The sequence below is a fragment of the Pseudomonas sp. CP-1 genome, assembly GCF_021213715.1.
Taxonomy (GTDB): Bacteria; Pseudomonadota; Gammaproteobacteria; order Pseudomonadales; family Pseudomonadaceae; genus Pseudomonas; species Pseudomonas aeruginosa.
Window position 1 is genome coordinate 283,973 of record NZ_JAJQKY010000006.1, and the last position, 57,671, is coordinate 341,643.

Here is a 57,671-nt window from a genome sequence, read left to right on the forward strand (position 1 = left end):
GCCAGCAGATGCAGACGATGAAGCGGGAAGTCGCGTTCGTCGAGGAGACCGACCAGAGCCTCGCCAACCGATCCGGTGGCGCCTACGACTGCGACATTGAGGGGCTGGGACATGGGAAAAGCCTCGGCGGTCTGCGAAATAGGCGTGGCACTTTACTTGCCCACCTTCGCCCAGGCAATCGAGGCGCCACCCATTGCGGGCGGCGCCGGATCGATCAGCGCTCCAGCAGGATGCGCAGCATGCGCCGCAGCGGCTCGGCAGCGCCCCACAGCAACTGGTCGCCGACGGTGAAGGCGCCGAGATACTGGGAGCCCATGTTCAGCTTGCGCAGGCGCCCGACCGGAACGCTCAGGGTGCCGGTGACGGCGGCCGGGGTCAGCTCGCGCACGCTTACCTCGCGGTGGTTCGGCACCAGCTTGACCCAGGGATTGTGCTGGCTGATCAGGCCCTCGATGTCGGTCAGCGGCACATCCTTGTTCAACTTGATGGTCAGCGCCTGGCTGTGGCAACGCATGGCGCCGACGCGCACGCAGATACCGTCGACCGGGATCGGGTTCTTGAAGCGGGCGAGGATCTTGTTGGTCTCCGCCTGGGCCTTCCACTCTTCGCGGCTCTGCCCGTTGGGCAGTTCCTTGTCGATCCAGGGGATCAGGCTGCCGCCCAGCGGCGCGCCGAAATGCTCGGTGGGGAAGGCTTCGCTGCGCAGGGTCTCCGCCACCTTGCGGTCGATGTCGAGGATCGCGCTGGCCGGGTTGGCCAGGTCATCCGCCACCGATGCATGGGCGGCGCCCATCTGCTTGAGCAGTTCACGCATGTTCTGCGCGCCGGCGCCGGAGGCGGCCTGGTAGGTCATGGCGCTCATCCACTCGACCAGCCCGGCGTCGAACAGCCCGCCCAAGGCCATCAGCATCAGGCTGACGGTGCAGTTGCCGCCGATGTAGTTGCGGGTGCCGGCGTCCAGGGCCTGGTCGATGACCTTGCGGTTGACCGGGTCGAGGACGATCACCGCGTCGTCTTCCATGCGCAGGCTGGAGGCGGCATCGATCCAGTAGCCCTGCCAGCCGGCCTCGCGCAGCTTGGGGAATACTTCGCTGGTGTAGTCGCCACCCTGGCAGGTCAGGATCACGTCGAGGGTCTTCAGCTCGTCGATGCTGTAGGCGTCCTTCAGCGGAGCGATGTCCTTGCCCACTTCCGGGCCCTGGCCACCGACGTTCGACGTGGTGAAGAACACCGGCTCGATCAGGTCGAAGTCCCGCTCTTCCAGCATCCGCTGCATGAGTACGGAACCCACCATCCCGCGCCAACCGATCAGACCTACACGCTTCATCGCAACTACACCTATATGAGAGAAGTGAGCTGGCCGGCAGCCATCATGGCGCCGGCCAAGCCCGTCAGATTACAGATTCTTGAGTGCCGCGACTACGGCATCGCCCATTTCCCGGGTGCCGACCTTGCGGCAGCCTTCGGACCAGATGTCGCCGGTGCGCAGCCCCTGGTCGAGGACCTTGCTCACCGCCTGCTCGATGGCGTCGGCGGCGGTCGCCTGGCTGAAGCTGTAGCGCAGCATCATCGAGACCGAGAGGATGGTAGCCAGCGGGTTGGCGATGCCCTGACCGGCGATGTCCGGGGCGGAACCGTGGCAGGGTTCGTACATGCCCTTGTTGTTCGCGTCGAGCGAGGCAGAAGGCAGCATGCCGATGGAACCGGTCAGCATGGAAGCCTCATCCGACAGGATGTCGCCGAACATGTTGTCGGTGACCATCACGTCGAACTGCTTGGGCGCGCGCACCAGCTGCATGGCGGCGTTGTCCACGTACATATGGGAAAGCTCGACGTCCGGGTAGTCCTTCGCCACCTCTTCCACCACTTCCCGCCACAGCTGGCTGGAGGCGAGGACGTTGGCCTTGTCCACCGAACAGAGCCTGTTGTTGCGTACGCGGGCCATGTCGAAACCGACGCGGGCGATACGACGGATTTCGCTCTCGCTGTACGGCAGGGTGTCGTAGGCCTGGCGCTCGCCGTTCTCCAGCACGCGCTGTTCGCGGGGCTGGCCGAAGTAGATGCCGCCGGTCAGTTCGCGGACGATGAGGATGTCCAGCCCGGCGACCACTTCCGGCTTCAGGCTGGAGGCCGCGGCCAGTTGCGGGTAGAGGATGGCCGGACGCAGGTTGGCGAACAGGCCCAGTTGCGAACGAATCTTCAGCAGACCGCGCTCGGGACGGATATCGCGTTCGATCCTGTCCCATTTCGGCCCTCCTACCGCGCCCAGCAGCACCGCATCGGCCTGGCGCGCGCGCTGCAGGGTCTGGTCGGCCAGCGGCACGCCGTGCTTGTCGATGGCCGCGCCACCGATGACGTCCTCGGCCAGTTCGAAGCCGAGCTGGAACCTGTCGTTGGCCAGCTCCAGCACCTTGACCGCTTCCGCCATGATTTCCGGACCGATACCGTCACCGGGGAGAACCAGGATCTGCTTGCTCATAACACCCTCTTGTCCTTCATTCATTGAACGGCGGGCATGCGCCGCCGTGATCGAACCGTCACTCCCGACGCAGCCACAGCACCAGCACGTCGGTGCTGAACGAGCCGTCGTCGGCAATCTCGAAATACTCTCTGACTTCCTCGCCCACCGCCAGCTGCAGGCTGCGGATCGCCTGGCGGAACACCTCCGGCGTACGCATCCGCTCGACCCACGACTGGAACTCCAAGCGCAGACGCTGGCGCCGGCTTCCGGTGACCAGCAACCCCGCCTCGCCGCTCAGGCGCGCCCACTCGGCCGGCGAGTAGTTGCGCACATGGCTGGTGTCGCGGAGCAGCTCGACGGTCTGCAGGAAGGTGTCCGGCAAGGCCTGCCCGGGCGCCGCCACGTCGACGAAGATCGCCACCCCGCCGGGCTTGAGCACCCGTCGCACCTCGCGCAGGGCCAGGCCGACGTCGCGCCAGTGATGGGTGGAATAGCGACTGAAGACGAAATCGAACTCGCCGTCGGCGAAGGGCAGGCTCTCCGCCTTGCCCTGCTCGGTGCGGATGTTCGCCATGCCCCGTTCCGCGGCGCTCTGCGCCACCACGGCGAGCATCTCGGCGGAAAGATCGTAGGCCACCACCTCCCCTGCCAGGGCGGCGACCTGGAAGCTCACGTGGCCGGCGCCGCAACCCAGGTCGAGGACCCGCGCTTCCGGGCGCCCGGCCAGGGCGTCGCGCAGCAAGGCGAATTCCTCGCCCTGGGCATGCACGGCGCTGCTCAGGTAGGCCGCAGCCTGGGCGCCGAACTGGCGCTGGACAACGTCATCGTGGTCGCTCATGAATCTACTCCAGGAGAAAAACCGGGCGCACCCTACCCAGGATGCGCCCGGCAAGGGGACTCGCGTGCCGCTCAGCGGAACAGCCAGGGCTGCTGCTGGCGGTAGCCGTCCTCGAAGGCGCGGATCGCATCGGCGTCCTGCAGCGTCAGGCCGATGTCGTCGAGGCCGTTGAGCAGGCAATGCTTGCGGAACGGGTCGACCTCGAAACCCAGCACCTTGCCATCAGGACGGGTAACGGTCTGCGCCGCCAGGTCGATGGACAACTGGTAGCCTTCGTTCGCCTCGACCTGGCGGAACAGTTCGTCCACCTCGGCCTCGGGCAGGATGATCGGCAGCAAGCCGTTCTTGAAACTGTTGTTGAAGAAGATGTCGGCATAGCTCGGTGCGATCACCGTGCGGAAACCGTACTCGTCCAGCGCCCAGGGCGCGTGCTCGCGGGACGAGCCGCAGCCGAAGTTCTCCCGCGCCAGCAGTACGCTGGCGCCCTGGTAGCGCGGCTGGTTGAGGACGAAGTCCGGGTTCAGCGGACGCTTCGAGTTGTCCTGTCCCGGCTGCCCGACATCCAGGTAGCGCCATTCGTCGAACAGATTGGGGCCGAAGCCGGTGCGCTTGATCGACTTGAGGAATTGCTTGGGAATGATCTGATCGGTATCGACGTTGGCGCGATCCAGCGGAGCGACGAGACCGGTCGTCTGGGTATAGGGTTTCATCTCGGTTCTCCTCAGGCGAGCAATTCGCGGACATCGATGAAGCGGCCGTTGACGGCCGCGGCGGCGGCCATCGCCGGGCTGACCAGGTGGGTACGGCCACCGGCGCCCTGACGGCCCTCGAAGTTGCGGTTGGAGGTCGAGGCGCAGTGTTCGCCGCTCTCCAGCCGGTCCGGGTTCATCGCCAGGCACATGGAACAGCCCGGCTCGCGCCATTCGAAGCCGGCCTCGATGAAGATCCGGTCCAGGCCTTCCTTCTCGGCCTGCTCCTTGACCAACCCGGAACCCGGCACCACCAGCGCCTGCTTGATGGTCGCGGCGACCTTGCGGCCCCTGGCCACTTCGGCGGCGGCACGCAGGTCCTCGATCCGCGAGTTGGTGCAGGAACCGATGAATACCCGGTCCAGCTGGATGTCGGTGATCGCCTGGTTCGGCCGCAGGCCCATGTATTTCAAGGCGCGCTCGATCGAACCGCGCTTGATCGGGTCGCTCTCGCGGGCCGGGTCCGGCACGTTCTGGTCCACGGCCAGGACCATTTCCGGCGACGTGCCCCAGCTGACCTGCGGCTTGATCTGCGCGGCGTCCAGCTCGACCACGGTATCGAAGCGGGCATCGGCGTCCGACACCAGCCCCTGCCAGCAGGCGACGGCCTGGTCCCATTGCTCGGCGCTCGGCGCGAAGGGCCGGCCCTTCACGTAGTCGATGGTCTTCTGGTCGACGGCGACCAGGCCGACGCGGGCGCCCGCCTCGATCGACATGTTGCAGATGGTCATCCGCCCTTCGATGGACAGGTCGCGGATGGCGCTGCCGGCGAACTCGATGGCGTGGCCGTTGCCGCCGGCGGTGCCGATCCTGCCGATCACCGCGAGGACGATATCCTTCGCCGTGACGCCGGCCGGCAGCCTGCCTTCGACCTTGACCAGCATGTTCTTCATCTTCTTCGCCACCAGGCACTGGGTCGCCAGCACATGCTCGACCTCGGAAGTGCCGATGCCGTGGGCCAGCGCGCCGAAGGCGCCGTGGGTGGAAGTGTGCGAGTCGCCGCAAACCACGGTCATCCCCGGGAGGGTCGCGCCCTGCTCCGGACCGACCACATGGACGATGCCCTGGCGCACGTCGTTCATCTTGAATTCGGTGATGCCGAAGTCGTCGCAGTTCTCGTCGAGGGTCTGCACCTGCAGGCGCGAGACCTCGTCGGCGATGGCGGCGATGCCGCCCTTGCGCTCGGTGCGGGTGGTCGGCACGTTGTGGTCCGGGGTAGCGATGTTGGCGTCGATCCGCCACGGCTTGCGCCCGGCCAGGCGAAGACCCTCGAAGGCCTGCGGCGAGGTCACTTCGTGCAGGATATGGCGGTCGATGTAGATCAGCGCCGAACCGTCGTCGCGCTGCTTGACCAAGTGCATGTCCCAGAGTTTGTCGTAGAGGGTCTTGCCGGCCATCGGGATTTCCTCATCAGCTTATTTCTATGCCCACAGGGCTTGTGAGGATGATCCTATGGCTTGTCTACGAATAACTCAAATTCATATTTTTCATCCAAAGCATTCCCAACAGGAATCCATTGGCGCTAAGCTCCGGGCAGCCGAAACCAGCGGAGGCCCGCAATGGACCTGAACAGCCTCAACACCTTCATCGCCATTGCCGAGACCGGCAGCTTCTCCGAAGCCGGCGAGCGCCTGCACCTGACCCAACCGGCGGTGAGCAAGCGCATCGCCGCCCTCGAACAGCAGCTCAATGCCCGGCTGTTCGACCGGGTCGGCCGCGAGGTCAACCTCACCGAGGCCGGGCGCGCCCTGCTGCCGCGCGCCTACCAGTTGCTCAACGTGCTCGACGACACCCGCCGGGCGCTGAACAACCTCACCGGCGAGGTCAGCGGCCGGCTGGTCCTGGCCACCAGCCACCACATCGGCCTGCATCGCCTGCCGCCGCTGCTGCGCGCCTTCACCCGGGCGCATCCGCAGGTGGCGCTGGATATCCAGTTCCTGGATTCGGAAGTGGCCTACGAGGAGATCCTTCATGGCCGTGCGGAGCTGGCGGTGATCACCCTGGCCCCGGAAACCGCCGAACCGGTGCGCGCAGTCCCGGTGTGGGACGACCCACTGGACTTCGTCGCCGCCCCGGAGCACCCGCTGGCCCGACAGGGCACGGTGTTCCTCGCCGACGTCGCCAAGCACCCCGCGGTATTCCCCGGCGGCAACACCTTCACCCACCACATCGTGCGGCGCATGTTCGAAGCCGAAGGGCTGACGCCGAACATCGCCATGAGCACCAACTACCTGGAGACCATCAAGATGATGGTCTCCATCGGCCTGGCCTGGAGCGTGCTGCCGCGGACCATGCTCGACGACCAGGTGGTGCGCCTGCCGCTACAGGACATCCAGCTCAGCCGCCAGCTCGGCTACATCCTGCACACCGAGCGGACCCTGTCGAACGCCGCGCGCGCCTTCATGCGCCTGCTCGACGAACAGGCATTCGGCAACGGCACTCCAGCGGCCTGAAGCGATTCAGGTCGGACGCCACGGGTAGGCCCTTCCCTCTTCGCCGTCCGCGGCCAGCGCTCACCCGACCTGCATGCCAATGCCCTCGCGACTCAGCCCTCGCCGACCCACGCCTGCACCTCGACCTCCACGTCGACCCCCAGCGCCAGCCCGGCGGTCACCGTCGAGCGTACCGGCAAGGCCCCCTGCACATGACGCTGGTAGACCTCGTTGAAACCGGCGAAGTGGGCCATGTCCGACAGCCAGACGGTGACCTTCACCAGTTGGTCGAAACGCGCGCCACAGCTCTCCAGGGTCTCGCCGATGCGTGCCATCACCGCTTCGGTCTGGGTCTGGATATCGCCACGTACCACCTCGCCGGTCGGACTCATCGGCACCTGTCCGGAAAGAAACAGGAAGCCGCCGGCCCGCACCGCGCGGGAAAAGGGAAACGGCAGGCTGCTGGGGTAACGCTGGATGTCATCGCTCATCTGGATTGCCTCCTGTTACTGAAGCGCTAGGAAGAAAAGCTTTCGGCCGCGGAATCGGCGTATTCATGTAGCACTGCGATCAACCCTGGCTCATATCGACGCGCTCCGCCAGAAAGTCCAGGAACGCCCGCACGCGCAGCGGCAGATAGCCGCCCTGGCCGACGTAGACGGCGTGGACTTCCTCCAGGTCGCCCGGGTTGTATGCCTCGAGCACGGGAATCAGGCGACCGGCGGCTATGTCCTCGCGCACCTGGAACGCGGCCAGCCGCGCCAGGCCCAGGCCGGCCACGGCCAGACAGCGCAGCGCCTCGCCATCGCTGGCCTGGGCGTTGCCCGACAACGGCACCACGAGTTCCTCGCCGGCGTCCCGCAGCGGCCAGCCGGAGCGCGTTCGCACATAGTTGGCGCCGAGGCGGTTGTGCCCCAGCAGCGCCTGCGGCGTGGCCGGCATGCCATGCCGGGCCAGGTAGGCCGGCGCACCGACGATCAGCATGCGCGTGCTCCCCAGCTTGCGCGCCACCAGGCTCGAGCTTTTCAGCGGCCCCGCGCGCACGGCCACGTCGGTGCGCTGCTCGAGGATGTCGACGACCTCATCGGTCAGCACGATATCCAGCGTCACCTCGGGATGCTGCGCGAGGAACTCGGGCACCAGCGGCAGGAGGAAATGATGTCCGAAAGGCACGTTGGCGTTGACTCGCAAGCGCCCGCGCGGCGCCGCGTTTTCGCTCGCACACCGCTCGGCTTCCTCCAGGTCGGCCAGGATACGCACCCCGCGCTCGTAGAACGTGCATCCCTCGGGCGTCAGTTGCAATTGACGGGTGGAGCGGTTCAGCAAGCGGGTTCCCAGGCGCTGTTCGAGCCGGGTGATCAGCTTGCTGACTGCCGAGGGCGTCATGCCGCAACGTCGAGCGGCGGCGGAAAAGCCCCCCGACTCGACGACCCGGGCAAACACCTCCAGTTCGCCGGAACGGTTGACTTCAAGCCGGGCCATGGCGCCCTGCCTGATGATTTCGCTTCATAAATGATGTTCCCCGCTACGGTCTATTTCCCTTAAATCTTTGAATTCATCATCAGCTACAGGATAACCACTGAATTCAACGACATGAAACGACCCATCGAAAGACTTCCCGCCGCGACCTCCAGCGCAACCCGGGCCTTCGCGCTCGCGACGAGCCTGTTGTACGCCTGCGCCGCGCCGGCCGCTTCCTGGACCGCCAGCTGGCAGGCCAGCCCGCAGCCGGTCTGGGCTGAGGACTTCCTGTTTCCCAGCAACGTGCCGGCCGAACTGCACGACCAGACGGTGCGGCAACTGGCGCGAATCAGCCTGGGAGGAACGCGCGTGCGCATCGTCCTGGCAAATACCTATGGAAAGCGCCCGATCCGGATCGGCCGGGCCACCCTGGCCAAACCGGGTTCCGAGCGCGCCGCGGTCGCCATCGGCAGCCTGCATGACGTGACCTTCGGCGGACGCCGGACGGCGACCATCGCGCCCGGGGCCACGCTACTCAGCGATCCGGTGGCGATGCCGGTGGCCGCGCTCTCGCAGGTGCTGGTGAGTCTCTACCTGCCGGCCGCCACGCCCATGGAAACCTTCCACTGGGACGGCCGCCAGACGGGCTGGATCGTCGCCGGCGAGCAGACCCAAAGCCACGCATTGCAGCTGGACGCGGCGGACAGCCAGAGCACCACCGCGCGCCTGCTGTTGACAGGTATCCTGGTCGAAACCGAAACGGCAACGCGGACGCTGGTGACGCTCGGCGACTCGATCACCGACGGAGCCAGCGCCAGCCTCGACCGGAACAGCCGTTGGCCGGACTTCCTCGCCGAACGCCTGGCCCCGCATGGCGTCGCCGTGGTCAATGCGGGGATTTCCGGCGCCCGTCTGCTGAGCGACGGCATGGGCGCGAGCGCGCTGGCACGTCTGGACCGCGACGTACTGGCCCAGCCAGGCGCAAGCAGCATGGTGGTGATGCTCGGCATCAACGACATTGCCTGGCCCGGTACCGCTTTTGCCCGGAATGCCGCACCGCCCACCCTGGAAGCGCTGATCGCCGGCTACCGGCAATTGATCGAACAGGCGCACAACCGGGGTATCCGGGTCGTCGGCGCGACCCTCACGCCGTTCGAGGGCGCACTGCCCGGCACGCCGTTGAGCGATTATTACCATCCCGCCAAGGAAGCCCTGCGCAGGCAGGTTAACGAGTGGATCCGTCATGCCGGCGCCTTCGATGCGGTGATCGACTTCGACGCGGCATTGCGCGATCCGGAGCAGCCGTCGCGGCTCGCCGCGCGCTACGACTCCGGCGACCATCTGCACCCCAGCGACGAAGGCAACCGGGCGATGGCGGCCGCCGTCGACCTCGACGTCCTGCTGGACGAGGTGCCTGACGGCACACCGGCAGAGCCCTGGGCCGATAGCGCAACGAAATGAAAAAAGGCGCCCGAAGGCGCCTTTTTTCGATCACCGCTGACGGTTACTGGTTGTCCAGTGCCGGGCGCTGGCCATTGATGGCGATACGCTTCGGCTTGGCTTCTTCCGGAACCAGCCGGACCAGGTCGATGTTCAGCAGGCCGTTGGCCAGCGAAGCCGCCTTGACCTCGATATGGTCGGCGAGGCGGAACGACAGCTTGAAGGCGCGCTGGGCGATGCCCTGGTGCAGGTAGGTCACGTTGTCCGTGGACTTCTCGCGCTTGCCGCCACTGACGGTCAGCACGCCGCGCTCGACCTGCAGGTCCAGGTCTTCTTCCTGGAAGCCGGCGGCGGCGATAACGATGCGATACTCGTCGTCACCGTGCTTTTCGACGTTGTAGGGCGGGTAGGTACTCCCGGCCTCATTGCGCAGGGCCGACTCGAACAGATCGTTGAAGCGATCGAAGCCTACGGAATGACGGAACAGCGGGGCGAGGGAAAAAGCGTTGCTCATTGCGAATCTCCTGAATTATCAGCAAGTACTCTGGTGCGGAACCCGTCTTCGGCATCCCGCACGAACTAGATAGGGATCGTCGGAAGTATTTCAAGAGCCTTGAGAACGACCGTTCGTCGTGCTCAGATCGAAACTCATCCTTTCGAGAACCGTCGCCATGGAACGCGCAATCCCGACCTTCCCCTGCCGCGATCTGGACAGCGCCAGCGCCTTCTACCAGTCCCTCGGCTTCCACCTTGGCGCTCGCTATCCGACCTACGCCATCCTCCAGCGCGGCGCCCTGGAGCTGCACCTGTCGCTGTTCGAAGCGCTCGAACCGAAGACCAACTGCAGCGCTGCCTACCTGCGCCTGGAGGACGTCCAGGCACTGCATCGCCAGGCCGCGGCCCTCGGCCTGGGCAGCCAGGGGATTCCACGCATCACGGCCCTGGAAGACCAACCCTGGGGCATGCGCGAATTCGCCCTGGTCGATCCCGACGGCAACCTGCTGCGGGTCGGCCAGGAGCTCGATGCGACGCCAGAGCAACACCGGGTTCGCCTGGCCAGCGCCGACGACGTCCCCGCGGTGGCCGCCCTCTGGCAAGCCAATGTCCGCGAAGCCGGAGAAACCCTGGATGCCGGCGACCAGCAGGCGATCCAGGCACTGCTCCTGGCCGCCTCGCGCAACCGCTTGCTCTGGCTGGCGGAGGCCCAGCAGCATCCCCGCGGTTTCGTCCTCGCCCACCTGTGGCAGATCGAGGACGGTCAGGCACGGGTGGGAGAGATCGCAGAGCTCTACGTACTGCCGCAGGCCCGCCGCCAGGGCCTGGCCCGGGAACTGGTGGGCAGTGCCGAGGAGGCCCTGCGCTCGCGCGGCGCCGGCCTGATCCGCGCGCAATCGGCCCTTGACGCGCCGCTGTCCAACCTGTTCTGGCAGGGCCTGGGCTGGGACGCCGACTACCTGACCTTCACTCGCTACTGACCTGGGGAGCATCATCATGCGCAACGTCATGCTGATCACCGGAGCCAGCCGCGGCATCGGCGCCGCCACCGCTCTGCTCGCCGCCGAGCGCGGCTATGCGGTCGTCCTCAACTATCTGCGCAACCGCGAGGCCGCCGAAGCGCTGCGCCAGCGCATCGAGCGCCAGGGCGGCGAAGCCCTGGCGGTGGCGGCCGACGTAGCCGAGGAAGGCGATGTCGAGCGGCTGTTCGCCGCCATCGACGAACGTTTCGGCCGCCTCGACGTGCTGGTCAACAACGCCGGCGTGCTGGAAGCGCAGACGCGCCTGGAAAACATCGACGCGGCGCGCCTGCACAGGGTATTCGCGACCAACGTGACCGGCAGCTTCCTCTGCGCCCGCGAGGCGGTGAAGCGCCTGTCGACCCGCCACGGCGGGCGCGGCGGCAGCATCGTCAACGTATCCTCGATGGCCTCGCGGCTGGGATCGCCCAACGAATACATCGACTATGCCGCCGCCAAGGGCGCCATCGACAGCATGACCATCGGGCTGGCCAGGGAAGTGGCGGCGGAGGGTATCCGGGTCAACGCGGTGCGGCCCGGACTGATCGATACCGAGATCCACGCCAGCGGCGGCGAGCCCGGCCGTATCGAACGCCTGAAGGGCGGCATACCGCTAGGACGCGGCGGTACGGCGGAGGAAGTCGCGCGGGCGATTCTCTGGCTGGCGTCGGACGAAGCCAGCTACAGCACCGGCACCTTCATCGATGTCAGCGGCGGCCGCTAGGCCTGCTACGCAAGCTAGGCCGCCTGGCTGAACGACACCTGCAACAGCCGGTCGATGGTTTCGCAATCGCTTTCCCGGCGAATCCGCGCGAACAGCTCGACGGCTTCGGGATAGGTGCGCGTGAGCATGCCCAGCCACTGCTTGAGACGCCCCGGGGCATAGCGCGGGGCGAGCTTGCGCCGGGCCTGTAGCCAGAAGTCGCGCAGCAGCGGCAACAGCTCGCTCCAGGGCATCTCGTGGATTTCGCCGCCATCGCGCCAGGCGGCGATCTGCCGAGCCAGGCCAGGACGCGAGACCAGGCCGCGACCGAGCATGATGTCCTCCACCCCGCTGACCTCGCGACAACGCAGGTAGTCGTCGAGCGTCCACACTTCGCCATTGGCGAACACCGGCACGCGCACCGCCTCGGCCACCCGCGCCACCCACTCCCAGTGCGCCGGCGGCCTGTAGCCATCGACCTTGGTCCGGGCATGCACCACTACATGGGCCGAGCCGCCGTCGGCCAGGGCCCGCGCGCAATCCAGGGCGCCGTCGGGACTGTCGTAGCCCAGGCGCATCTTCGAGGTCACCGCAATCTCGCTCGGCACCGCGCGACGCACGGCGGCGACGATGTCGTGCATCAGCTCCGGCTCCTTGAGTAATACCGCGCCGCCGCGCGAGCGGTTCACGGTCTTGGCCGGACAACCGAAGTTCAGGTCGATCACCGGGGCACCCAGCTCACAGGCGAACGCGGCGTTATCCGCCAGGCACGCAGGATCGGAGCCGAGCAACTGCACACGCATCGGCGTCCCGGCGCGGGTCCGGCTGCCGTCGCGCAGCTCCGGCGCCAGCTTGTGGAAAGCCGTGGCCGGCAGTAGGCGATCGGTGATGCGGATGAATTCGGTGACACACCAATCGATGCCGCCGACGCGGGTCAGCACGTCGCGGAGGATTTCATCCACCAGACCTTCCATCGGCGCCAGGGCGATTTGCACGAACCACTACCTCGAAAATGACAGGCGGCGGATTCTAGAGAATCCGCCGCCCGGAACAAAGTGCGAATGCCTGCCGGCCGACGCGCGACGGGTCAGGCCCCGGCGAGCAGAGCCTGGCCGTAGCCGTCGATGAACTCCGCCGGCATCCGCTTCGGCTTGCCGCTGGACAGTTCGATGCAGACGAAGGTGGTCTGCGCCCGCAGCAGTGTGGCGCCATCCGCCGGGCGTACCAACTGGAAGCGCCGGTTCATCCGCAGGCGCTGGTCGGACTCGACGATCCAGGTCGCCAGTTGCAGTTCGTCGCCCTCGTAGGCCGCGGCCAGGTAGTCGATCTCGTGGCGCAGCACCGCCATCGCCCGGTCCAGCCGGCGGTACTCGGCCAGGTCCAGGCCCAGCCGCTGCGAGTGGCGCCAGGCGCAGCGCTCCAACCAACTGACGTAGACGGCGTTGTTCGCGTGGCCGAGCCCGTCGATGTCCTCGGCGAGGACCCTGAGGTCGATCACGAACGGATCGGCGTAGTCCCAATTCATCAATGCTGCTCCAGGCTGCCGGCCAGTTCGCGCGCTTCCCTGGCCAGTTGTGTGATCTGATCCCAGGCCCGCGCCCGGATCAAGCTCGGCGGCGCCAGCCAGGTGCCGCCGACACAGGCGACATTGGGCAGGCGGAGGAAATTCAGCAGGTTGTCCAGGTTGACCCCGCCGGTCGGGCAGAAGCGGATGCCGGTGAACGGCCCCTTCAGGCTTTTCAGCATTTTCACGCTGGCAGTGCCATCGGCCGGGAACAGCTTCAGCGAGCGATAACCGTACTCCAGCGCCAGCAACACTTCCGAAGGCGTCATCACCCCGGGCAGGTATGGCAGGCCGGCATCCTCCGCGGCGGCGGCAAGGCGCGGCGTGCATCCGGGGCTGACGGCGAACTGCGCGCCCGCGTCGCGTGCCTCGAGAAACTGCTCGGTGTGAATCAGGGTACCCGCCCCCAGCAGGACCTCGGGCACCTCGCGATGGATGGCGGCGATCGCGTCCAGCGCCTGCGGCGTGCGCAGCGTCACTTCCAGCACCGTGACGCCGCCCGCATACAACGCGCGCGCCAGGTCGGGCGCCAGCGCCACGTCCTCGATCACCAGCACCGGCAATACCGGGCTGGCCTGCAGCAGGACCCGATCCAGCGGCAATGTCATGGGCATTCCTCGATTCGAAACGGCTCGCCCCGCCGGATCGCTCCGCGCGGGCCACAGCGCTTTTTACCGAAGAACCGAGGTCAGGACAACGACAACCCCTCTGCTACGCGCCTCAGGAAGCGCTCGCCGTCTTTTCCACGCGCCGGCAAGCGCGCATCGCCGGACGCTCCTCGAGCAGCGCCAGCAGCGACTCGCTCAGCCTGCGCTCGCCGAGCAGTCGGTGGTGGCCGCCGCCCGGCAGGCGCAGCAAGCGACTGGCCGGCCAGGCGGCATGGATGCGCTCGGCATTTTCCACCGCTACGCGCGGGTCGTCGTCGGCATGCACCACCAGTCCGGGCATTTCCAGACGGTAGCGCGCCACATCCAGGCACGCCGCGGATATGCCCGCCTGACGCTCGACCAGGCGGATGAAATGCGAGCGAGCCAGGGCCGGCAAACCGACGAAACGAGCGAACAGGCGCAACTGTTCGAGAATCCGCGACGGCGCCGAGACCGTCACCAGCGCTTCGCTGCGCAGCCCCATCTGGGCCGCCAGCAACGCCGCCGCGCCACCCAGGGAATGACCGACCACCGCACGCAGCGGCGGCAACTCGCCAGCGGCCTCCAGCAAGGCGTGGGCGAACAGCACCACGTTCGCCTCCCTGCCCGGCGAGCGGCCATGGGCCGGCGCATCGAGGGCATACACCGAATAACCCGCGCCGACCAGTTGCTCGATCAGATGGGCGAACTGTGTCGGCCTGCCGGCCCAGCCATGCAGCAGCAGGACTGCCGGCCCCTCGCCCCAGCGCAACACCGACAGCCCGAAGCGCAGAGTGACGCGCTCCGAGCTGGCCAGCAGCGGCAGCTCCCAATCCTTCGGCGGCCACTCGCCAGGCATCATGAACGCCCGACGCATACGCTCGGCCGTCCAACGCGGCGCGATGCGGCCGATCGTCCCGTTGAAACCGCGAATCCAGGTCAGGCTGCTCATCTCGCACCTCCTCAGTTCACCGCCTGTTTGGCGGCACGCAGAACCCGGTCGGACAGCTCGCCCGGCCCCAATGCCCGGGCCAGCGCCAAACCGCCAATCATCAACACCAGGTCGGCCAGGGCGACGTCGGTTTCCTCGGGATTTTCCGCCAGGCTGGCGACCATGATCTCGACATGCCTGCTCAAGACCTCGCGAAACCCCTCCGGCAGGCGCGCCACCTCGGCGAGGGTCGCCGGCAGCGGACAACCGGCGTCGACCTGTGCGTCCCGATGCTTGCGCGACAGGTAGAAGGCGGCCGCCAAGGCCCGACGCTCCTTTCCCGATAATCCGGGGTCGAGTTCGCCGAGCAGTTCGCGGCGCTTGCCGAGCAATTGCTCGAATGCCTCGAGCATCAGCGCATCCTTGCTCTGGAAGTGGGCATAGAAGCCGCCGACGGTGAGCCCCGCCGCGCCCATCACTTCCCCGACGCTAGGCTCGACGGCGCCCCGCTCGAGCAGGGCCTGGGTGGCGGCACCGAGGATGCGGGCACGGGTCTGGGTTTTCTTGTCGCTCATGACGGGCTCCGAAAATATTATGGATGAAATATTATATGCATAATAAAAATCGGCAAGCGTACGGCCGGACCGTCTGTCAGGAAATTCGAAAAGGGAAAAAACAAAAGGGCCATTCCAATTCGGAATGGCCCTATAGAGCCCCGCAGAGCGGGAAAAAGTGGCGTCCCCTAGGGGACTCGAACCCCTGTTACCGCCGTGAAAGGGCGGTGTCCTAGGCCACTAGACGAAGGGGACAATGAAACCTTCGAAAAGTAAGGCCAGCGATGCTGGCCTTGGAATGTGGTGGAGCTAGACGGGATCGAACCGTCGACCTCTTGCATGCCATGCAAGCGCTCTCCCAGCTGAGCTATAGCCCCGAATTCGCCATCAGGCGGGCGATCTTCCGATCGCTTCGACAACCTTCCGGTCATCGACACGCTCATCCATTGCTGGGACGGATGAACATGAAATGGCGTCCCCTAGGGGACTCGAACCCCTGTTACCGCCGTGAAAGGGCGGTGTCCTAGGCCACTAGACGAAGGGGACAATGAAACCTTCGAAAAGTAAGGCCAGCGATGCTGGCCTTGGAATGTGGTGGAGCTAGACGGGATCGAACCGTCGACCTCTTGCATGCCATGCAAGCGCTCTCCCAGCTGAGCTATAGCCCCGAATTCGCCATCAGGCGGGCGATCTTCCGATCGCTTCGACAACCTTCCGGTCATCGACACGCTCATCCATTGCTGGGACGGATGAACATGAAATGGCGTCCCCTAGGGGACTCGAACCCCTGTTACCGCCGTGAAAGGGCGGTGTCCTAGGCCACTAGACGAAGGGGACAATGAAACCTTCGAAAAGTAAGGCCAGCGATGCTGGCCTTGGAATGTGGTGGAGCTAGACGGGATCGAACCGTCGACCTCTTGCATGCCATGCAAGCGCTCTCCCAGCTGAGCTATAGCCCCGAATTCGCCATCAGGCGGGCGATCTTCCGATCGCTTCGACAACCTTCCGGTCATCGACACGCTCATCCATTGCTGGGACGGATGAACATGAAATGGCGTCCCCTAGGGGACTCGAACCCCTGTTACCGCCGTGAAAGGGCGGTGTCCTAGGCCACTAGACGAAGGGGACGAAACCTTCGTAGGAATCCGCAAAACCAACCGCGTATTCCCGGCAATTTGGTGGAGCTAGACGGGATCGAACCGTCGACCTCTTGCATGCCATGCAAGCGCTCTCCCAGCTGAGCTATAGCCCCAAAGTACCGCTGGATCGCTTCACTTCGTTGAGTTCGTCGTGAAGACGGGGCGCATACTAAGGGCGAGGCTTGAGGCTGTCAACATTATTTTTCATCGAAACCTAAAAAATTTTACCGGAAGAACAATCACTTACCTCCCCTCCCCAAAANAAAGTACCGCTGGATCGCTTCACTTCGTTGAGTTCGTCGTGAAGACGGGGCGCATACTAAGGGCGAGGCTTGAGGCTGTCAACATTATTTTTCATCGAAACCTAAAAAATTTTACCGGAAGAACAATCACTTACCTCCCCTCCCCAAAAAACGAGGCCCGCAACTGGGCGGGCCTCGTCATCGACTGTGGAAGAAAGCCGGTCAGCCGGGAATGGCGTCGCGGATCTTCTCCCATTCCTTGGTTTCCTTTTTCGACGCCCCGCCCAGCAGCTCCAGGGCCTGGCGCAAGCGATAGCGCGACAGGTCGGCACCAAGGATCTCCATGGCGTCCAGCACCGAAACCGAGCTGGCATGTCCGGTGATGGCCGGGAACATCAGCGGCATCACGTCGCGCAGCTTGAGCTGGAGGTGTTCGGCGACAGCCTGGATGCAGCCGGTGATGCGTTCCTTCTCCCACTGGCGCAGGGATTCGAGTTTCCACAGCACCAGTTGCAGGACCTGGCGGACCTGGGTCGGATCGAGCTTCTTGTGTTCGAACAGCGAAGCGTCCAGCGGCACCCCGCCGCTGAAGAAGAATCCGGCCAGCGGTGCGATCTGGCTGAAGTTCTCCACCCGTCCCTGCACGTGCGGAGCGATCTTCATCAGGTATTCGGGATTCAACGCCCACTTCTGCACCTCACGGGCGAACTCCTCCACGGACTGCTCGCGGATCCACTGCCCGTTCAGCCAGGAGAGTTTCTCCAGGTCGAAGATCGGTCCGCCCAGGGAGACGCGCGACAGGTCGAAATGCTCGATCATCTCGGCGAGGGTGAATTTCTCGCGCTCGTCCGGCATCGACCAGCCCATCCGCCCGAGGTAGTTGAGCAGCGCCTGCGGCAGGTAGCCCATGCGTTCGTAGAAGGTGATAGAGGTCGGGTTCTTGCGCTTGGACAGCTTGCTCTTGTCAGGGTTGCGCAGCAGCGGCATGTAGCACAGCTGCGGCTGCTCCCAGCCGAAATACTCGTAGAGCTTGATCAGCTTGGGCGCCGATGGCAGCCACTCTTCGCCGCGCAGGACGTGGGTGATGCCCATCAGGTGGTCGTCGACCACGTTGGCGAGGAAGTAGGTGGGCAGGCCGTCGGCCTTCATCAGCACCTGCATGTCCATGCGATCCCACGGAATCTCGACATCGCCGCGGAGCATGTCCGGCACCACGCAGACACCCTCGGTCGGCACCTTCATGCGGGTGACGTGGGACTCGCCGGCGGCGAGGCGGCGCTGCACCTCATCCTTCGGCAGGTGCATGCAGTGGCCGTCGTAGCGCGGGGTTTCCTTGCGCGCCATCTGCTCGGCGCGAACCGCATCGAGGCGCTCGGGCGTGCAGAAGCAGGTGAAGGCATGGCCCTTCTCGACCAGTTCGTCCGAATACTTCTTGTAGATGTGCCCGCGCTCGCTCTGCCGGTACGGGCCATGCGGGCCGCCGACGTCCGGGCCCTCGTCCCACTCGATGCCGAGCCAGCGCAGGGCGTCGTAGATCTGCTGCTCGGACTCCCGCGTCGAACGCAGTTGGTCGGTGTCCTCGATGCGCAGGATGAACTGACCGCCGTGCTGACGCGCGAAGCACAGGTTGAACAGCGCGATGTATGCGGTACCGACGTGCGGGTCGCCCGTCGGCGACGGGGCGATGCGAGTACGAACAGTGGTCATGGAGACTCTCTTGCCAAGCGGAAGTTAAAACGGAAATTCAGGGGCGCGATGTTATCAGGCGGGCCGCCTCCGGCTCCAGTAAACGACCGGTGTCGGCCGGCAGGCGGCTGATCAGGAAATCGAGGAAGGCCTTGACCTTCATCGCCTGGAAACGCCGCGAAGGATAGACCGCATACAGTTCGCCGACCGGCAACGGCACGTCCGCCAGCAAACGCACCAGACGCCCGCTGTGCACGCTCTCCGCACAGATCAGCGCCGGTAGCGCGGCAATGCCGGCACCGGCGACCACCGCCTCGCGGGCGAAGGTGATGTTGTTGCAGGACAGCACCCGCTGGCAGGGCAGGCTGTCTCCGGAAAGCGGCCAGTAGCGCTGGGAGTCGGTGGACAGAAGGACCGCGCGATGCCCGGCAAGCTCGGCCACCGATGTCGGCGTGCCGTGCGCCGCCAGGTAGTCGGGGCTGGCGCAGAGCCAGCGGCTGGTAGAGAGCAGGCGACGGGCCACCAGGGTGGAATCCTCCGGCTGGCCGACCATGATCACGATGTCGACGCCCTCCTGCAGCGGATCGACGCTGCGCGAGGCCAGCTCGACCTCGGCGGTGATCTGCGGGTACTGGCGCATGAAGTCGCCCAGCAGGCTGGCGAGGAACATCTGGCCGAACTCTATCGGCGAGGTGATCCGCAGCAATCCCGACGGCGCCTGTTGCAACTGCATGACCGCCTGCTCGGCCTCGGCGAAATCGTGCATGATCTGCCGGCAGCGCTCGTAGTAGGCCTGCCCTACTTCGGTCAGGCGCAACTTGCGGGTGGTGCGATTGAGCAGGCGCACGCCCAGGCGCTCCTCCAGCAGGGCAATGCGCCGGCTCACCGTGGACTTCTGCATGCCCAGGCTCTGCGCGGCCTGGGTGAAGCTGTGGTACTCCACCACGCGGGTGAAGATCAGCGCATCATCAAGCCCCATTATTGTTCCCTATAAGCAACAAAGAGTCCGAAGTGTAGCGCCTATAACGTCCGGCGGAACACTGCTAGATTGGCCGAATTTTGCCGACGGAACACTCCACCCATGCCCGCCCAACTCAAACGTCGCCTGACCGTCTTCCTGGTGGCCGTCGGCCTGATCGCCCTGGCCTTCTTCCTGCACTGGTGGTTCATCGGCCGCCACGTGGAAAGCACCGACAACGCCTACGTCCAGGGCGAGATCACGCGGGTGGCCAGCCAGTTGGGCGCGCGGGTCGAGGAAGTCCTGGTGCGCGACAACCAGCACGTGGACAAGGGGCAGCTACTGGTACGCCTGGAAGACGCCGACTTCAAGCTCGCCGTCGAGCGCGCCCAGGCCGCGCTGGCCACCCGCGAGGCGGAACTGGCCCAGGCGCGCAGCAAGCTGGTGCAGCAGGGCAGCCTGATCGCCGCCAGCGCCGCCGACGTCAACGCCAGCCAGGCAACCCTTGGCCGCGCACAGATCGACCTGAACCGCGCCGAAGCCCTGCGCAAGCCCGGCTACGTTTCCGAGGAACGGGTCACCACCCTCACCGCCGACAACCATGTGGCCCGCTCGCAACTGGCCAAGGCCCGCGCCGACCTCGAGGCACAACGCGTCCAGCGCGACACCCTGGGCGCCGAGATCAAGCGCCTGGAAGCGCAGATCGCCAGCGCCCGCACCGAACTGGCGCAAGCCGAAATCAACCTGTCACGCACCCTGATCCATTCGCCGATCAACGGCCTGGTCGGCCAGCGCAGCGCACGCAACGGCCAGTACGTGCAGGTTGGTACCCATTTGCTGTCGCTGGTGCCGGACGAAGACATCTGGGTCCAGGCCAACTTCAAGGAGACCCAGGTCGGCCGCATGCGCGACGGGCAGAAGGCGCGCCTGACCTTCGACGCCTTCCCCGACACGCCTATCGACGGCCGCATCGATAGCCTGTTCGCCGCTTCCGGCGCGCAGTTCAGCCTGCTGCCACCGGACAACGCCACCGGAAACTTCACCAAGGTGGTGCAACGCATCCCGGTGAAGATCGTGTTCGAGGCCGACAACCCGCTGCATGGCCGCATCCGCCCCGGCATGTCCGTCGAAGCCGAGGTCGAGCTCCGTGACCGCTGAGGCGCTGGCCCGGCCGCTTGGCGAACCGACCCGGCGCGACTGGATCGCGGTGCTCAGCGCCATGCTCGGCGCATTCATGGCGGTGCTCGACATCCAGATCACCAACTCCTCGCTGAAGGACATCCAGGGCGCGCTGGCGGCGACCCTCGAGGAAGGCTCGTGGATCTCCACCTCCTACCTGGTGGCGGAGATCATCATGATCCCGATGACCGCCTGGCTGGTGCAGCTGCTCTCAGCAAGGCGCCTGGCGGTGATGATCTCGGTGGGTTTCCTGGTGTCCTCGCTGCTCTGCTCGTTCGCCTGGAACCTGGAAAGCATGATCGTGTTCCGCGCCATGCAGGGTTTCACCGGCGGCGCGCTGATTCCGCTGGCGTTCACCCTGGCCCTGGTCAAGTTGCCGGAACACCACCGTCCGAAGGGCATGGCGCTGTTCGCCATCACCGCCACCTTCGCGCCCTCCATCGGACCGACCCTGGGAGGCTGGCTGACGGAAAACTTCGGCTGGGAATACATCTTCTATATCAACGTGCCGCCGGGCCTGTTGATGATCGCCGGGCTGCTCTACGGCCTGGAGAAAAAGGCGCCGCACTGGGAACTGCTGAAGAGTACCGACTACGCCGGCATCGTCACCCTCGGCATCGGCCTGGGCTGCCTGCAGGTCTTCCTCGAGGAAGGTCACCGCAAGGACTGGCTGGAGTCGCAACTGATCGTCAGCCTCGGCAGCGTCGCCCTGTTCAGCCTGGTCCTGTTCGTCATCCTGCAACTGTCGCGGCCGAACCCGCTGATCGACCTGGGCATCCTGCGCAACCGCAACTTCGGCCTCGCGAGCATTTCCAGCATCGGTCTGGGCATGGGCCTGTACGGCTCGATCTACGTACTGCCGCTATACCTGGCGCAAATCCAGGGCTACAACGCCATGCAGATCGGCGAGGTGATCATGTGGATGGGCATTCCCCAGCTGTTCCTGATCCCGCTGGTCCCGAAGTTGATGAAGCTGGTCTCGCCGCGCCTGCTCTGCGCCGCCGGCTTCGGCCTGTTCGGCCTTGCCAGCTTCTTCTCCGGAGTGCTCAACCCGGACTTCGCCGGACCGCAGTTCAACCAGATCCAGCTACTGCGCGCCCTCGGCCAGCCGATGATCATGGTGACCATTTCGCTGATCGCCACCGCCTACCTGCAGCCACAGGATGCCGGCTCGGCCTCGAGCCTGTTCAACATCCTGCGCAACCTCGGCGGCGCCATCGGCATCGCCCTGCTCGCGACCCTGCTCGACAGTCGCGCCAAGGTGTACTTCGACTATCTGCGCGAAGCCCTGGTGCCGACCAACCCGCAGGTCGAGGAACGCCTCGCGCAACTCGCCGCGCAACTGGGCAGCCAGCAGGCGGCGCTGGGCAAACTCAGCGAGATCACCCACCAGCAGGCGATGATCATGGCCTACAACGATGCTTTCCATGTCATCGGCATGGTGCTCGCAGTGAGCATGCTCGCGGTGCTGCTGACCCGCTCGCTGCCGGCCGGCATCGGCGCCCGCGCCGACGCCGGGGCTCACTGAGGTTCAGACGTTGACCAGGCGCTCGCGCAGCGTCTGGATCTCGTCGCGCAGTTGCGCCGCCGCCTCGAACTCCAGGTCGCGGGCCAACTGGTACATCTTTTCCTCCAGTTGGCGGATGCGCTTGCTGATCTCGCTCGGCGAGCGCAGTTCGTTCTCGTAGCGCCCGCTCTCCTCCGCCACCTTGGCCACGCCCTTGCGCTTGCCGCGCGCGCCGGGCACCACGGCGCCTTCGAGAATGTCCTTGATGTCCTTGCGCACCCCCTTGGGCACGATGCCATGGGCTTCGTTGAAAGCGATCTGCTTGGCCCGACGCCGCTCGGTCTCGTCGATCGCACGCTGCATCGAGCCGGTGACATTGTCGGCGTAGAGGATCGCCTTGCCGTGCAGGTTGCGCGCGGCACGACCGATGGTCTGGATCAGCGAGCGCTCCGAGCGCAGGAAGCCTTCCTTGTCCGCGTCGAGGATCGCCACCAGCGACACCTCGGGCATGTCCAGGCCTTCGCGCAGCAGGTTGATCCCCACCAGCACGTCGAACGCACCGGCGCGCAGGTCGCGGATGATCTCCACTCGCTCGACGGTATCGATGTCCGAGTGCAGGTAGCGCACCCGCACGTCGTGATCGCCGAGATAATCGGTGAGGTCTTCGGCCATGCGCTTGGTCAGGGTAGTCACCAGCACCCGCTCGTCCTTGGCCACCCGCTGGCGGATCTGCGAGAGCAGGTCATCCACCTGGGTCATCGCCGGGCGTACCTCGATCTCCGGATCGACCAGCCCGGTGGGACGCACCACCTGCTCGATGATCCGCCCGGCATGTTCCGCCTCGTAGGGGCCCGGGGTGGCTGAGACGAAGATGGTCTGCGGACTCACCGCCTCCCACTCTTCGAAGCGCAGCGGCCGGTTGTCCAGCGCCGAAGGCAGGCGGAAACCGTATTCCACCAGGGTCTCCTTGCGCGAGCGGTCGCCCTTGAACATCGCGCCGACCTGCGGAACGCTGACGTGCGATTCGTCGATAACCAGCAGCGAGTTGGCCGGCAGGTAGTCATAGAGCGTCGGCGGCGGCTCGCCGGGGGCCCGCCCGGAAAGATAGCGCGAGTAGTTCTCGATGCCGTTGCAATAGCCCAGTTCGAGGATCATCTCCAGGTCGAAACGGGTGCGCTGCTCCAGGCGCTGCGCTTCCACCAGCTTGTTGTTGTTGCGCAGGTAGTCCAGGCGTTCCTTGAGTTCGGCCTTGATCTGGTCGACCGCCTCCAGCAGGGTCTCGCGCGGGGTCACGTAGTGGCTCTTGGGGTAGAAGGTGAAGCGCGGCAGCTTGCGGATCACCTCGCCGGTGAGCGGGTCGAAGGCCGAGAGGCTTTCCACCTCGTCGTCGAACAACTCGACACGAATCGCCTCGAGATCGGATTCGGCCGGGAAGATGTCGATCACATCGCCACGCACACGGAAAGTCGCACGGGCGAAATCCATGTCGTTGCGGGTGTACTGCAGGCTGGTCAGTCGCCGCAGCAGTTCGCGCTGGTCGATGCGGTCGCCGCGGTCCAGGTGCAGGACCATCTTCAGGTAGGACGCGGGATCACCGAGGCCGTAGATGGACGATACGGTGGCGACGATGATCGCATCCGGACGCTCGAGCAGCGCCTTGGTCGCCGATAGGCGCATCTGCTCGATATGGTCGTTGATCGAGGAGTCCTTCTCGATATAGGTATCGGAAGACGGTACGTAGGCCTCCGGCTGGTAGTAGTCGTAGTAGGAAACGAAGTACTCCACGGAATTGTGCGGGAAGAACGTCTTGAACTCCCCGTAGAGCTGGGCCGCCAGGGTCTTGTTCGGCGCCAGGACCAGGGTCGGGCGCTGCACCTGGGCAATCACGTTGGCGATGCTGAAAGTCTTGCCAGAGCCCGTCACCCCCAGCAGGGTCTGGTGCGAAAGCCCCGCCTCCAGCCCCTCGACCATCTGCCGGATGGCTTCCGGCTGGTCGCCGGCGGGCTTGAAGCGCGAGTCGAGTTGGAACGTATCCATGAAAAACCTCGCAGGGAGCTGTGACGCCAAGGAAAATCCGGCGTCAGAAATAGCTGAAAGCATGCACCTAAATGTCGCCGCATGCATCAAGGGGTGTCTATAATAACCCCCCGTTTGCGCAACCCTTTGCGCCCCCGCATAACGGGTTGCGTTGCCCTCCTCTCTTCACACTCCGAGCAGCCGCAAAATGAGTCTGTTTTCTGCCGTCGAAATGGCACCGCGTGATCCCATCCTTGGCCTGAACGAAGCCTTCAACGCCGATACCCGTCCGGGCAAGATCAACCTGGGCGTGGGCGTGTACTACAACGAGGAGGGGCGCATTCCGCTGTTGCGTGCCGTGCAGGCTGCCGAGAAGGCCCGCATCGAGGCCCACGCGCCGCGCGGCTACCTGCCGATCGAAGGGATCGCCGCCTACGACCAGGGCGTACAGAAACTGCTGTTCGGTAACGAATCCGAGCTGCTGGCCGCCGGCCGCGTGGTCACGACCCAGGCCGTCGGCGGCACCGGCGCCCTCAAGCTCGGCGCCGACTTCCTCAAGCGCCTGCTGCCCGACGCCACCGTGGCCATCAGCGACCCGAGCTGGGAAAACCACCGCGCACTGTTCGAAGCCGCCGGCTTCCCGGTGCAGAACTACCGCTATTACGACGCCGCCAGCAATGGCGTGAACCGCGCCGGCCTGCTGGAAGACCTGAATGCCCTGCCGGCCCGCTCGATCGTGGTCCTGCACGCCTGCTGCCATAATCCGACCGGAGTCGATCTCGAGCTGGACGACTGGAAACAGGTGCTGGACGTGCTCAAGGCCAAGGGCCACGTGCCGTTCCTCGACATCGCCTACCAGGGCTTCGGCAACGGCATCGTGGAAGACGCCGCCGCGGTGCGCCTGTTCGCCCAGTCGGGCCTGAGCTTCTTCGTTTCCAGCTCGTTCTCCAAATCCTTCTCGCTCTATGGCGAACGCGTCGGCGCCCTCTCGATCGTGACCGAAAGCCGCGATGAATCGGCCCGCGTGCTGTCCCAGGTGAAGCGGGTGATCCGCACCAACTATTCGAACCCACCGACCCACGGCGCCAGCGTCGTCTCCTCCGTGCTCAACAGCTCGGAACTGCGGGCCCTCTGGGAGCAGGAACTGGGCGAGATGCGCGACCGCATCCGCGACATGCGCCTGGCGATGGTCGAGCAACTGGCAGCCCACGGCGCCAAGCGCGACTTCAGCTTCGTCGGTCGCCAGCGTGGCATGTTCTCCTATTCCGGCCTGACCGCCGACCAGGTCGAGCGCCTGAAGACCGAGTTCGGTATCTATGCCGTCAGCACCGGCCGTATCTGCGTCGCCGCGCTGAACAAATCGAACCTAGAGACCATCACCAAGGCCATCGTCCAGGTCCTGTAGGGAAAAAGGGGAAGTCATCGGGAGAGGCTTGACTTCCCCTTTTTAATCAGTAACATACGCCTCGCTGTTCCGCGATAGCTCAGTCGGTAGAGCAAATGACTGTTAATCATTGGGTCCCTGGTTCGAGTCCAGGTCGCGGAGCCAAATTCAAAGCCCTCGGCACATGCCGGGGGCTTTTTCGTTATCGGGACGAAAGTTCGCCCCTTCAGTCGCACCTCACTCGATGACGATCCGCGACCGGTTCTTCTCCAGCAACGCCGGGCCTACCCCTTTCACTTCCAGCAGTTGATCCACCGAGACGAACGGACCATGGGCCGCACGATACTCGAGGATCGCCCTGGCCTTGGCCTCGCCGACACCGTTGAGCCCCCGTATCAGGGCGGCCTCATCGACCGTATTGATATTGACCTGCTCCCCCGGCGACACGGTCGTCGCAGGTGTCGTTGCGGCCAGCGGATTCTTGGCGACGGCGACCGGTGCGGCGGAAGCCGAAAACGGAAGACAGGCGAACAGGATGAGAAGCAGAGCGGATTTGATTAGGTGCATGGGTGCACTCCTTCAGAGATGAATGACCACGTAGAGGGCTTCATGCCCATCCACGAAACCACCTTATCGCCGTGGAACGCACCTGGATCGACAGCCCCAGCAAAGCAGTCGCTTCCTGGTCCGGCACCGGAAACATCGTACGGAGAAAACAAAAAAGGCCGCTAGGCGGCCTTTTCCGGAGAACGATGACTCAGGGTTCTCGCCGCCTCTGGCGATAGATCCAGTCGACGATTTCACCGTCAGGCGCATAGCCGCTGACGGTTTCCCGCAGCAACTGGCGAACCCGCGAGTAGTCGTCCTTCTCCACGGCGGCCAGCAACTGCTCCAGCACGACCTTGAAGGCCTCCCAGCTCAGGTGTTCCTCGTTGGCCCGCATGATCATCGGATGGTCGGTGGGATTCACGTTGTCACCGATCAGCAGCTCTTCGTAGAGCTTCTCGCCAGGACGCAGGCCACTGAACTCGATGGCGATGTCACCATGGGGCGAACGCTCGGAACGCACGCTCAAGCCGGACAGGTGGATCATCTTCTCGGCGAGCTCCAGGATCTTCACCGGCGGCCCCATGTCCAGCACGAATACATCTCCGCCCTGCCCCATCGAACCGGCCTGGATGACCAACTGCGCCGCCTCGGGAATGGTCATGAAGTAACGGGTGATGCTCGGGTGGGTGACCGTCACCGGGCCGCCGCGCTTGATCTGCTCGCGGAACAGCGGAATGACCGAGCCGGACGAACCGAGGACGTTGCCGAAGCGGACCATGGTGAAACGAGTCTTGTTGACGTGATGCACGTCCTTCCGGTCACCGAACAGCACCGGCGCCGATTCGTTGCTGAGCGCCTGAAGGACCATCTCCGCCAGGCGCTTGGTGCTGCCCATCACATTGGTCGGCCGCACCGCCTTGTCGGTGGAAATCAGCACGAAGTTCTGCACGCCGACCTGCACCGCGGCCTGCACCGCATGCAAGGTGCCTATCACGTTGTTGAGAACGCCTTCGGCGATGTTGTGCTCGACGATCGGCACATGCTTGTAGGCCGCCGCATGGTAGACGGTATTGACCTTCCAGGTACGCATCACGTCCACCAGGCGCTCGGGATTGCGCACCGAACCGAGGATCGGCAACAGGTTCACCGAAAGCGACTCGCGCTTGATCCGACGCTCCAGTTCCTGATGGATGCTATAGAGGTTGTATTCGCTGTGCTCGAACAGGATCAGCACGCTAGGCGAACAACTCATGATCTGCCGACAGAGTTCCGAACCGATAGAGCCGCCCGCCCCGGTCACCATCACCACCTGACCGCGGATGCATCGTTCCAGCAGCTCCTTGCGCGGTGCGACGCTGTCGCGTCCCAGCAGGTCAGCGATGTCCACCTCCTGCAGGTCGTCCACCTTGACCCGGCCGCTGGCCAGGTCCATGAAGCCGGGCATGCTGCGCACGTGCAGCGGGAACGGCTCCAGGGACTCGAGAATCTCTCGGCGCCGGGCCCGAGTGGCGGAAGGAATCGCCAGGAGAACCTCCTGCGCGCCCGTCTCGTCGATCATCTGGCGGATATGCTTGGCGGTATAGACCCGCAGACCGGCAATGACCCGGTTGGCGATCTGCTTGTCGTCATCGATGAACGCCACCGGACGCATCGCCCGACCGAGACGCAACGCCGCAACCAACTGGTTGCCGGCCGCCCCCGCGCCATAGATGGCCACCCTGGGCAGGCCATCCTGGCGATTGAGAAATGGTACCGACTGCACAGCAGAGTACCAGTCGCCCATGAAATACTGGCGCATGGCCAGACGCAAGCCGCCGATCAGCAGCATGCTCAACCACCAGTAGTTGAACACCAGGGAACGCGGCACCACCGCCGGCGGGGAGCGGTACCAATAGACCAGTAACGACAGGACCAGCGCGGAAATGGTGACGGCCTTGGCGATCGCGATAAGGGCGTCGTTGCCCAGGTAGCGCATCACCGCCCGGTACATGCCGAAGCGGATGAACAGGGGAATGGCCACCAACGGGGCGGCGATGAACAGCCAGGCATGGCCCTCGAAGGGGCTGATCATGTCTTCCGTGCCCAACCGCACCAAGAATGCCAACCAAAGGGAGAGCCAGACCAGCGCTACGTCGGCAAGGACCTGCAAGATCCTTTTATAACGACGCGGCAGCCCCAGCAGTCGAACACGCAAACCATCTATCATCCAGCTCTCCCCACTCCTTTCTAAACAGCTCACAAGCGTAACCAGATTAGCAAATCCAGATAGAGACAAGCACTGAAACGTCACACCAGGCCTGGGTTAGGCTCAAGAGGGGTGCGAAAGGTTCCAGAAGTCAAACCGTCTCCAGCGATCCGGCACGAAACCTCACGGCAATCAAGATCAGAGGCAAGTATGCAACAAACACACCTAGTAGCGCATCGACCATTCCCAACCCAACTGCCAGAGCAAATGGAAAGAGCCAGAGAACATTTATGAAGAAAACTCCCAAGGTGACAGGCAAATGCTTTCCGAAGTATCGAGATGCGTACTGATACGCATGACTCCGATGGGCTTCATAAATGCGATCCCCACGAAGAAGTCTTCGTAATAAAGTAAATGTTGCATCGACGACAAAAATACCCAGAAGAATCAGCCAACTCCAAAAAAGCTCCGGGGCCACCCATGCTGCCTTGACGGAAAGCGCCCCCAGAACGACACCCAGGAATCCGCTTCCCGCATCTCCCATGAATATCTTTGCCGGAGGGAAGTTCCAAATCAAAAAGCCCAGAACGGCACTTGCAAGCACGGCAAGAACCCAAATCCCTTCATTATCCAGCCCCTTTCCCAGGCAGAAAAGAAGCAGTACACCGCCAAGGCAAACGGTTATGGCTTCTATACCGGCAATTCCATCGATTCCATCCATGAAGTTATAGAGGTTAAGCATCCAAACCAAGTATATGGCGGCCAATATATGACCAAACCACCCCATATCAAGGGTGGTACCTAGAAGAAGCAGCGGAGGAAAACCGCCCAGCCAATAAAGTATCCAGGATGCAGCTGCAAAATGCCCGAGAAGCCTCCAGCGGGCAGCGATATGTCCATGGTCGTCAAGGAAGCCAATAGTAGCGATACCAAGGCCCGCCCCGAATAATGCAATCACAAAAGTCCAATCGGCAACCCCTAAGAAACCCAGAAGCAGTATTGCCAGCAAAAAACTTATCACTATAGAGACGCCTCCTCCCCGTGGAGTAGGCATGGAATGGGAGCTACGGTCGTTGGGTACATCAATCACGCTATTGGCCAGCGCATATCTCCGCAAAATTGCCGTCAGCAGGAAAGCCAAGGCAGCTATTATAGGAAGAATAATTATTAAATTCATTCTTTAGAATCCAGAAAGTGGCGCGCCGTCTCCTTCAAAGCCTCATCGACGTTCAAAGGTGGATGCCAAGCCAAAAGTTCTTTTGTCTTGCTTATATCAACCTGCAAAGACCCAAGCAATCGCTGGGAGAAAGCACCCTTACCAAGCATTCTTGCTATAAACTTCATAAGAAAAACAGGCACAGGAAGCAGCCGGGCAGGCGCACCCAATGCAATCCCCATGCGTTTTAAAAGTTCACTCGTGGAAAGATCTTCATCGTCGCTTACCAAAAATACTTGATTGGCGGCCGAAGGGTGCTCAAGGCAGGAGGTGATCAAATCGACAAGGTTGGTCAACGCCACCAAGCTTCTTCGATTGTCAACCAGAAGGAAGGGAAGCGGAATTCTCTTATTAATAACCTTCATCATGTTGAGAAAATTGGCTTTGACGCCTGGACCATAAACCAAGACCGGGCGAATTATAACCACCTCGATTCCAGTTCTTGCTGCCAGATCCAGAAGACCTCTCTCCGCCTCTAGCTTAGACAGGCCATAGGGGTCAATCGGCCGGGGTTCGTCATCGGCTCTGTATGGACGCCCATCCTCTGTAGCTTCTCCATTGACCTTTATTGAACTGATAAATATGAAGCGCCGTACCCCCTTGCTCGCAGCCTGTCGCGCCAAGTTCAAGGTTGCCTCCACATTCACCTTGCGGAACTCCTGAAGTGGATCGGCAAGCGTTTCATTCATCACATGGACGCGTGCCGCGGCATGAATAACGATATCTACCGCCTGCAAGGCCTCGGACCAGTCAGTATCGGGACACAGGTCACCAGTCAATACAGACCGTACAGAAGAAGGAATGCGAGAGGATGTGCTTCGTGCAGCGGCAATGACTCCATGCCCCAGACGCTGCAACTGCTCCGACAAAGCCCTTCCAACAAAACCTGAGGCCCCTGTCACCAGGATTCTGCTCATGAGTCTCCCCTGTCTTTCTCCAGCAACCGTGTATATTCTCCAATCAAAAGATTGCTAATACGTTGACTGGAAAATTCTTTCTCCACTCGAATCCGAGCCTTTTCTCCCAGTTCCTTGCAGAGTCGCTCATCACCTAATAGCTGATCGATTGCCGCAGCCAACGCTTGAGAGTTTTTCACTGGCACAAGCAGGCCTGTCTCACCATTGACAATGGCATCGCTCAGACCATAGATATCCGAACCGATAGTCGGCACCCCCATGGCCGCGGCCTCGATCACCACAGTACCGAAACCCTCCCTGTAGCTAGGCAGGAGCAGCACATCCGCTATAGCCATGAACTTTTCCGGCTCATCGGAAAACCCCAAAAGAATAAGTCGCTCCTTGAGATCACTAGAGAAACCGGCCAAAAGCTCTTCTTCGCTCATCTCATGCGGCCCAAGGAGCATAAGAAAAACATCATGATTTCCGACTAAGCTCTCAAAAGCCGTCAATAACTCCAAAACACCCTTGTCTTGAGTAAGACGCCCAACAAAAAGCAGAGTCTTCGAGGCTCTTCCGATACCCAGGGAAGCTTTCAGAGAATCTCTTTCATTCAAGCTATAACGCGAAGCCGCGAAACGTTTCAGATCAATTCCGGCAAGCGATCCTTCACCAATAACCGAGATATCGTCATCATTTGCAACACCGCTATCGATGATGAATTTGCGCTGCGAAATACTATCCGCATAGCAATGAGTATTGAGAAGCGCTATAAGCTTGTCACTGCCCTTGGAAAGAAGATATTTCAAACCTTTTAAACCCACCCAAGGCTGCCCCGTAAAAGTATGCAAACGGATGGGTACGAAGGCAAGCTTTCCTGCTAGCGCACATAACAAACCTGCCTTTGGAGTGGTAGAGTGAACGATGTCAAACCGCTCTTTTCGAAAAAATCGCCAGAGTTTATACAAAGCCAGGAGATCGCTAAGCGGAGAAATTTTTCTTGGAATTACAATAGAAGCATAACGACAATTATCAATATCTTTAGAAAGCTCTTTTTCACTAGCAACAATCGTGATCTCGGCACCCGCATGGGCAAGTGCGGAAATTTGAGCTCTCAATTGGGTCTCAACAAAAAAAGTCACAGTAGAGACCCTGGCGATGCGCACGCCCTCAACCCCCTTTGAATTGAAATAGCTCAACGCCGGCCTTCCTTATCGAGAATAACTTCAGATATTTCTTTTGTTATATCACGACTAGGCACATAACCTAATATATGGTTCAACTTATTGCACGAGTAATGAGTGCGCGCCACCAAGGAATCTATACGAGATGATGTCAGAGGAAACATCTTTATCCCCGAAAAAACGAAGGCGATCATTCTCGCCAACGCTTCTGGGAAGCGCAAAAAAGGTGGAGAGACTCCCTGCAATCCTGCCATCGCCTCCACTAGGCTCTCTTGTGTGCAATCATTGGAAATATTGAATATCTGATTCTTCGCTCTTTCCTCAAATGCGCAGAGCAGAAGTGCCTCGACAACATCGTCAACATGTACATAGGTAGAAACTGATCCTGGGGGCCCCACATAGAAAAAACAGTGCGCCTTGATCAATCGCGCCCATTGACGCAACGACCCGTTTGGCATTCCTGAACCATATACATTGGACGGCCGCAAAATAGAATAGCTGAAAACACCATTTTCGACGGAAGACATCACCAGTTCATCGGCAAGCGTCTTGGTGCATTCATAAACTCCTACCGGAGCAGAAGCGGTTTCCTCCGTGACAATACGCTCGGAGTTGGCCTTTTCCAGAACAGGACCGTATGCACCCACACTGCTTAGTTGGACCCAATGCACTGGCATACCAGATTGGCGAGCACTTCTTTTCGCAGCAATGATCAGCCGTTCTGTTGCCTCGACGTGAAGAGCATGCATCTTGCTCTCATCCTGAAGCTCTCCGAGGCAGTTGAGAATAACCGTACAGTCGGACACCAGGAAGTCGAGATCGACCTCACTGTTGAGGAGGTCGACTTTCACACAATCAACCCCAACGATGGATTGCATCTTCCTTGAGGAGATTCGGACATTCATACCCCGCTTCAGCAGCTCCGAAACCACCTTGCTTCCAATGAAGCCGGCACCACCAGTAACCAAAATGTTCATGTTATATCCCAATGACTATCTCAACTCGCCTCGGCCCCAACTATCCCAATAACCCTTGGGCAGCCAAGTCTCGAATGGATCAGATACTAGTTCAATGTCTCTCTTTATATGCTTCAAAGGAAAGCAAGAAATCCCTCTTTCTCTCACACTTTTAAAGAAGACCCCATCCCTGCCTACAAGAATTGTAACGTCATGGCCAGCCTGCCGAGCCCCATGAGCGAGGTCAAGCAAGTGTACATTGGCATCTCCCATGAAGTCCGAACGATTCAAGATATATGTGATCTTCAAAATCACTCCATCCTTGTTATATCGCAAGCTCCTACAAAAGCCTCAGAGGTATGATTTTAACTTAATCAAATCAAGTTCTTGAGGTCCATCTTAACAGCCTAATATGAATCCAATGGAGCAACGGCGAAGCATAAACAATAGCTCGAAGCTTATCGACAAGAGGAATATTCTTGAAGAAGAGAATGCTGAGAATGGATCGATTTGCACGAAGAGTTTCTAAAGCAGCGAGTTTAGCCAACGAAGCGGAGACCGCTACCGAGAGCTCTCCTCTGTATCTCTCTAGATAAACACTATAAACAATGGATCTCTTCGAAATCATTTCGTTTTTTTTAGAAAACCCAACATCTCTCTTTAAAGAATTATTATCATGCAAACGATATAACAGAGAAACAACTGGAACATGGATAACATTCACGTCTTCAGCATAGGTGGCGTGACACTTAATCCACATATCCTCATTTCCAAGAACAGGCGGAATAGGAAAGACTCTCTCAGCAAATCTTCTATTGAAAGCTATTGCCCCCCCCGAAAGAGAACCTAACTCTCTATCTTTAGGAAAAACCATTCCATCTAGGTACTTAGTTTTTGAAAAAGTTCTATATTTACAGAGAGTAATAAAGTTCTCATCTTGATCCAGTACTGGATCTACTCGCGCTCTCAAGGTGTTAGGTACAAGTTTATCGTCACCAGCCAACAACACCACAACACCTCCACTAGACCTCTCATAGGCAAAATTGAAGGCATTGTTCTTACCTTTTTTTTCATTCTTATAGCACTTGAGAAAATTATATTTATTCCGCAGCTGCTCCATCAACTGCCACGTCCCATCCGTAGAAAAATCATCAACACAGACGACCTCAATAGAAAGCTTTTCACCCTGCTCAGAAATACTTTGGAGAGCCTCTTCAAGATGCAAAACTTCATTATAGACCGGCATCAAAATTGAAACATCTACACCCATGTCCTTTATCCTCTATCGCTAACCGGGCTACTCATAATATGTTTTGACTTTTTTGCGAAAGCCGAAAAAACGGGAAAAAATACACAAAAATATATCGCCAGAGGAATAACATTAGAGAACTGGCTTCTAGGAAGAATGATAATCACCGAAACCAGGCAAGCCGCCAGGCCCAGAAAAAATGAACTGGAAAGGGTCTTGTTATCTAGGGTTTTCAACAAGAAACCAAAGCATGCTGAAAAGGCAGAAAATAGAAAAACCTGCTCGAACGACCATATATAAAACGTACTAGGTAGGCTCCATCCCAAACCTAGCCCTCCGAGATATGTAACAGGATCGAGGTGATATGCAAGATAGTCTGCATAACTCACGTCTTGCATGCGCAAGTCATAGAAGATTGATGCAAGCCTAGACGCACCAGGGACAAAATTCTGAATCGTAGCCACCAGAGGATAGTCAGAAACCTTAGTAGAAACATCAAAGACCATCAAGGATATCCCCTGATCATATAGAAACTTGGAGACAAACCCTAACCAACCACTATCTAAATTAACGGCCAAACTCCTTGCACTTAAAGAGCCAAACAAAACCAGGCTGAGAAAAAACAAAGAAAAGGCAGCCAGTACGCCAAACCAGCTGACCTTATGGTTTATTCCATATGCCCAGAGCAGCATGAATAGAGAAATAACAAACCCTCCTCGCTGTCCTGCGAGCAAAGACAAAAGCCCCATGACAAACAACGAGAGTATTATTATTTTCTTCTCACGCTCTAGACAAAATGAGTAGCTCAAACCAAGTGCAATATAGAAGAGGCTTTTAAAAAACTTACCACCGGCATAAGCCTCGCCCTGAAAAGAATATAGGGACAGATAACCATCAGATGACGAAATCACATAATTCCTGTATTCTACATACAGATTTATCGAGCAGATAATGACAACCAAGAAAAAGATAACCATGCGAAGCATGGGAGAGAAATGCCCCCCTCCTTCCTCTACACCGCCAGAACTACCTAGCTTAAACTTGATATCCCGCCCCAGCACAGCTCCCATATACATTGAAAACAGGAATATCATCGATAAAAAGCCAAGCCTCACCCCATCATAAGGAGCTAGTTTATATGTAGCAAAAAAGTCTATTGCAAAAATATCAACATCGGGATTCAATATTTTTGAAAAAAAACGCCCAAAAATGAACACAGCCGTCGATACAAAAAAAAGAACTGTCAAAGAGGTGGGCTTAAACCCTAAAGAAAGGAATGAGAGAAAAATATAAACAAAAAGCGCAAGCACTATAAAAGCTATCGAAAGCTCATCAACATAGGAGCTTACATCAAAACTAAAAAAGTAACAGACAAAAAGGAAAACAAGAATCAAGAAGCCAAAGAGCAAAGTTTTAGAGCTCTTGATCACAACGCCCCCTTGATTAACCATAAAGTGAACCCTCTTTAAACATCATAGAGCAGAATAAAATCACCAGCCCTCTGCTCAACATGTTTTTCTTTTCCTATAGTGAGAAATAAGCACCGAAAGAAGAAGCCCAATAGATTTTCGGAAAAGGAAAGCTCCTTTCAATCCAAGTAATGCCCAGAAAACCAAGATAAGAGCCTGATTTTTTTCTTCGGAGAGCAAAATCAATGAGCTTGTCAAAGTGCAGAAAGAGGTAACCATATAAAGCTTAAGCCTAGGTATCTTACGCCACACCGAACACGAAAACTCAGTTCGGCAGAATAGAAAAACCCAAAACGCAACAGCAGTAGCTACCGCTGCACCAGCTGCTCCATAGAGAGGAACCAACAGATAATTACCACCGAAGCTAGTTAACGCAGCTAAAATAGAAGACAGCATAGAAAGACCGGTTCGGCGAGAAATGCTGATGCCGATCGCCGTTGCCTCTGAGAGAGCATAAAGTAAGGGAGAGGCCACACATACTGTTATCATGTACTGTATGGGCGCATATGCTTCAGGTAAAAAAAGTGGAACCATCCAAGAGAACAGCCCACTTATTATAAATATATAGAAAACGCACGCCAGTACATGCTCCGATATTTCATCAATTTTCTTTTCATCAACCCCCTCGGCAGCCCATTTGAAGACCGTTGGAGACCATATGGTCGTAAAAATGTTTCCAAGAATACCAGCACCTGCTGCGATACTCACCGCTACTGAATATATCCCCAACTCTGAAAAGGTAGAGAAGGCACGCAAAAAGAGTCTATCCATGACATACAGTCCCCATGCCGCCACTCCGCCCACAACTAATGGTAGACCGAAACGCAACAACTCATGAAACTGTGTCTTGTACAACGTATAGGCATTCCATGGTCTCCATTCACCACGGGTATTCCAAGCAAAAATAGACATGATCGTAAACATAGATATTGCTTGCGCCACTAATAAACTTACAAAAGAGGCCGGTATGGAAAAAACAAAAAATGACGCAATGACGATCAAAAAAAGAATTTTAGGCGATATCTGAGTCAAAGAGAACGCAAGAGCTCTTTCCTGCATTCTCAGAATCAGGGAGAGGAAGCGAGAAACCAATGCAAAAACAAAACAAAGCATTGTCAGATAGGCAAGTAGACCATCGCTTTTCTCGTACATAAAATCAGAAAGTATCGATGCATCATAAAAAAACAAAAAAGAACAAGACAAAAGCAAAAAAAACAACCCGGGGAAAAGACAAGATTTCAATAATGCCGAGCGATTTTTTTCTTCGTGATATTCACGCACATAGGCTTGATCCAACCCTAGACAAAAAAGGAGAACACAGAAGTTTGAGGCAACTTGAAGCATTGCAATTCGGCCAACATCTTCAGCGGAATAAAACCAAGTAATTATAGGGAGCGTTATCAGACCAAGAACAGCCGACCCGATAGAGCCTATAGCAAAAACCGCTATCTTCCGAGAAACCATTATTTTTCTTCTACTAAATATTCTACTTCTTTTATAAAAGACCTATAGTTCTGCTCAGAACTAAAATCTTTCTCTATTTTTTTACGTGCCGTTTCCCGCATTGTTTTCCTGTCTCCTCCCAGATAGAGTTTGGAAATTGAGCTACAGTACTCTTCGGGAGTAGGGTTTTCAGAAAGCAACCGCCCACAACCATTATCTATCAGAGATCTGATTCCACCTACACAAGGAGCAATTGCAGGAACGCCAGCGCTCATCGCTTCCATAATGGAAACCGGCACACCTTCCGACTCGCTTGCATTAATAAAGAAATCAACAGCATTATTTAGGAAAAAAGCTTTCGCTTCTTTATTTTCGACTTCTCCCATAAAGTGAAAACTTACATTCTCAAGCTCTCCTAGTTCCGTCCTGGCTAGAGACTCGAGATCAAGCTTCAAAGCTCCTCCTCCCAAGTGGGTCCACTTTATTTTAATGGAGCGGTGTTCAAGGGCAAGAAGCCTCACAGTGGAAATGATTTTGTCAATTCTTTTTATAGGAATACATGAAGAAAGAGAGACCAGATGGAGTCCCTCCTCACTTACTTTTGAACCACCTTTGGGAATGGGTACACCTAACTTAGAAATCTTGAGTTTTTCATCGGCTGCAGAATAGCGCTCTTGATAATAATTTCTGCCTTGTTCGGAAAGAAGAAATACGGCATCAAAACAATCAACAAACTGTCGCTTCAGAGGCATATAACCATGCGCGCGTCGCTCTTCGTAAAGATCGAACCCATGAGCTCTAGAGATTACTTTACCGATTAACCCTTCCTGCTTCAGCAAACAAGAAGCGTAAGCTTGTACATCATTCCAATAACAATAAACGACATCGATTTTTCCATTATTGGATACGAATTGGCGCAACGCCAACTCAGATGACTTGGTCAATGCCGACGCTTTTAATGCATAATATAATTTTAAAAAGCTGAACTCCCTTGCTTTTATCAAACATCGAATCTCTTTTATGAAGACAGCGGAAATAAGCGCTCTAAAAATCAAATTCAATCTCGATTTTTCTTGAATCGGGGTTGAGAGCGTTATATTCTCAGGCAGCCATCTTCTATCTTTTCCGGAAGTGGCGGGCAAAATATACACCTCGGAAAATGAACTCTCAGCCCAAAATGCTATCTCATCTTCAATAAATTGCTCCCCAGGATAATAAGGGAAAGCATTTGTAAGTATGAGAATACTGCTCATTTGACGAGAGCCTTAACAATAGTCTCAATTGCTTCGTCAGTGAGATAAGGGTGCATTGGAAGACTCAATACCTCTTCTGCAACCATATCCCCAACTGGCAGATATGCTTTGTCGTTAGAAACCGCCGGCTGTTTATTCAGGGGGATAGGATAATGAACAGCAGTTGGGATACCTGCATCTTTAAGATAGCTCTGAACATTATACCGCTCATTCACACGAATAGTATATTGAGCCCAAGCACTAACATTATACGGTTCAATGTAAGGCATAGAGTCAAGCCCTGCAGCCTGCAATAAAGAACTGTAACGTTGTGCTACTCTTTGGCGTAACTGCATTTCCTCATCAAAAACTTCCATCTTTGAAAGAAGGATAGCTGCCTGCAAGGTATCAAGGCGGCTATTTACTCCCACCCGGATATGATGATAGCGACGGTCTTGGCCATGTCGAGCTATTTGGCGCATAACCTCGGCCAAGCCGTCATCTTCCGTGAAAATTGCTCCACCATCACCGTAACAACCCAATGGTTTACTAGGGAAAAAGCTGGTGCATGCAATTTTAGTCAAACTACAGGAGCGCCTTCCTTTATAGATTGCACCAAAACTCTGAGCAGCATCCTCAATAACAGGGATACCATACTCCGCTGCAATCTCATTAATCTCGTCAAAATCGGCACACTGCCCATACAACGATACAGGAATAATCGCTTTAGTTCTTGCTGTGATAGCTGCTTTCAGCAGCTTTGGATCTAGATTATATGAGCGAGGGTCAACATCGACATAAACCGGTGTTGCCCCTAGTAATGCAGCTGTTTCCGCAGTGGCTATATAATTGAATCCCGGGGTAATAACTTCATCGCCAGCCCCTACATTCAATGCCATCAGCGCAATCTGCAGGGCATCTGTCCCGTTAGCTACACTGATACAGTGCCGAACCCCGACATAATCGGCCAGCTTTTGCTCTAACTCAGCCACCTCGGGACCAAGTATATATTGTCCATGCTCAAGTACCCGGGCAATTGCGAGGTCGAGCTTATCTTTAATACGTGCCTGCTGCGCCCGCAGGTCAATAAAGTCAATCACGCCACCAACTCCTTCACCAGTCCATCTGCAGACAGTCGATACGTATCCCCAGTATGTGGACAAGTAGCCTTACCTTTTCCATTCACCGGCAAATCAAGTCTTTCACCGTACTCGCTCATCCAACCAACTTGTCGTGCGGGAACACCTACCATCAACGCATATGATGGCACATCTGACGTGACTACAGCTCCAGCCCCAATAAAAGCAAAGGAACCGATAGTTACCCCACAGACAATGGTGCAGTTGGCTCCCAAGGTAGCGCCACGTTTCACCAGTGTATTCAGGTACTCACTTTTTCGCTCAATTAGCGAACGTGGATTATGGACATTTGTAAATACCATACTCGGTCCACAAAAGACCCCTTCCTCTAGAGTAACATTGTCATAGACAGATACGTTGTTCTGAATTTTACATCGATCACCAATGGATACTTTATTTCCAACAAACACATTTTGGCCTAGAGAAACTTCCTTGCCAATTCTAGCCCCTGCACACACATGCACGAAGTGCCAAATTCGAGAACCGTCTCCAATTTGAGCCCCTTCGTCAACAATTGCGCTATCGTGCTGATAAAACCCCATAACATCACACCAATTTAGCCAAGAATGGGTGACCTTCTTCATTTTCAGCTTTTACTGCTTTGAGGGAGCGAATGGTTTCCACTGTCTCTACGCAATGACGTGCCTCCTCGATTCCGAAGCCTCCCCCAACAAGAATCGACTCATAACTGAGCGTATGCAGATCGGTAAAACCTTCTGAAAACTCGACTTCTACGCCATCACAAGTAATCGAGCGATAAGTAGGTTTTTTACCCTTCACAGAGGCGGGAAGATCATTGGCATCGATGGAAAGAAACCAGCGCACTCGCGCATTTTCATACTCAAGGTAACCTGTTGCCTTAGATTCATTTGAGTAGTGAACAACATTTCTTTGCAACCTACCGAATATGAAATGCAACATATCGTAGAAATGCACACCAATATTCGTGGCCACTCCAAAGGATTTTCTGGGATCGCCTTTCCAGCTTTCCATATACCACTTGCCGCGGCTAGTTATATAGGTCAGGTCAACCTCATGCTTGTGGGTTTTGGTGCCATTTTCCACCTTCTTCTTCAGATCAAGAATTGCTGTATGATGACGTAATTGGAGAATATTCCAAAGCCGACGACCGGTTTCATGCTCGACAATGGCAAGATCATCGAGCAATTCAGAACTAGGAACCAAAGGCTTTTCACAGATCACGTCGCAACCCAAACGGAGACCTGCTGTGATATGGGAATGATGCAAGTAATTAGGCGAGCAGACAGAGACAAAGTCTAAAGCTTGCTCAGGCCTACGCTTTAATCGCCAAGCATAGTCATAAAATCGCTCAAACTCCGTAAAGAACTCACTTTGCGGAGAGATACTATCGATTATCCCAACGGAATCATTGATATCATAGGCACATGTCAATACATTTCCGGTATCTTTGATAGCGCGCATATGCCTGGGGGCAATGTAACCAGCAGCACCAATGAGAGCAAAACGTTTCATGAAATATCTCTGACGAAGTCAATGTCCGCAGCCAAGTAGCTACTTGACTACTGTGGGATCAGGCTTTGATTACCTTCTGCGATGGCGCCCGATATTTTCCACGACTATCTACAACCAGGCTGGCGTGAGCATGGATAAGATCGTAATCAAACCGATCATGATCAGTTGCTAACACAACCGCATCGAAACGAGAAAGCCTTTCGGCAGTCAGAGGCTCACTAGCAAGATCAAAGTGATGCTCACGCATTTTGGGGAAACTGGGAACATGGGGATCGCTATAAGAGACAATGCCTCCTTTGGCCTGAATCAGTTCCATGATCTCAACCGAAGGAGACTCACGCATATCATCTACGTTTTTCTTATAGGCAATACCCAGCACCAAGACGCGACTGCCTTTAAGAGCCTTGCCTCTTTCATTCAGCCCATCCATTAGCTTACTGACTACATACTCCGGCATAGCCTTGTTGACTTCACCAGAAAGTTCGATGAAGCGAGTATGCAGGCCATATTCGCGTGCTTTCCAGGTCAGGTAGAAAGGATCGATGGGAATACAGTGCCCTCCCAAACCAGGCCCTGGATAATAAGGGGTAAATCCAAAAGGTTTGGTCGCTGCAGCATCTACCACTTCAAAAATATCGATACCCATTCGGTCCGCGACTACTTTCATCTCATTGACCAGGCCGATATTCACCGCGCGATGAATATTTTCCAGCAATTTGGTCATTTCCGCAGCTTTGGTAGAGCTCACTGGAACTACTTTATCTATAGCCTGTTCGTAAAGAGCGACTCCAACTTCCAGGCATTCCGGGGTATGCCCCCCAATTACCTTTGGAATAGTGCGGGTTTCAAAATTCGGATTACCTGGATCTTCACGCTCTGGCGAATAGACTAGAAATATACTTTTCCCAACGACCAGCCCATCGGACTGAACCCTGGGTAGCAGCTCCTCCTCAGTGGTACCTGGATAGGTTGTGCTTTCAAGAGAGACGACTTGTCCTTCACGCAGATACGGCTTAATAGCTTCCGTCGTATTAACCACAAAACTCATATCCGGCTCGCGATATTTATTCAGCGGGGTCGGAACACAAAGAATAAGTGCGTCGCACTCTTTTGCCCGAGAGAAATCGGTCGTAGCTTCAAAACCAGAAGAGCAAGCGTGAGAAATGCTTTCCGCGGATATATGCTCAATATAGCTTTCACCGGAATTCAGCCTTCTAACTTTTTCGGCGTCGATATCAATGCCAAGCACTCTAAAACCGATCGAATTATAACGCAACATAAGCGGGAGTCCGACATAGCCCAACCCCACGATCCCGACAAGAGCCTCTTTATCCTTGAACTTTCTAGTAACTTTTTCTCTCAGGTTTTCCATATTTCCATCTCAGCAAGTAGTAACAGGACCTATATGAACCACCTGTTATCATGACTACAGAACAGGGAGTCGCTAGCCAAACCCACCCGACACTCCCTGTTTCCCTTACAGCGCATTTGACAGGATGCAGGTATCTTTGACCTGGCTAGCAAGATATCTGCTTGCGCCTTGTACTCCAAGGCTAGCCCTTTGAAGTACAAGGCTCGCCCCGCTAGGCAAAGGGTAACCTACCTGCCTTGTCACAGCTAGCATCACTGGCAACACGAGCCATACCGCCAATCCGTTCGATTATATACAGTCTCTTCCTTCGATAAGCTGCTTGACTCTGGAAGAATCCCATGATCGAGCCCCAGCCTTGCTGGCTACTGACCGCAGAAATAGTCAAAAAATTGACTAGACCGCAGCGTTCCCCGTTGGACGCTAGAGGCGCTACCATCCATTCAACAACGTTATCCGGAGCGAAAATGAATGCAGGATCACTGCTCATCCCCTTCAATAGAAAAGTGTTCCAGCTTCTCCACCTACTTAACAAAAGGAGTGCTTACATTTTCCAGAAAAGGCCATGGGCTCGAAGAAAATAAAGGGAAAATATCGAATGATATGGCTTATTTTATGAGAGGCACAGCCGGATAGGGCGTCCCTGCCCATTCCAACCATAATTACCGCTTATTGCGATAGAGCGAATTAAACACGACAGTCACGACACCCACCGCACCACCGAGCAACAACCCCATCATGACGAGTAAAAGCTTCTTCGGCTTCACGGGAGAATCGGGCGTCTCAACCGAACCATCCTGACGGAACACAGCAACCTCGTCGGTGTTTACCCGTAAACTACTATAGAGTTTTTCCTGCTCCTGCAGAGTTCGTAAAGCAGGGATGAAAGGATCATCTGACACACGACTTTCCAAAGCCTCGATCTCTCCTCTAAGCGCCTTGCTGCCCCGCATGTACATCAAGCTACCGTTCATGATAGCCGAAAGCTGCTCAGATACCTGCCCACTTATCATCGGAGGCTTTTCCAACCCCACAGCATCCGCGACTTTTAGAGCCTCTCTAAGTTGCACAATTCTATCTTCACGGCGTAACTTAGCAGTTTCACGTAGCGTTTGGATCCGCTGATCGACATCCCGAGCCTTGACCTCTATCTCACGGTGCGCATTCTTAACCATTTCTTGGACGGAATGTTCGGCCGTATCGGCAAGATAGCGACGGATCCACTCAGCGGCCAGCTCAGGATCTTCCTGTTCTACTGTTAGCCGATAGCGACTCGGCTGGGTCTTGTCTGGCAGAGTAATACTGATCTTTTCATTAAATAACCTATAGAGACTATCGCGCGACGCCGGCCTCTCACCTCCTAGCGACGGCAAGTAGACATTCTCGAAGAAGCGGTGCCGAGTCTCATCAGCTTGAAGATTGCGCAAGAACACGGAATAGACATCCTGAACCTTAAATGCCTGAAGACCCGACTCCTTGGTGCGCCCCTGGTTAAAACCGGCAACATTGCTCAGCGAGGGCGGCAACACGGCGATACTGGCTTCATAAACTGGCTTACTTGTATAGGCATATATAGCAGCAACAATGCCAAATATAAGAGCTACGACCAGGATAATCCACTTTCCCTTCCATAGAGTCTGAAAAAGACTCACGAGATCAATTTCACCGCCACCGTTTTTTTCTTCTTTCAACGCTACCATTGTCGGAACTCCATAATCTGTCTTCTATAGCTCACGCAAGCCCCGAACTAAAGCTATTCGAAACGAGAAGCTACAACTCCACCGATGTGCATTATCACCAAGACAAAGAGAGTGCATATAAAAAACATGAACATATCTCGACGCCTCCTCAAGTAGCACACCCTGTGCCAGAGATTATCTGTACAAGGAATTCTACGATAGACAGCCAAGAACACGCCTCAGTTCCGTAAGAAGTATTTTAGTTTTCTGAAGACTGATTGCTCGCTCAGTACAGCTGAGCATACGATTCAAATCGCGGAACAGCTTCAAAGAAAAAGCCCGGAGGTAACAAGTAAAATGATGGCAGAACGCAATCAAGATGGAAGGCCACTCTAACCAGTCGATCCGCTATGAGTCCTTGCGCCTCAGGCCATTGTCAGAATCCCCATCACTCGATGAAGAAAGCCGAGCAAGTAAGGAATCTCTCTCTTTCCGAGCCTTGGCAAGATCCTTCTCGATTGCCTTGATACGTATATTAGCTCGCGCTAAAAGTGACGAACCGGCCAATAGGCCAATGAAACCACCCAAGATGAACACCAAGGCAACATAGAGAACAACGGGCAGCTCGGGGGTAAGCAAACCGAACAGTTCGAAATGAGTAACCTGCCGGTTTTCCAATACCATAACTACTACGAGAAGAGCGATAAACAGCACTCCACCCATCAGCAGTATGCGCCTTATCCAAAGCATGAAGACTCCAATATCCGAATGGACCGATATCACTCCGGCTCGTTGACCCGATCCCGCAACTCCTTGCCCGGCTTGAAGTGCGGCACGAACTTGCCGTCGAGGCGTACCGACTCCCCGGTCTTGGGGTTGCGACCGACGCGCGGGGCGCGGTAGTGCAAGGAAAAGCTGCCGAAGCCACGGATCTCGATCCGGTCCCCGGTCGCCAGGGCCTGGGACATTTGCTCCAGCATGGTCTTGATTGCCAACTCGACATCCTTCGCGGACAGTTGCCCCTGATGGGTAACGATCCGTTCGATCAACTCCGACTTGGTCATGGTTTTCCCTTCTTTTTCAAGCGGCTAGATCAGCTCAGGTCTCTTTTAGCATGCTGATCAGTCTTTGAACAGGTCCAAGAAGGGGAAAACGAAAAAGGGCGGCCTAGGCCGCCCTTTTTCATGATGGATCAGAGACTTAGCCCTGATTCTCCATCTGAGCACGGATCAGATCACCGATGGTGGTCGGACCAGCGCTTTCTACTTCCTGCTTACGCAGTTCTTTCATTGCGTCCTTCTCGTCGTCGACGTCCTTGGACTTGACGGAGAGGCTGATGACGCGGCTCTTGCGGTCGATGCTGATGATCTTGGCTTCGACTTCCTCGCCTTCCTTCAGGACGTTGCGCGCGTCTTCGACGCGGTCACGGCTGATTTCGGAAGCCTTCAGGATACCTTCGATGTCGTCGCCCAGGCTGATGACAGCGCCTTTGGCGTCGACTTCCTTCACGGTACCGCGGACGATGCTGCCTTTCTCGTGCAGGGACGCGTAGTTGGAGAACGGATCGTCTTCCAGCTGCTTGATGCCCAGGGAGATGCGCTCGCGCTCCGGGTCGACCGACAGGATGACGGTTTCCAGCTCGTCGCCCTTCTTGAAGCGACGTACGGCTTCTTCGCCGACTTCGTTCCAGGAGATGTCGGACAGGTGGACCAGGCCGTCGATGCCGCCGTCCAGACCGATGAAGATACCGAAGTCGGTGATCGACTTGATGGTACCGGAGATACGGTCACCCTTGTTGAACTGGCTGGAGAAGTCTTCCCACGGGTTGGATTTGCACTGCTTGATACCCAGGGAGATACGACGACGCTCTTCGTCGATGTCCAGAACCTGAACTTCCACTTCGTCGCCAACCTGGACGACTTTCGACGGATGGATGTTCTTGTTGGTCCAGTCCATTTCGGAGACGTGTACCAGGCCTTCCACGCCCTCTTCCAGCTCGGCGAAGCAGCCGTAGTCGGTGAGGTTGGTGACGCGGGCCATGACGCGGGTGCCTTCCGGGTAACGCGCCTTGATGGCAACCCACGGGTCTTCGCCCAGTTGCTTCAGGCCCAGGGATACACGGTTGCGCTCGCGGTCGAACTTCAGGACCTTGACGTCGATCTCGTCGCCAACGTTGACGATCTCGGACGGATGCTTGATGCGCTTCCAGGCCATGTCGGTGATGTGCAGCAGGCCGTCTACGCCGCCCAGGTCCACGAATGCGCCGTAGTCGGTGAGGTTCTTGACGATACCCTTGACCTGCTGGCCTTCCTGCAGCGATTCCAGCAGAGCTTCACGCTCGGCGCTGTTCTCGGCTTCCAGGACGCTGCGGCGGGAAACGACAACGTTGTTGCGCTTCTGGTCGAGCTTGATGACCTTGAACTCGAGCTCTTTGCCTTCCAGGTGGGTGGTGTCGCGAACCGGACGCACGTCGACCAGCGAACCCGGCAGGAACGCGCGGATGCCGTTGACGTCGACGGTGAAACCGCCCTTGACCTTGCCGTTGATGACGCCCTTGACCACTTCGTCGGCAGCGAAAGCCGCTTCCAGAACAATCCAGCTCTCGGCGCGCTTGGCTTTCTCGCGGGACAGCTTGGTCTCGCCAAAGCCGTCTTCTACCGCGTCCAATGCGACGTGGACTTCGTCACCCACCTTGATGGTCAGTTCGCCCTGTTCGTTGTAGAACTGCTCGACCGGGATGACGCCCTCGGATTTCAGACCGGCATGGACGGTGACCCAGTCACCATCGATGTCGACCACGATGCCGGTGATGATGGCACCCGGCTGCATGTCGAGGGATTTCAGACTTTCTTCAAAGAGTTCTGCGAAGCTTTCGCTCATGTTCATACCTGTAGTCAAAGGCCCGGAAGGGCCCGATTCCGCATCACCAGCCAATGCGGTCAAGTCATTAAATGAAGCCGCAGGACAATTTGCTGGTTTCCTGCTAGCTTCTGATTGCACTCCCGAATGGGAATGCCCAGTTGGGTTGTTCTGCGATGGCGCCATCCAAGTCGAGAGGCAACCCTCACCGCACCTGCAAAACGCCACAACATAAGGTCTGGAATATTAGCAACCAGCCCCTGTATCGTCAATTCCCGCGCCGAAACCTCAGACGTCCCAGCCCTGCCGCTCGCAGTGCCGGATGATCGTCTCGACCACCGCCTCGATGCTCATTTCGGTGGAGTCCAGCAGGATCGCGTCATCGGCCGGTTTCAGCGGCGCGACCGCGCGCTGGCTGTCGCGCTCGTCGCGCTCGCGGATTTCTTCCAGCAAGGCAGACTGGTCGACATCCGCGCCCTTCGCCTTCAACTGCAGGTAGCGTCGACGCGCACGCTCCTCCGCCGAGGCGGTGAGGAAGATCTTCAGAGGCGCATCGGGAAACACCACGGTACCCATGTCGCGGCCGTCGGCCACCAACCCCGGCGCTTCGAGGAACGCCCGCTGGCGCTGCAGCAACGCATCGCGCACGGCCGGTAAGGCGGCGACCTGTGAGGCGCCGGCACCGACCTGCTCGGTACGGATCACATCGGTCACTTCCTCGCCTTCGAGAATGATGCGCTGCCCATGGCTGCCATCGGCAGCGACGAACTGCACATCGAGGTGCGCAGCCAGGACCTTCAGCGCCTCTTCATTGGTCAGGTCGACACCATGGTTGACCGCGGCGAACGCCAACAGCCGATAAAGCGCCCCGGAATCCAGCAGGTTCCAGCCCAGGCGCCGGGCGAGTAGCCCGGCGACCGTGCCCTTGCCGGCGCCACTGGGGCCATCGATGGCGAGCATCGGTACAGCGCCGTTCATCAATTGTTCTCCACGGCGACCCGGATACCGGTCTGGGCACACAGGGCGAGGAAGTTGGGGAAGGAGGTGGCGACGTTGGCGCAATCGTGGATGCGGATCGGCCCGCTGGCGCGCAGCGAAGCGACGCTGAAGGACATGGCGATACGGTGGTCGCCGTGCGCCCAGACTTCGCCGCCACCGAACGCACCACCCTCGATGACGATGCCATCCGGGGTCGGCTCGGCCTTCACGCCCAGGGCCTTCAGGCCGTCGGCCATGACCTGGATACGGTCCGACTCCTTGACCCGCAGCTCTTCGGCGCCACGCAGGACGGTGCGCCCCTCGGCGCAGGCGGCAGCCACGAAGAGTACCGGGAACTCGTCGATGGCCAGTGGCACCAGGTCCTCGGGAATGTCGATGCCCTTGAGCCGCGCGGAGCGCACGCGGATGTCGGCGACCGGCTCGCCGCCGACCTCGCGCTGGTTTTCCAGGCTCAGGTCACCACCCATCAGGCGCAGGATCTCGATGACGCCGACGCGCGTCGGGTTGATGCCAACGTGCTGCAGGACCAGTTCCGAACCTTCGGCGATACTGGCGGCAACTAGGAAGAAGGCTGCCGAGGAAATGTCGGCCGGGACCTCGATATGGGTGGCGCTCAACTTATGCCCGGATTCGACCTTGGCGGTGCTGCCCTCGACCTCCACCGGATAGCCGAAGCCGCGCAGCATGCGCTCGGTGTGGTCGCGGGTCGGCGCCGGCTCGGTGACCGAGGTCTCACCCGCGGCGTAGAGCCCGGCGAGCAACAGGCAGGACTTCACCTGGGCGCTGGCCATCGGCATGTCGTAATGCATACCGGTGAGGCGCTGGCCGCCGCGAATGGTCATCGGCGGACGGCCTTCCGGCCCCGTCTCGATTACCGCGCCCATCTCGCGCAGCGGCTTGGCTACGCGATTCATCGGCCGCTTGGAAAGGGAAGCGTCGCCGGTCAGGGTGCTGTCGAACGGCTGGGCCGCCAGCAGACCGCTGAGCAGACGCATGGAAGTACCGGAGTTACCCAGGTAGATCGGCCCAGGCGGCGCCTTGAGGCCGTGCAGGCCAACGCCATGGACGGTGACGCGGCCGTTCTGCGGCCCCTCGATCACCACTCCCATGTCGCGGAACGCCTGGATGGTTGCCAGTGCGTCCTCGCCCTCGAGGAAGCCCTCCACTTCGGTGGTGCCTTCGGCCAGGGAGCCGAGCATGATCGAGCGATGGGAGATCGACTTGTCGCCCGGTACCCGGATGGTTCCGGACAGGCTGCCGCCCGGCTGGGCCAGATAAATCAGGTCGTTGTTGTGCATGGCGTCCACATAGGCCCGACGGGCCAGGATTTTGCTGAAATGCTCACGGGCTACCCGGGCGCGCGTGAAAACGCCCAACAACTGGTGCCCGTCCCCAGTGTCGACGGCCTCGCGCAGCGCGTCGAGGTCGTCACGAAAAACATCCAGTGTACGCAGCACCGCCTCGCGATTGGCGAGAAAGATGTCGTGCCACATCACCGGGTCGCTGCCGGCGATCCGCGTGAAATCACGGAAACCGCCGGCGGCATAGCGGAAGATCTCCAGGTTCTCGCTGCGCTTGGCCAGGGAGTCGACCAGGGTGAAGGCCAGCAGGTGAGGCAGGTGGCTGGTGGCCGCCAGAACCTCGTCGTGATGCTCGACCTCCATGTGCTCGACGTCCGCGCCCAGCGCGCGCCACAGGCTGTCGACCAGCGCCAGCGCGTCGGCATCGGTCTCCGCGGAGGGCGTGAGAATCACCTTGTGCCGGCGGAACAGGGTCGCCTTCGCCGCGGTCACTCCGCTCTGCTCGGAACCCGCGATCGGATGCCCCGGTACCAGGTACCGCGGCATCCCGCCGAACGCGGCACGCGCGGCACGCACGATATTGCCCTTGGCGCTGCCAACGTCGGTCAATACAGCCTTGCCCAGGTCGAGATTCGCCAGGTCGGCCAGCACCCGCTCCATCGCCAGGATCGGCACCGCCAGCTGGATCACGTCGGCGCCGACGCAGGCGCGACCAAGATCCTCCTCGCAACGGTCAACCACGCCGAGCTCCACCGCCAGGCGGCAAGACTCGGCATCCCGATCCACGCCGACCACTTCCCGGAACAACCCTTTGCTCCGCAACCCCTTGGCGAAGGAGCCGCCGATCAGGCCCAGCCCCACCACCACCAGGCGGCCCAGCTTAGGGGTCGACTGTTGCAGCGGCGTGACCTCAGTCATGCGCCAGCACCTTGCCCAGCGCCTGGAGGAAACGATCGTTCTCTTCCGGCAGCCCGATGGAGACGCGCAGGAAGGTCGGCATCCCGTAGCCAGCCACCGGACGCACGATCACGCCTTCGCGCAGCAGCGCCTGGTAGACCGGACCGGCATCACGAGCCAGATCCACGGCGATGAAGTTGCCCTTCGAGGGAATCCAGGACAGGCCCAACGCGTGGAAGCCATCCTCCAGCTGCGCCATGCCGGAATCGTTTAGGCGGCGACTCTGCGCCAGGTAGTCATGGTCATCCAGCGCCGCGCAGGCAGCCGCCAGGGCCAGGCTATTGACATTGAACGGCTGGCGCACACGGTTGAGCACATCGGCCACCGCCTTGCTCGAAAGCGCGTAGCCGACCCGCAGCGAAGCCAGGCCATAGGCCTTGGAGAAAGTCCGCGAGACCAGCAGGTTGGGATGGCGCGCCAGGTAGTCCAGGCCATCGGGCAGCTCGTCGCCCTCGGCGTATTCGATATAGGCCTCGTCCAGCACCACCAGCACCTCCGCCGGCACCTGGGCGAGGAACCGCTCCAGGGCGTCCGCACCGAACCAGGTCCCGGTCGGGTTGTTCGGGTTGGCGACGAACACCACGCGAGTTTGCCCATCGATGGCGGCGAGCATCGCTTCCAGGTCATGCCCCCAGGCGCGCGCCTTGACCGCCCGCCCCTCGGCGCCCACGGCCTGGGTGGCGATCGGGTAGACGGCGAAGGCATGTTCGCTGAACACGGCGTTCAGACCAGGCGCGAGGTAGGCACGGGCGACCAGGTCGAGAATGTCGTTGGAGCCGTTGCCCAGGGTCACCTGCGCCGCATCCACCGCGCAACGCTCGGCCAGCTTGCGTTTGAGTTCGAAACCGTTGCCGTCAGGATAACGGGTCAGTTCCGCCAGTTCGGCGCGGATAGCCTCCAGCGCCTTTGGGCTCGCACCCAGCGGGTTCTCGTTGCTGGCGAGCTTGACGATCGCCGCAGGGTCGATGCCCAGCTCGCGGGCCAGTTCGTCCACCGGCTTGCCAGGGACGTAGGGCGACAGCTTTTGCACCCCCGGCTGGGCCAGGGCAAGGAAATCGGACATGGATAGTTCAGCCTCGACGCGGGACGGGGCATTCATCGATGACCCGTCTCTTCGGAATGACAGCGCGCTCAGAGCACCGCTTTCGGATAGGAGCCCAGGACCTTCAGGGCGACGGCTTCCTGGCCGATCTTCTCCAGGACGTCCTTGATCAGCGGTTCTTTATGGTGGCCGACGAAATCGATGAAGAACACGTAGGTCCATTTGCCGCTGCGCGACGGGCGGGTTTCGATGCGGGTCAGGTCGATACCGTTGTTGTGGAACGGTACCAGCAGCTCGTGCAGGGCTCCCGGCTTGTTGCGCATGGAAACGATGATCGAGGTCTTGTCGTCGCCGGTCGGCGGCACCTCCTGGTTGCCGATGATCAGGAAGCGCGTGGAGTTGTCCGGGCGGTCCTCGATCTTCTCGTGCAGCTTGCTCAGGTCGTACAGGCTGGCCGCCATGTCGCCGGCGATCGCCGCCGAATTCCACTCGCTCTTCACCCGCTTGGCCGCGTCGGCGTTGCTCGACACCGCCACCCGCTCGACGCTCGGGTAGTGCGAGTCCAGCCACTTGCGACATTGCGCGAGGGATTGGGCATGGGAATAGATCCGGGTGATGTTGTCGGTCTTGGTGGTTTCGCCGACCAGCAGGTGATGGTGGATACGCAACTCGACTTCGCCGCAGATCACCATGTCGTGCTCGAGGAAACTGTCGAGGGTATGGTTGACCGCCCCCTCGGTGGAGTTTTCCACAGGCACCACGCCGAAGTTCACCGCGCCGGCGGCGACCTCGCGGAACACCTCGTCGATCGCCGCCATCGGCGTGCTGATCACCGCGTTGCCGAAATGCTTGAGTGCCGCGGCCTGGGTAAAGGTGCCCTCGGGTCCGAGATAGGCCACTTTCAGCGGCTGCTCGAGCGCCAGGCAGGACGACATGATCTCGCGGAACAGCCGCGCGACCTCTTCGTTGTCCAGCGGCCCCTTGTTCAATTGCATGATGTGCTTGAGCACCCAGGCTTCGCGCTCGGGACGGTAGAACACCGGCGCCTCGCCCTCGCCCAGGGTCTGGGTCTTCACTCGCGCCACGTCCTGGGCGCAACGGGCACGCTCGCTGATCAGCTCGAGCAACTTCTCGTCGAGGCTGTCGATGCGCAGGCGCAAGGCCTTGAGCTGGTCTTGGTCCGCCATCAGCCGTGCTCCTTCTCGAACTCCACCATGTATGCGACCAGCGCCTCGACCGCGTCCAGGCCAAGGGCGTTGTAGATGGAAGCGCGCATGCCGCCGACCGAGCGGTGGCCTTTCAGGTTGAGCAGCCCGCGCGCCTCGGCGCCTTCCAGGAACGGCTTGTCGAGACGCTCGTCGGCCAGGCGGAACGGCACGTTCATCCAGGAGCGGGCGCTCGGCTGGATCGGGTTGGTGTAGAAGTCGCTGGCATCGATGGTCTTGTACAGCAGGTCCTTCTTGGCGCGGTTGCGCTGCTCCATCGCGGTCACCCCGCCCTGCTCCTTCAGCCATTCGAAGACCAGGCCGGACAGGTACCAGGAGTAGGTCGCCGGGGTGTTGTACATGGAACCGTTGTCCGCGGCGATCTTGTAGTTGAGCATGGTCGGGCAGACGCTGCGGGCGCGGCCGAGCAGGTCTTCGCGAACGATCACCACCACCAGGCCGGACGGGCCGATGTTCTTCTGCGCCCCGGCATAGATCAGGCCGAAGCGGGACACGTCGAGCGGGCGCGAGAGGATATCGGAGGACATGTCGGTGACCAGCGGCACGTCGCCGGTCTCGGGAATCCAGTCGAACTCGAGGCCACCGATGGTCTCGTTGGAGGCGTAGTGCACATAGGCCGCGTCCTTGGTCAGCGTCCACTCGTTCTGACCCGGAATGGCGAAGTAGTCGTACTCCTTGGCGCTGGCCGCGACATTCACGGTGCCATAGCGACGAGCCTCCTCGATGGCCTTCTTCGACCAGATACCGGTATCGATATAGTCGGCGACGCCATCTTCGGGCAGCAGGTTCAGCGGAATCTCGGCGAACTGCTGGCTGGCGCCGCCCTGCAGGAACAGCACCTTGTAGTCCGAGGGAATGTCGAGCAGGTCGCGCAGGTCCTGCTCGGCCTTGCTGGCGATGGCCACGTAGTCGTCGCTACGGTGGCTCATTTCCATGACCGAAAGGCCCTTGCCCCGCCAGTCGAGAAGCTCGGCCTGGGCACGTTGCAGAACTGCGTCGGGAAGCGCCGCGGGACCGGCGCAGAAATTGAAGGCTCGCTTGCTCACATCCACTCTCGCTATAGGTAGGGCGGATAGCCGTGAGTTATCCGCCGACGTCATCGGCCGGGCGGGCGCAGGCGCCCGCCCCGAGCCTTACTCTTCGTTGCCTTCCGCTTCCGCCGCGGGCTCGGACTCGGACTCGGCCGACTCGCCCAGAGATTCGGCAGCTTCCTCCCCTTCGGGCAGGTCCTCGTCATCTCCGCCCGACGGCTCCTGGACACGCTCCAGACCGACCAGTACCTCGTCGCTGGCGAGCTTGATCAGGGTTACGCCCTGGGTATTGCGGCCGGACAGGGAGACTTCGTCGACACGCGTCCGCACCAGGGTGCCCTGGTCGGAAATCAGCATGATCTCCTCGCCTTCCTGGACCTGTACCGCGGCGATCAGCGCGCCGTTGCGCTCGTTGGTGACCATGGCGATCACCCCCTGGCCGCCACGGCCGCGACGCGGGAACTTGCTCAGCGGGGTACGCTTGCCGAAGCCGCGCTCGGAGGCGGTGAGGATCTGCGCCCCGGACTCCGGAATCAGCATGGAGATCAGCTGCTGCCCCTTGCCCAGGCGCATGCCACGTACGCCGCGGGCGTTGCGGCCCATGATGCGCACCACGCTCTCGGCGAAGCGGATCACCTTGCCGGCACTGGAGAACAGCATGACTTCCTTGGCGCCATCGGTGATCGCGGCGGCGATCAGGGTATCGCCCTCTTCCAGCTTGAGCGCGATCAGGCCGCTGCTGCGCGGACGGCTGAACTGCACCAGCGGGGTCTTCTTCACGGTACCGAAGGCGGTGGCCATGAAGATGTAGGCGCCGGTCGGCTCGGCCACCAGCTCGGCGGTCTCGCCCTCGACTTCCTCGACCTCGGCGGCCTCGACCACCTCGCCCTCGAGCACCGCGCCTTCGGCTTCGTCGAGGTCGTCATCGGCGCCGCCGTTCTGCTGCAGCGCCTCCAGGTCGATCTGCAACATCGCGGTGATCCGCTCGCCCTCGTCCAGCGGCAGCAGGTTCACCAGCGGCCGGCCACGCGCGGTACGCGAGGCCTCCGGAATCTCGAAGGTACGCAGCCAGTAGACCTTGCCCTTGCTGGAGAACAGCAGGAGGGTCGCATGGCTGTTGGCCACCAGCAGGTGTTCGATGTAGTCCTCGTCCTTCATCCCGGTGGCGGACTTGCCTTTGCCGCCGCGACGCTGCGCCTGGTAGGCGGCCAGCGGCTGGGACTTGGCGTAGCCGCCGTGGGAAATGGTCACCACGCGGTCTTCCTCGGTGATCAGGTCGGCGATGGTCAGGTCGACCTGGGAAGCCACGATCTCGGTGCGGCGAGCATCGCCGAATTCGGCCTTGACCGCTTCCAGTTCCTCACGGATCACCTCCATCAGGCGCGCCGGGTTGGTCAGGATGCGGATCAGCTCGCCGATCAGGTTGAGGATTTCCTGGTATTCGGAGAGCAGCTTCTCGTGCTCCAGGCCGGTCAGGCGATGCAGGCGCAGCTCGAGGATCGCCTGGGCCTGTTCCGGCGACAGGTAGTACTTGCCGTCGCGCAGGCCGTACTGCGGATCCAGGTCTTCCGGACGACAGGCGTCGGCGCCGGCACGCTCGACCATCGCTTCCACCGCGCTGGACTCCCAGGCAGTGGCGATCAGGCGTTCCTTGGCCTCGGCCGGGGTCGGCGAACTCTTGATCAGCTCGATCACCGGATCGATGTTCGACAGGGCGACCGCCTGGCCTTCCAGGATGTGCCCGCGCTCGCGGGCCTTGCGCAGCTCGTAGACGGTACGCCGGGTCACCACTTCGCGGCGGTGGCGGACGAACACTTCGAGCATGTCCTTCAGGTTCAGCGTGCGCGGCTGGCCGTCGACCAGGGCCACCACGTTGATGCCGAACACGCTCTGCAGCTGGGTCTGGGCGTAGAGGTTGTTGAGGACCACCTCGCCCACCTCGCCGCGACGCAGCTCGATGACCACGCGCATGCCGTCCTTGTCGGACTCGTCGCGCAGCTCGGAAATACCCTCGATCTTCTTCTCTTTCACCAGCTCGGCGATCTTCTCGATCAACCGCGCCTTGTTCAATTGGTACGGCAGCTCGGTGATGATGATCTGCTCGCGACCGCCGCCCTTCTCCATCTCCTCGACGACGGCGCGGGCGCGGATGTAGATGCGCCCGCGACCGGTGCGGTAGGCCTCGATGATCCCGGCGCGGCCGTTGATGATGCCGGCGGTGGGGAAGTCCGGACCGGGGATGTACTGCATCAGCTCATCGACGGTCAGGTCGGGGTTGTCCATCAGCGCCAGGCAGCCGTCGATCACTTCGCCGAGGTTGTGCGGCGGGATGTTGGTCGCCATGCCCACGGCGATACCGCTGGAACCGTTGACCAGCAGGTTGGGAATCTTGGTCGGCATGACCGCCGGGATCTGCTCGGTGCCATCGTAGTTGGGCACCCAGTCGACGGTTTCCTTTTCCAGGTCCGCCAGCAGTTCGTGGGCCAGCTTGGCCATGCGCACTTCGGTGTATCGCATGGCTGCGGCGTTGTCGCCGTCCACCGAACCGAAGTTGCCCTGGCCGTCTACCAGCATGTAGCGCAGCGAGAACGGCTGCGCCATGCGCACGATGGTGTCGTAGACCGCGGTGTCGCCGTGCGGGTGGTACTTACCGATCACGTCGCCGACCACACGGGCGGATTTCTTGTAGGGCTTGTTCCAGTCGTTGCCCAGCTCGCTCATGGCATAAAGCACACGGCGGTGCACCGGCTTCAGGCCGTCACGTGCATCCGGCAGGGCCCGCCCGACGATCACGCTCATCGCGTAGTCGAGATAGGACTGTTTCAGCTCGTCTTCGATATTGACCGGGAGAATTTCTTTGGCCAGTTCGCCCATGAGAAGCCTGGTTCCTTTTTCTGGTGGAACTTCGCCGCCTCGATCCTGAGGCAAACGAAGTAGGTCGGCGCATGCCCGAGCAGCGCCAACTCACTACAAATCAACGACTTGAGTCAAGGATTCGCGCACTCTCGAGGCCCCTCCGCGGGGCGCTCGAATAACCGTCGGAGCTTACCACAGCCCACGCCCCAGCCCAAGGCAAAGGCCCTGGCGGGGACGACCTCCAGTCGCCTCGTTCAATGCAGGCGCTTGCGGCTCATCAGGGCGGCCATGCGCTCGGCGTCGGGACGCTCGACGACGCCACGCTCGGTCACGATGGCATCGATAAGGTCCGCCGGGGTCACGTCGAATACCGGATTGTAGGCATCGACCTCGGCCGCTACCCGTCGCCCGCCGATTTCCAGCAGCTCGCGACCGTCGCGCTCTTCGATCGGGATGTCCTCGCCGCTCTCCAGGTTCATGTCGATGGTCGAACTCGGCGCCACCACCATGAAGCGCACGCCGTGGTGCATGGCGTTGACCGCCAACTGGTAGGTGCCGATCTTGTTGGCGACATCGCCATTGGCGGTGATGCGGTCGGCGCCGACGATGACCCAGGTGATGTTCTCGGTCTTCATCAGGTGCGCGGCGGCCGAATCCACGTTCAGGCTGACCGGGATGCCTTCGTTGGCCAGTTCCCAGGCGGTCAGCCGCGAGCCCTGGAGCCAGGGCCGGGTTTCGTCGGCGTAGATGCGATTGACCAGGCCTTCCAGGTGCGCGGCGCGGATCACCCCCAGCGCGGTGCCGAACCCGCCGGTCGCCAGGGCGCCGGTATTGCAGTGGGTGAGGATGTTCTGCGGGCTGCCCTGCTGCTTGCGGATCAGCTCCATGCCCAACTGGGCCATGGTCAGGTTGGCCTCGCGGTCGCTTTCATGGATGGAGATCGCCTCGGCTTCCAGCACCGCCAGCGGCTGGTCGCCCTCTTTCATTCGCTCCAGACGGTCGCGCATGCGGTTCAGCGCCCAGAACAGGTTGACCGCCGTGGGTCGCGAGTCGGCCAGCAGGCGGAAGTCCTCCTCCAGCGCGGCGCGCCAGTCGCCGCCCTGCGCCAGGCGCGCGCGGGCGCCAAGGACGATGCCGTAGGCGGCGCTGATGCCGATGGCCGGCGCGCCGCGCACGACCATATCGCGAATGGCCTTGGCCACCTCGGCCGCCGACTCATGTTCGAGCCAGACCTCCTCCTGGGGCAGCAGGCGCTGATCCAGCAACCGCAGCGTACCGTCCCGCCACTCGATCGCCTTGACCCGCTCGGCCGCCAGCAGTCGCTCTCGCATGCACACACCTCTCGCTGAATCACGGAAAAGCTGCGGATTATAACGAGCCCCAGCCGCGGACGCTCGGGTATACTTCCGGCTTCCCGCTCTGCGCCCAGGATGCGCCGCCATGCCCAACGTCCGTAACCCCTTCGACCTCCTCCTGCTGCCGACCTGGATCGTCCCCGTGGAGCCCGCCGGGGTGGTGCTGCGCGATCACGCGCTGGGCATCCGCGACGGCCAGATCGCCCTGGTCGCGCCGCGCGAGCAGGCCATGCGCCATGGCGCCACGGAAATCCGCGAATTGCCCGGCATGCTGCTCGCCCCCGGCCTGGTCAACGCCCACGGCCATTCGGCAATGAGTCTGTTCCGCGGTCTCGCCGACGACCTGCCGCTGATGACCTGGCTGCAGGACCACATCTGGCCGGCCGAAGGCCAATGGGTCAGCGAGGACTTCATCCGCGACGGCACGGAGCTGGCCATCGCCGAACAGGTAAAGGGCGGCATCACCTGTTTCTCCGACATGTACTTCTATCCACAGGCCATCTGCGGCGTGGTCCATGACAGCGGGGTACGCGCCCAGGTGGCGATCCCGGTGCTGGACTTCCCGATCCCCGGCGCCCGCGACAGCGCCGAGGCGATCCGC

50 protein-coding genes and 9 tRNA genes (2 of these 59 running past the window's edge) are annotated in these 57,671 nt (G+C 59.6%); 9 read left to right on the forward strand and 50 right to left on the reverse strand.

The features are described from left to right. From LT948_RS14905 to leuC, 6 genes are all read right to left on the reverse strand, one after another. Positions 1-113, reverse strand: partial view of an aspartate-semialdehyde dehydrogenase gene (locus LT948_RS14905; RefSeq protein WP_003115016.1) — the 5' portion only. 898 nt of this gene lie to the left of the window's left edge; 113 of the gene's 1,011 nt are visible here — the first part of the coding sequence; the start codon lies at positions 111-113; its stop codon lies off the left edge, out of view. A 101-nt stretch (positions 114-214) separates the two neighbouring features. After that, complete coding sequence (asd, locus tag LT948_RS14910) at positions 215-1,327, reverse strand: aspartate-semialdehyde dehydrogenase (RefSeq protein WP_003111187.1); 1,113 nt, start codon at positions 1,325-1,327, stop codon at positions 215-217. Between the two features lie 69 nt (positions 1,328-1,396). Continuing rightward, positions 1,397-2,479, reverse strand: a complete 1,083-nt coding sequence (leuB, locus tag LT948_RS14915) for a 3-isopropylmalate dehydrogenase (protein WP_003091395.1) — start codon at positions 2,477-2,479, stop codon at positions 1,397-1,399. Between the two features lie 58 nt (positions 2,480-2,537). Then, the gene (locus tag LT948_RS14920; protein ID WP_003091396.1) at positions 2,538-3,299 is read right to left on the reverse strand and encodes a class I SAM-dependent methyltransferase; all 762 of its coding nucleotides are present in this window, start codon (positions 3,297-3,299) and stop codon (positions 2,538-2,540) included. A gap of 71 nt (positions 3,300-3,370) precedes the next feature. Next, entirely contained in the window at positions 3,371-4,009 is a 639-nt protein-coding gene (leuD, locus tag LT948_RS14925) for a 3-isopropylmalate dehydratase small subunit (protein WP_003091398.1), read from the reverse strand. An 11-nt stretch (positions 4,010-4,020) separates the two neighbouring features. Then, positions 4,021-5,445: a 3-isopropylmalate dehydratase large subunit gene (gene leuC / locus LT948_RS14930; RefSeq protein WP_003091399.1), complete on the reverse strand. Its 1,425-nt coding sequence runs from the start codon at positions 5,443-5,445 to the stop codon at positions 4,021-4,023. A 162-nt stretch (positions 5,446-5,607) separates the two neighbouring features. Here leuC and LT948_RS14935 point away from each other — a divergent pair, with 162 nt between their 5' ends. After that, positions 5,608-6,501 (forward strand): LysR family transcriptional regulator, encoded by an 894-nt coding sequence (locus LT948_RS14935; protein ID WP_003091401.1) that lies wholly within the window; start codon positions 5,608-5,610, stop codon positions 6,499-6,501. A gap of 92 nt (positions 6,502-6,593) precedes the next feature. On the opposite strand, the gene LT948_RS14940 is transcribed toward LT948_RS14935, so the two are convergent. Then, complete coding sequence (locus tag LT948_RS14940) at positions 6,594-6,971, reverse strand: RidA family protein (protein ID WP_003091402.1); 378 nt, start codon at positions 6,969-6,971, stop codon at positions 6,594-6,596. A 79-nt stretch (positions 6,972-7,050) separates the two neighbouring features. Further along, positions 7,051-7,962 (reverse strand): LysR substrate-binding domain-containing protein, encoded by a 912-nt coding sequence (locus LT948_RS14945; protein ID WP_023875084.1) that lies wholly within the window; start codon positions 7,960-7,962, stop codon positions 7,051-7,053. Between the two features lie 111 nt (positions 7,963-8,073). Here LT948_RS14945 and LT948_RS14950 point away from each other — a divergent pair, with 111 nt between their 5' ends. Continuing rightward, the gene (locus LT948_RS14950; protein ID WP_023875083.1) at positions 8,074-9,402 is read left to right on the forward strand and encodes an SGNH/GDSL hydrolase family protein; all 1,329 of its coding nucleotides are present in this window, start codon (positions 8,074-8,076) and stop codon (positions 9,400-9,402) included. Positions 9,403-9,445: 43 nt separating this feature from the next. Here LT948_RS14950 and LT948_RS14955 read toward each other — a convergent pair whose 3' ends face one another. Then, positions 9,446-9,895: an Hsp20 family protein gene (locus LT948_RS14955; RefSeq protein WP_003091405.1), complete on the reverse strand. Its 450-nt coding sequence runs from the start codon at positions 9,893-9,895 to the stop codon at positions 9,446-9,448. A 157-nt stretch (positions 9,896-10,052) separates the two neighbouring features. Between LT948_RS14955 and LT948_RS14960 the strand changes: the two genes are divergently transcribed. After that, the gene (locus LT948_RS14960; protein ID WP_023875082.1) at positions 10,053-10,856 is read left to right on the forward strand and encodes a glyoxalase/bleomycin resistance/extradiol dioxygenase family protein; all 804 of its coding nucleotides are present in this window, start codon (positions 10,053-10,055) and stop codon (positions 10,854-10,856) included. A 16-nt stretch (positions 10,857-10,872) separates the two neighbouring features. Further along, positions 10,873-11,619 carry an SDR family oxidoreductase gene (locus LT948_RS14965; RefSeq protein WP_003091407.1) on the forward strand — a complete coding sequence of 249 codons (747 nt, stop codon included), beginning with the start codon at positions 10,873-10,875 and terminating at the stop codon, positions 11,617-11,619. Between the two features lie 14 nt (positions 11,620-11,633). On the opposite strand, the gene LT948_RS14970 is transcribed toward LT948_RS14965, so the two are convergent. From LT948_RS14970 to LT948_RS15040, 15 genes are all read right to left on the reverse strand, one after another. Next, on the reverse strand, positions 11,634-12,593 hold the full coding sequence (locus tag LT948_RS14970) for a tRNA dihydrouridine synthase (protein WP_003091408.1): 960 nt from the start codon (positions 12,591-12,593) through the stop codon (positions 11,634-11,636). Positions 12,594-12,685: 92 nt separating this feature from the next. Further along, positions 12,686-13,123: an acyl-CoA thioesterase gene (locus tag LT948_RS14975; RefSeq protein ID WP_003107647.1), complete on the reverse strand. Its 438-nt coding sequence runs from the start codon at positions 13,121-13,123 to the stop codon at positions 12,686-12,688. Continuing rightward, the gene (locus LT948_RS14980; protein WP_003091412.1) at positions 13,123-13,770 is read right to left on the reverse strand and encodes a bifunctional 4-hydroxy-2-oxoglutarate aldolase/2-dehydro-3-deoxy-phosphogluconate aldolase; all 648 of its coding nucleotides are present in this window, start codon (positions 13,768-13,770) and stop codon (positions 13,123-13,125) included. Before LT948_RS14980 ends, LT948_RS14975 begins: the two co-directional genes overlap by 1 nt. A gap of 112 nt (positions 13,771-13,882) precedes the next feature. Continuing rightward, positions 13,883-14,740 (reverse strand): alpha/beta fold hydrolase, encoded by an 858-nt coding sequence (locus LT948_RS14985; RefSeq protein ID WP_003107646.1) that lies wholly within the window; start codon positions 14,738-14,740, stop codon positions 13,883-13,885. Positions 14,741-14,751: 11 nt separating this feature from the next. Further along, positions 14,752-15,294, reverse strand: a complete 543-nt coding sequence (locus tag LT948_RS14990; RefSeq protein WP_003116437.1) for a TetR/AcrR family transcriptional regulator — start codon at positions 15,292-15,294, stop codon at positions 14,752-14,754. 158 nt (positions 15,295-15,452) lie between these two features. After that, positions 15,453-15,528 (reverse strand) — tRNA-Glu (locus LT948_RS14995). Positions 15,529-15,574: 46 nt separating this feature from the next. After that, a tRNA-Ala gene (locus LT948_RS15000) sits at positions 15,575-15,650 on the reverse strand. 93 nt (positions 15,651-15,743) lie between these two features. Beyond that, positions 15,744-15,819 (reverse strand) — tRNA-Glu (locus LT948_RS15005). A gap of 46 nt (positions 15,820-15,865) precedes the next feature. Further along, positions 15,866-15,941, reverse strand: a tRNA-Ala gene (locus tag LT948_RS15010). 93 nt (positions 15,942-16,034) lie between these two features. Then, positions 16,035-16,110: transfer RNA gene (locus tag LT948_RS15015), tRNA-Glu, on the reverse strand. Positions 16,111-16,156: 46 nt separating this feature from the next. After that, positions 16,157-16,232: transfer RNA gene (locus LT948_RS15020), tRNA-Ala, on the reverse strand. A 93-nt stretch (positions 16,233-16,325) separates the two neighbouring features. Continuing rightward, a tRNA-Glu gene (locus tag LT948_RS15025) sits at positions 16,326-16,401 on the reverse strand. A 48-nt stretch (positions 16,402-16,449) separates the two neighbouring features. Next, positions 16,450-16,525 (reverse strand) — tRNA-Ala (locus LT948_RS15030). 351 nt (positions 16,526-16,876) lie between these two features. Next, a complete protein-coding gene (gltX, locus tag LT948_RS15035) occupies positions 16,877-18,361 on the reverse strand; it encodes a glutamate--tRNA ligase (RefSeq protein ID WP_003104596.1) in 1,485 nt (494 codons plus the stop codon). A 37-nt stretch (positions 18,362-18,398) separates the two neighbouring features. Continuing rightward, complete coding sequence (locus tag LT948_RS15040) at positions 18,399-19,319, reverse strand: LysR family transcriptional regulator (RefSeq protein ID WP_003091419.1); 921 nt, start codon at positions 19,317-19,319, stop codon at positions 18,399-18,401. Between the two features lie 102 nt (positions 19,320-19,421). On the opposite strand from LT948_RS15040, the gene LT948_RS15045 reads away from it, so the two are divergent. Both LT948_RS15045 and LT948_RS15050 read left to right on the forward strand, forming a co-directional pair. Next, complete coding sequence (locus tag LT948_RS15045) at positions 19,422-20,456, forward strand: HlyD family secretion protein (RefSeq protein WP_003091421.1); 1,035 nt, start codon at positions 19,422-19,424, stop codon at positions 20,454-20,456. Between the two features lie 49 nt (positions 20,457-20,505). After that, on the forward strand, positions 20,506-22,005 hold the full coding sequence (locus tag LT948_RS15050) for an MDR family MFS transporter (RefSeq protein WP_073657245.1): 1,500 nt from the start codon (positions 20,506-20,508) through the stop codon (positions 22,003-22,005). A gap of 3 nt (positions 22,006-22,008) precedes the next feature. On the opposite strand, the gene uvrB is transcribed toward LT948_RS15050, so the two are convergent. After that, positions 22,009-24,021, reverse strand: a complete 2,013-nt coding sequence (gene uvrB / locus LT948_RS15055) for an excinuclease ABC subunit UvrB (RefSeq protein WP_003138489.1) — start codon at positions 24,019-24,021, stop codon at positions 22,009-22,011. A gap of 187 nt (positions 24,022-24,208) precedes the next feature. Here uvrB and LT948_RS15060 point away from each other — a divergent pair, with 187 nt between their 5' ends. Both LT948_RS15060 and LT948_RS15065 read left to right on the forward strand, forming a co-directional pair. Next, a complete protein-coding gene (locus LT948_RS15060; protein WP_033996105.1) occupies positions 24,209-25,405 on the forward strand; it encodes an amino acid aminotransferase in 1,197 nt (398 codons plus the stop codon). A gap of 68 nt (positions 25,406-25,473) precedes the next feature. Then, positions 25,474-25,549: transfer RNA gene (locus LT948_RS15065), tRNA-Asn, on the forward strand. 72 nt (positions 25,550-25,621) lie between these two features. Here LT948_RS15065 and LT948_RS15070 read toward each other — a convergent pair. The 25 genes from LT948_RS15070 to mtnA form a co-directional block, all read right to left on the reverse strand. After that, entirely contained in the window at positions 25,622-25,951 is a 330-nt protein-coding gene (locus LT948_RS15070) for a ComEA family DNA-binding protein (RefSeq protein ID WP_003091430.1), read from the reverse strand. Between the two features lie 190 nt (positions 25,952-26,141). Beyond that, entirely contained in the window at positions 26,142-28,139 is a 1,998-nt protein-coding gene (locus tag LT948_RS15075) for a polysaccharide biosynthesis protein (protein ID WP_009313767.1), read from the reverse strand. 130 nt (positions 28,140-28,269) lie between these two features. Then, complete coding sequence (locus LT948_RS15080) at positions 28,270-29,295, reverse strand: MraY family glycosyltransferase (protein ID WP_009313766.1); 1,026 nt, start codon at positions 29,293-29,295, stop codon at positions 28,270-28,272. Beyond that, entirely contained in the window at positions 29,292-30,251 is a 960-nt protein-coding gene (locus LT948_RS15085; protein ID WP_073657243.1) for a UDP-glucose 4-epimerase family protein, read from the reverse strand. The genes LT948_RS15080 and LT948_RS15085 overlap by 4 nt, the downstream gene beginning before the upstream one ends. Continuing rightward, positions 30,248-31,429: a glycosyltransferase family 4 protein gene (locus LT948_RS15090; RefSeq protein ID WP_033996104.1), complete on the reverse strand. Its 1,182-nt coding sequence runs from the start codon at positions 31,427-31,429 to the stop codon at positions 30,248-30,250. Before LT948_RS15090 ends, LT948_RS15085 begins: the two co-directional genes overlap by 4 nt. Continuing rightward, entirely contained in the window at positions 31,426-32,391 is a 966-nt protein-coding gene (locus tag LT948_RS15095) for an NAD-dependent epimerase/dehydratase family protein (RefSeq protein ID WP_071536450.1), read from the reverse strand. Before LT948_RS15095 ends, LT948_RS15090 begins: the two co-directional genes overlap by 4 nt. Before the next feature lie 358 nt (positions 32,392-32,749). Further along, on the reverse strand, positions 32,750-33,640 hold the full coding sequence (locus LT948_RS15100; RefSeq protein ID WP_079761539.1) for a glycosyltransferase family 2 protein: 891 nt from the start codon (positions 33,638-33,640) through the stop codon (positions 32,750-32,752). 5 nt (positions 33,641-33,645) lie between these two features. Beyond that, on the reverse strand, positions 33,646-35,049 hold the full coding sequence (gene wzy / locus LT948_RS15105; RefSeq protein ID WP_170954378.1) for an O-antigen polysaccharide polymerase Wzy: 1,404 nt from the start codon (positions 35,047-35,049) through the stop codon (positions 33,646-33,648). Between the two features lie 75 nt (positions 35,050-35,124). Beyond that, the gene (locus LT948_RS15110; RefSeq protein ID WP_009313760.1) at positions 35,125-36,552 is read right to left on the reverse strand and encodes a lipopolysaccharide biosynthesis protein; all 1,428 of its coding nucleotides are present in this window, start codon (positions 36,550-36,552) and stop codon (positions 35,125-35,127) included. After that, a complete protein-coding gene (locus LT948_RS15115) occupies positions 36,552-37,784 on the reverse strand; it encodes a glycosyltransferase (RefSeq protein WP_073657130.1) in 1,233 nt (410 codons plus the stop codon). Before LT948_RS15115 ends, LT948_RS15110 begins: the two co-directional genes overlap by 1 nt. Further along, a complete protein-coding gene (locus LT948_RS15120) occupies positions 37,781-38,863 on the reverse strand; it encodes a DegT/DnrJ/EryC1/StrS family aminotransferase (RefSeq protein WP_016263248.1) in 1,083 nt (360 codons plus the stop codon). The genes LT948_RS15115 and LT948_RS15120 overlap by 4 nt, the downstream gene beginning before the upstream one ends. Next, positions 38,860-39,444 carry an acyltransferase gene (locus LT948_RS15125; RefSeq protein WP_031627545.1) on the reverse strand — a complete coding sequence of 195 codons (585 nt, stop codon included), beginning with the start codon at positions 39,442-39,444 and terminating at the stop codon, positions 38,860-38,862. The genes LT948_RS15120 and LT948_RS15125 overlap by 4 nt, the downstream gene beginning before the upstream one ends. Before the next feature lie 4 nt (positions 39,445-39,448). Next, positions 39,449-40,396 (reverse strand): Gfo/Idh/MocA family protein, encoded by a 948-nt coding sequence (locus LT948_RS15130; RefSeq protein ID WP_004350987.1) that lies wholly within the window; start codon positions 40,394-40,396, stop codon positions 39,449-39,451. A gap of 58 nt (positions 40,397-40,454) precedes the next feature. Continuing rightward, positions 40,455-41,768: a UDP-N-acetyl-D-glucosamine 6-dehydrogenase gene (gene wbpA / locus LT948_RS15135; protein WP_004350989.1), complete on the reverse strand. Its 1,314-nt coding sequence runs from the start codon at positions 41,766-41,768 to the stop codon at positions 40,455-40,457. 659 nt (positions 41,769-42,427) lie between these two features. Further along, the gene (locus tag LT948_RS15140; protein WP_023091539.1) at positions 42,428-43,465 is read right to left on the reverse strand and encodes an LPS O-antigen chain length determinant protein WzzB; all 1,038 of its coding nucleotides are present in this window, start codon (positions 43,463-43,465) and stop codon (positions 42,428-42,430) included. A 387-nt stretch (positions 43,466-43,852) separates the two neighbouring features. After that, the gene (locus tag LT948_RS15145) at positions 43,853-44,167 is read right to left on the reverse strand and encodes a lipopolysaccharide assembly protein LapA domain-containing protein (RefSeq protein WP_049875598.1); all 315 of its coding nucleotides are present in this window, start codon (positions 44,165-44,167) and stop codon (positions 43,853-43,855) included. A 56-nt stretch (positions 44,168-44,223) separates the two neighbouring features. Next, positions 44,224-44,508, reverse strand: coding sequence for an integration host factor subunit beta (gene ihfB, locus LT948_RS15150; RefSeq protein WP_003091441.1), 285 nt, complete (start codon positions 44,506-44,508; stop codon positions 44,224-44,226). 136 nt (positions 44,509-44,644) lie between these two features. After that, positions 44,645-46,324 (reverse strand): 30S ribosomal protein S1, encoded by a 1,680-nt coding sequence (gene rpsA / locus LT948_RS15155; protein WP_003091442.1) that lies wholly within the window; start codon positions 46,322-46,324, stop codon positions 44,645-44,647. Positions 46,325-46,591: 267 nt separating this feature from the next. Further along, positions 46,592-47,281 carry a (d)CMP kinase gene (gene cmk / locus LT948_RS15160; RefSeq protein ID WP_003091443.1) on the reverse strand — a complete coding sequence of 230 codons (690 nt, stop codon included), beginning with the start codon at positions 47,279-47,281 and terminating at the stop codon, positions 46,592-46,594. Continuing rightward, positions 47,281-49,521, reverse strand: coding sequence for a bifunctional prephenate dehydrogenase/3-phosphoshikimate 1-carboxyvinyltransferase (locus LT948_RS15165; protein WP_015502628.1), 2,241 nt, complete (start codon positions 49,519-49,521; stop codon positions 47,281-47,283). The genes cmk and LT948_RS15165 overlap by 1 nt, the downstream gene beginning before the upstream one ends. Continuing rightward, positions 49,514-50,623 carry a histidinol-phosphate transaminase gene (hisC, locus tag LT948_RS15170; protein ID WP_003115433.1) on the reverse strand — a complete coding sequence of 370 codons (1,110 nt, stop codon included), beginning with the start codon at positions 50,621-50,623 and terminating at the stop codon, positions 49,514-49,516. Before hisC ends, LT948_RS15165 begins: the two co-directional genes overlap by 8 nt. Before the next feature lie 68 nt (positions 50,624-50,691). After that, positions 50,692-51,789, reverse strand: coding sequence for a prephenate dehydratase (gene pheA, locus LT948_RS15175; RefSeq protein WP_003091446.1), 1,098 nt, complete (start codon positions 51,787-51,789; stop codon positions 50,692-50,694). After that, positions 51,789-52,874, reverse strand: a complete 1,086-nt coding sequence (gene serC / locus LT948_RS15180; RefSeq protein ID WP_023875075.1) for a 3-phosphoserine/phosphohydroxythreonine transaminase — start codon at positions 52,872-52,874, stop codon at positions 51,789-51,791. The genes pheA and serC overlap by 1 nt, the downstream gene beginning before the upstream one ends. A gap of 87 nt (positions 52,875-52,961) precedes the next feature. Further along, positions 52,962-55,733, reverse strand: coding sequence for a DNA gyrase subunit A (gene gyrA / locus LT948_RS15185; protein ID WP_003091448.1), 2,772 nt, complete (start codon positions 55,731-55,733; stop codon positions 52,962-52,964). A 236-nt stretch (positions 55,734-55,969) separates the two neighbouring features. Further along, a complete protein-coding gene (gene mtnA / locus LT948_RS15190; protein WP_003091449.1) occupies positions 55,970-57,046 on the reverse strand; it encodes an S-methyl-5-thioribose-1-phosphate isomerase in 1,077 nt (358 codons plus the stop codon). A gap of 109 nt (positions 57,047-57,155) precedes the next feature. On the opposite strand from mtnA, the gene LT948_RS15195 reads away from it, so the two are divergent. Next, a protein-coding gene (locus LT948_RS15195) for a TRZ/ATZ family hydrolase (protein ID WP_003091450.1) crosses the window boundary here: on the forward strand, positions 57,156-57,671 show its 5' end (the start). Its footprint extends 819 nt past the window's final position; 516 of the gene's 1,335 nt are visible here — the first part of the coding sequence; the start codon lies at positions 57,156-57,158; its stop codon lies beyond the right edge, outside the window.

Coding starts and splice junctions, on each gene's coding strand:
- LT948_RS14945 (WP_023875084.1), bottom strand. CDS start 7,962: ATGGCCCGGCTTGAAGTCAACCGTTCCGGCGAACTGGAGGTGTTTGCC.
- LT948_RS15075 (WP_009313767.1), bottom strand. CDS start 28,139: ATGATAGATGGTTTGCGTGTTCGACTGCTGGGGCTGCCGCGTCGTTAT.
- wbpA (WP_004350989.1), bottom strand. CDS start 41,768: ATGGAAAACCTGAGAGAAAAAGTTACTAGAAAGTTCAAGGATAAAGAG.
- LT948_RS15100 (WP_079761539.1), bottom strand. CDS start 33,640: ATGGGTGTAGATGTTTCAATTTTGATGCCGGTCTATAATGAAGTTTTG.
- LT948_RS15140 (WP_023091539.1), bottom strand. CDS start 43,465: ATGGTAGCGTTGAAAGAAGAAAAAAACGGTGGCGGTGAAATTGATCTC.
- LT948_RS15125 (WP_031627545.1), bottom strand. CDS start 39,444: ATGGGGTTTTATCAGCACGATAGCGCAATTGTTGACGAAGGGGCTCAA.
- rpsA (WP_003091442.1), bottom strand. CDS start 46,324: ATGAGCGAAAGCTTCGCAGAACTCTTTGAAGAAAGTCTGAAATCCCTC.
- LT948_RS14965 (WP_003091407.1), top strand. CDS start 10,873: ATGCGCAACGTCATGCTGATCACCGGAGCCAGCCGCGGCATCGGCGCC.
- uvrB (WP_003138489.1), bottom strand. CDS start 24,021: ATGGATACGTTCCAACTCGACTCGCGCTTCAAGCCCGCCGGCGACCAG.
- LT948_RS15130 (WP_004350987.1), bottom strand. CDS start 40,396: ATGAAACGTTTTGCTCTCATTGGTGCTGCTGGTTACATTGCCCCCAGG.
- LT948_RS15070 (WP_003091430.1), bottom strand. CDS start 25,951: ATGCACCTAATCAAATCCGCTCTGCTTCTCATCCTGTTCGCCTGTCTT.
- ihfB (WP_003091441.1), bottom strand. CDS start 44,508: ATGACCAAGTCGGAGTTGATCGAACGGATCGTTACCCATCAGGGGCAA.
- LT948_RS14950 (WP_023875083.1), top strand. CDS start 8,074: ATGAAACGACCCATCGAAAGACTTCCCGCCGCGACCTCCAGCGCAACC.
- LT948_RS14935 (WP_003091401.1), top strand. CDS start 5,608: ATGGACCTGAACAGCCTCAACACCTTCATCGCCATTGCCGAGACCGGC.
- mtnA (WP_003091449.1), bottom strand. CDS start 57,046: ATGCGAGAGCGACTGCTGGCGGCCGAGCGGGTCAAGGCGATCGAGTGG.
- gyrA (WP_003091448.1), bottom strand. CDS start 55,733: ATGGGCGAACTGGCCAAAGAAATTCTCCCGGTCAATATCGAAGACGAG.
- LT948_RS15060 (WP_033996105.1), top strand. CDS start 24,209: ATGAGTCTGTTTTCTGCCGTCGAAATGGCACCGCGTGATCCCATCCTT.
- LT948_RS15095 (WP_071536450.1), bottom strand. CDS start 32,391: ATGAACATTTTGGTTACTGGTGGTGCCGGCTTCATTGGAAGCAAGGTG.
- LT948_RS15040 (WP_003091419.1), bottom strand. CDS start 19,319: ATGGGGCTTGATGATGCGCTGATCTTCACCCGCGTGGTGGAGTACCAC.
- hisC (WP_003115433.1), bottom strand. CDS start 50,623: ATGTCCGATTTCCTTGCCCTGGCCCAGCCGGGGGTGCAAAAGCTGTCG.
- gltX (WP_003104596.1), bottom strand. CDS start 18,361: ATGACCACTGTTCGTACTCGCATCGCCCCGTCGCCGACGGGCGACCCG.
- LT948_RS14920 (WP_003091396.1), bottom strand. CDS start 3,299: ATGAGCGACCACGATGACGTTGTCCAGCGCCAGTTCGGCGCCCAGGCT.
- leuC (WP_003091399.1), bottom strand. CDS start 5,445: ATGGCCGGCAAGACCCTCTACGACAAACTCTGGGACATGCACTTGGTC.
- LT948_RS15085 (WP_073657243.1), bottom strand. CDS start 30,251: ATGAGCAGAATCCTGGTGACAGGGGCCTCAGGTTTTGTTGGAAGGGCT.
- pheA (WP_003091446.1), bottom strand. CDS start 51,789: ATGGCGGACCAAGACCAGCTCAAGGCCTTGCGCCTGCGCATCGACAGC.
- LT948_RS15115 (WP_073657130.1), bottom strand. CDS start 37,784: ATGAGCAGTATTCTCATACTTACAAATGCTTTCCCTTATTATCCTGGG.
- LT948_RS15110 (WP_009313760.1), bottom strand. CDS start 36,552: ATGGTTTCTCGGAAGATAGCGGTTTTTGCTATAGGCTCTATCGGGTCG.
- asd (WP_003111187.1), bottom strand. CDS start 1,327: ATGAAGCGTGTAGGTCTGATCGGTTGGCGCGGGATGGTGGGTTCCGTA.
- LT948_RS15080 (WP_009313766.1), bottom strand. CDS start 29,295: ATGAATTTAATAATTATTCTTCCTATAATAGCTGCCTTGGCTTTCCTG.
- LT948_RS14940 (WP_003091402.1), bottom strand. CDS start 6,971: ATGAGCGATGACATCCAGCGTTACCCCAGCAGCCTGCCGTTTCCCTTT.
- leuB (WP_003091395.1), bottom strand. CDS start 2,479: ATGAGCAAGCAGATCCTGGTTCTCCCCGGTGACGGTATCGGTCCGGAA.
- LT948_RS14985 (WP_003107646.1), bottom strand. CDS start 14,740: ATGAGCAGCCTGACCTGGATTCGCGGTTTCAACGGGACGATCGGCCGC.
- cmk (WP_003091443.1), bottom strand. CDS start 47,281: ATGAACGGCGCTGTACCGATGCTCGCCATCGATGGCCCCAGTGGCGCC.
- LT948_RS14975 (WP_003107647.1), bottom strand. CDS start 13,123: ATGAATTGGGACTACGCCGATCCGTTCGTGATCGACCTCAGGGTCCTC.
- LT948_RS15045 (WP_003091421.1), top strand. CDS start 19,422: ATGCCCGCCCAACTCAAACGTCGCCTGACCGTCTTCCTGGTGGCCGTC.
- LT948_RS14960 (WP_023875082.1), top strand. CDS start 10,053: ATGGAACGCGCAATCCCGACCTTCCCCTGCCGCGATCTGGACAGCGCC.
- LT948_RS15145 (WP_049875598.1), bottom strand. CDS start 44,167: ATGGGTGGAGTGCTGTTTATCGCTCTTCTCGTAGTAGTTATGGTATTG.
- LT948_RS14990 (WP_003116437.1), bottom strand. CDS start 15,294: ATGAGCGACAAGAAAACCCAGACCCGTGCCCGCATCCTCGGTGCCGCC.
- LT948_RS14955 (WP_003091405.1), bottom strand. CDS start 9,895: ATGAGCAACGCTTTTTCCCTCGCCCCGCTGTTCCGTCATTCCGTAGGC.
- leuD (WP_003091398.1), bottom strand. CDS start 4,009: ATGAAACCCTATACCCAGACGACCGGTCTCGTCGCTCCGCTGGATCGC.
- LT948_RS15165 (WP_015502628.1), bottom strand. CDS start 49,521: ATGACTGAGGTCACGCCGCTGCAACAGTCGACCCCTAAGCTGGGCCGC.
- LT948_RS14980 (WP_003091412.1), bottom strand. CDS start 13,770: ATGACATTGCCGCTGGATCGGGTCCTGCTGCAGGCCAGCCCGGTATTG.